The sequence below is a fragment of the Rouxiella silvae genome (assembly GCF_002093625.1).
GTDB classification, from domain to species: domain Bacteria; phylum Pseudomonadota; class Gammaproteobacteria; order Enterobacterales; family Enterobacteriaceae; genus Rouxiella; species Rouxiella silvae.
In genome coordinates, this window is record NZ_MRWD01000033.1 from 1 (window position 1) to 56,917 (window position 56,917).

The following is a 56,917-nucleotide window of genomic DNA, read 5'->3' on the forward strand; positions in this document are numbered from 1 at the left end:
AAGTATATACAACGAAAATGAAAGTAAAGAGTGGGTTGAAAGATCATTCAGACAGTATCTTTTAACGCATAAGAAGATAGATTTTGACCAAGTATTGTATTTTTCACATCGTGTACTAGTTGAGCGAAAAGAGATCGCACAGGTACTAGGCAGTCTATTTGAGTTAATTTGCATAGATGAAGTACAAGATACCCAAACCCTCCAGTACTCAATAATATCATCTATTTATAATGAATCCATTGTAAAGCAAAATTTGTTTTTGGTTGGGGATTTCAACCAGTCTATTTATGATGGCTTCGGAGCATCAAAATCTATTGAGGAAGTAAAAAATCTTTTTATTGGTTCGAACATTAAGGATTTCCCTTTCAACGACAACTACAGATCCACACAGAGGTTAGTTGACTATTTTTCTATTTTCAGAAATGTCCACGGTCAGTTGTCTAAAGCAAAACATTCCAATGAACCAGGAAAGATTTGTTTACGTGACAATGATATTGAAAAAGATTATCTACCGGAAGAAATTGCAAAAATAATCAGGGCTGAGATAGCATCTGGTATTAGTGAAAAAGATATTTGCATCATTGCACCTCAATGGGCGCCAATCAAATTCATGGCAAAAAGACTCACGACATTAGTTCCTGAGGTAAGATTTGATGCACCTTCTCTTTCTCCATTTTTCGGACAAAGAGATAATGTTTGGTTTTATGTGGTGAAAATTTTACTTACAGACTCCTCTGGACGATTGTTTACCTCAAGAATCAGGTGGGCAAATAACATCCTGAACACATTCAGTAATTACAATCATCATTTATTTTCTTGGAAGCCAAAAGATTTACTTAAAGTCATGAATGCATTCTCATCAGAGGAAAAGAAAGGAACGCTTTTTCTGGCTGAAGCTTGCGAATATTTACTTGAAAATATCGGTCTATCACTCGATGACAATGAGTCCTTGAAGCATTCATATGATATTTTTTTTGAGAAAGCGGGTAATAATATCAGTAATAATGCCGATCAATATGATGATAACATAGATGTTTTTAGAGTGTTCTTTCGGGAGTCAACCGGTGTCGTTATAAATAGTTGCCACGGTGTTAAAGGTGAAGAATACGATGTCGTTATTGCTTTTGGAATGCTTAGGGGGTTTATTCCTCACCGAGCGGAGATTAAGGAAAATCCAGCTAAAGCTGAGGATTCAGAATCAAAGCTTCTTTATGTTATTTGTTCGAGAGCGAAAAAAAACCTTTATCTAATAGCTGAGAAACGCGACTATTATGGAAAGCCCTATCAGACAGCGAAACTTCTCAAAGATTACCATTATAATTACGATTAAAACTTTGTCAGCGACGCATTTAACAGTTTCGAGTGACCTAAACCTTAAGAATGCGCTCTGTATTTTCGTGAGCGCATACATCTTCCAGTTCCAATAGTACCGCAAGGGTACAAGTACTCGTCGCTGACCAATGTCCGTGTCCTTGTGGCATGCTGCTGTTATGAGCTTCTTCTAATCATCCAAACTACCATTTAACTCAATGAATATATCATTCTCGTAAGGTTGGATCTCAGCCTCGCACTGTAAATTAATACAGTCCTAACGTAAAACCCCATTCATACCGTCGAAGTTGAATGATTAGCTAAAAAATGCGCCAGATTATGTGACAAGCATATGCTAGTAGCATATGTATAAAAGGCTGCAGTATCGTTATCGCGTAAAAAAAATTGATCCCTGTATAAGGCGAGTGTTTTAGTCGGGCCAATGCCGACACCAATTCTGAGGCCGGTCCATTTGTAGACTTTGTCTTTCACCTCTCGGCCAAACTCTTCCAAATTTTTACAGTAGCTAACGCCATCAAGATTCAGAAAAGCTTCATCAATCGAATAAATTTCGACCTTGGGAGACATCTCTTCAAGCACCGTCATTACGCGGATGGACATATCCGCGTACAGGGCGTAGTTACTGCTAAAAATGACCACATTATGCTGCTCACACTCGCGGCGCATTTTAAAGAACGGCGCACCCATTTTTATGCCCAGCAGCTTTGCTTCGGTATTTCTGGCAATCACACAGCCGTCATTGTTTGAGAGCACGACAATCGGGCGACCCTTCAAGTCGGGCCTGAATACCGCCTCACAGCTGGCATAAAACGAGTTAACGTCTGCGAGGGCAAACATCACTGGAACCCGTCAATAACGAGGGTTAAGACGGAAAAACTGGCCATCTCGTCTCCGCCGTCGAGCAGAATAATGGGGGGGAAGTTGTGGTTCATCGGTGGATCGTATTTCTCGGGTGCGCTGTTAAACATATTTCCTCTCTGTGCACATTCGATGCTGCTGAATCGGGCATAACGATGAGTCTGTCAGTGCGTGAGACGTCATGCATGCATTCAGGTATACTGTATATAAATACAGTGTATCTGTGCATTCAGAGATTTGGAAGTCGCCAAATGGGCCAGAATGATAATGCGATGAATTGACGAGTAAAAAATTTTTCTGACAGTAAATTAGTAGCGCCAATAAGGTGGCTGGCCGAATTTTTGTAGCAGAAAGTCGATGACTGCTCGGGTATTCAGTGAAGGATGTTTCCCTCCCGGATAGAGCAGGTACACCGATTGATCGACCGGACCATAAGCAGCAGCAAAGCCGGGCATTAGCTCGACAAGCACGCCACGTTTGAGTAACTCGCCAACCTGCCAGTCAGGGAAAAGCAGTATTCCCGCACCGTCAAAAGCGGCCTGCAGCAGCAATTCGGCATTATCAGAGACTATCTTTGCGGCAGGCGTAAACTGCCAGTTTTCCTCTCCTTTATGCAACCTCCAGCGTTGTAATCCACTCTTCCCCCGATAGGCCAGCAGGCGATGCTGTTGAAGCTCCTCAGGCGTTTTCGGGCTGCCATAACGTTTGATATATTCCGGACTTGCCACCAAATGACAGCGCTGCTTTGCGACCAGGCGACCGTGCAGTTCTGTATCTTCCATTGATGAAATTCGCAGCAGCAGGTCAGTGCTATCAGCGAAGGGGTCAATGTAATCATCGTTGAGATTCAATTCGATATTTAGCGCGGGATAGCGCTCGCTAAGCTCACTGATACTGGGCGCAATGTGTCGCAGGCCAAAAGAAATGGGAGCATTAATGCGGATGCGACCGCCAGGTTCACTGCGGCGCTCGTCGACCAACGTTTGCGCATCTGAAAGCTGAAGCAGCATTTCTCGGAAAGTTTCTGCGTAAATCAGCCCCGTTTCGGTAGCAATCACCGCACGCGTGTTGCGGTACAGAAGCTGGGTTTCCAGTGCCTGTTCAAGCTGTTGAACTGTGCGTGATAGAGAAGAGGGCGCCAGACTTTCAAGTCGAGCAACTTCAGACAAATTTCCTTCCCGAACGATAGCCAGAAACAGCTGCATAGAGCGGACGTTAATTTGGTTGAGCTTATTCATCTGTGCGTAATCCGCAATGGTCTTTGCGCTATTGTAGTGTTTTTTCGAATGCGTTTCCTCGATAAAATAGACCGACAACCACAGAGGAGACTTCTATGACTACCCCAATACTGGCTTTTGATGAAACCGTTCGTCAGCGTGTCTCGACGCGTGCTTTTTTACCTACGCCATTAACCGATGAGCAACTTCAAGAAGTGCTGCAAGACGCACAGTATTCACCGTCTAACTGCAATACTCAGCCCTGGAATGTGCATGTTGTCTCAGGCGAGACCAAAAATAAGCTGGCACAGGCGATGATAGCCAACGATTTGGCGGGGAAACAGACGCCAGATTTTAGCTTCTCTTATGACGATTTTTTCGGCGACTACTACACGCGTAGCCAGGATCAGGCACGTCTTTACTACGATTCTTTAGGGATAGCGCGTGATGATAAAGATAAGCGTCATGAGATGTACTTGAAAAACTATCAATTTTTTAACGCACCACATGCCGCTTTTTTATTTATGCCTTCATTTGGAGACAACATCCGTGTTGCCTCTGACATCGGTATGTATGCACAAAGTTTCTTGTTATCCCTCACTGCGCGTGGCTATGCGGGCATTCCACAGACATTACTGGGTTTTCATGCGGATATAATTAGGGCGGCATTAGGTGTGCCCGACGATTATCGCCTGCTGTTTGGTATTTCATTTGGCTACGCCGATACCACCGCACCTTCTGCGAAAATACGTCAGCCCCGTTTACCCGTAGCAACAAGTGTGAGAATGCACGGCTAAATCGCTGCCATAGGGCCTTGAGAATTTTACTGGCCCAATTTGAATTTCAGATGCTGCGGGGGACATAGCGAAAACATTGTTCGGCTTTTAATATGTATAGAATGAACGGTGGCAAAGAGTACTGTTTTGTTAATTGAAATCCAGCTTCCTTACTGAAACCCGTTAATGCTGAAGGTAACGACGCCAAAAATCTCAACCTCGTCAACGCCATAGTTCAGAATAATGGGGGGGAAGTTAGGGTTCATTGGCTCAAGTTTCACAATCGGGTGGGTACAAAGTCGTTTCACTGTGTACTCACCCGCCACGGAAGCAATGACGATGTCGCCGTGTTTGGCGTCAAGACTCCGGTCCACCACCAGCATCGAACCTTCATAAATCCCCGCATCAATCATCGACATTCCCGTCGCCATCACGAAGTAGGTCGCCGCCGGATGATTAACGCATAACTTGTTTAAATCTATGCCTTTTTCGATGTAATCCTGTGCCGGACTGGGAAAGCCTGCGGGCACCTTATCCTGAAAAAGTGGGGTGTTGAGTTCGACGGGCGAAATTGCTGGGCGAGAAAAAGTCATCATACTGCTCCATGATTATACTGTGCATTCATACAGTATAATCATGATTCGAGGAATTTGGAAAGAAAGGTTTTGCCGACCCCCTTTATCGTACCAAGCTTATGACAAAATCCAGCAGTGCTCGGGTCTTTGCAGGAACGTGATGCCGGGAGGGATAATAGGCGTATAGCGGAAAACGATTATCCGACCAGGAAGGAAAAAGATTGATCAACTGCTTAGACTCGAGGTATTTCTCAGATCCGAACTCAAATAACTGCGCAATAACCAGACCCGCTAAACACATGCTGTCGACCGTGGCAGAATCATTAACGGTGAGGGTACCCTTTGGTTTTATAGTCAGTGAATGACGACCTTTATGGAACTCCCACGGAAAGGGTTTGCCTGTCACGGGTTCTCGAAACATGATGCAACGGTGATGAGGGCTTTCCAGCTCGCTGGGGTGGGTAGGGTGTCCGTATTTCACTGTATATGCCGGCGATGCCATCGCAAATACCCGAGTTTCGAACAACTTTCTTGCGACCAGCGAGGATGGCTGTGGATGTCCAAATCTGAGCGCGAGATCAAAGCCCTCTGCCACTAAATCACCTAGCTCATCGCGGCTGCGCAGCTCTATTTCCAGATCGGGGTGGCTTTCCATGAATGACCCAAGATTTGGCCCTAAAATATGGCTGGAAAAAAGCGGGTCGACGTTTACGCGCAGTCGTCCAGACACTTTTTGTAGATTACCCGCCGCGCTTCCCGTGACTTCTGCCAGTGCGCTGATGAGCGGCATCACTTGTTCATAAAACTTGTGGCCTTCGTCCGTCAATCTTACCGAGCGCGTGGTGCGTTCAAAAACTCGGATACCGAGTCGTGCCTCAAGACGGGCTATGGCTCTGCTGATACCTGATTGCGACATATCCAGCATTTCAGCCGCGCCGCTAAAGCTTTTGGTGTCGACCACCGCAGCCATAACATCAACGCCTTCAAGAAGTTGCGAACTGAATACGCTCATTGTTGATTCTCAGTCATAAATGATATGCCTTCTATGCTATCGCAAAAGCGTGGCAAAAAACTCACAATTTGTTCCATACCGAGGGCTTAACTCTGGCAGACGGTAGGCTGAAATCCTTGTTTTTAAACGATATAAGAAAAAACATTCATGCACTCAAATACTACAAACACACATTCTCACGCACATGGGCCAACAATATCCAACGCGCGCAGCGTGGTTGCCGTTTTGGCGTTAAGCCTGGGCTGTTTTTCATTCGTCAGTACTGAACTGATGCCGGTCGGCGTGCTGCCATCAATGGCCGCAGGCTTGAAAGTTTCTCTCGGCACAGCAGGCTATCTGGTGACCTGCTTTGCCTTCCTGGTAGCACTTACGGCGACGCCATTAACCCGTGTTTTTGGCTCCATGAATAGAAAGGTTCTGATGGCTTCACTTTTGGCAGTCTGCTGTCTGGGCAATCTGGTGACGTATCTGGCACCGGGTTATTTTTTGGTGCTTATCGGCCGCATTATGGTCGCCGCCGCGATAGGGGTATTTTGGTCAACGGCAGTCGTTACTGCCGCACATCTCGTCTCTGCCCGTAACCGCATTCGCGCGACCTCAGTAGTATTCGGCGGCGTTTCTTTGGCGACCGTATTAGGCGTTCCTGCCGGAACCCTTATTGGTGAACATGAAGGTTGGCGTGCGGTGTTTGCTGCACTTGCTGTATTAAGCCTCGTGGTATTCATCATTATCGTCTGGTCGGTGCCAGCAGTGAAAATTTCCAATTCCTCTATTCGTGGCGCAGTGTCGCGCACTCTTGGCAATAGCGGGCTGAGGGCCATTTTCGGCGTGACTGCACTGGTCGTGACCGGAAACTTTTTAGCCTATACCTACATCGCACCGTATTTGAAACAAATAGCGCACCAGAGCGCGGCGCAAATCAGCGTGATGTTGCTCATTTACGGCGGTGCCGGTGTTATTACCAACTTTGCCATCGGGCCTTTCGCGGCAAAATCATTGCGAGCCTGCTTAATCATTGTCACGACGATGCTAACTGCCAGCCTGCTTATCATGAATATGGTCGCCGTTAGTGGCACCTTGATGGTGGTTGCTTTTGGCATCTGGGGCGCGGCGTATGGCGCACTTCCTGTACTGCTTCAAACCAGCGTATTCAATGGTGCCTCCGCAGTAAAAGGCGGAGCAGATGCCGCAACGTCGATTAACGTTGCGGTATTCAACGCCGCCATCGGTTTTGGTGCATTGATTGGTGGGCTTTTCATCAACAATATGGGTCCTGCCTATATTCCGGTCGTCTCAGCAGGTTTCGTGTTGGCTGGGTTGATTTTAATCATGATGACTCGAGCAACCCGCTAAAGCAGGATCTATAGGTTTAAAGGGGTGTTATGCGCCACTGCTATCATTGGCTGGGCTGGTGTGGCGCGAATGATTGAACGTCTGAGCAGTAAAAAATCAGCAAGTCTCTACTGAAATATCGCGCTGGAAAGGAAAACATTTACTCCATAAGGAGGATTGGCAGCGGCAGTATCGGCACTCTATTCTGGTATTAATCGTGGTGATTATTCGAACCTGTCGGAAGCTTCCGTTGTGACCCTTGCTTTCCGATTACTTTCATAAAAGAGGAAGTAATGAAATACCAGAATATCTTTACCGACCTTCAGATTGAATTGCCCATTATCCAGGCGCCGATGGCTGGCGTGAGTACGCCTGAAATGGCAGCCGCAGTCTCCAACGCGGGGGGAATAGGGTCGCTAGGCCTGGGGAATGCCAAACCCGAGTCAGCGTTCGATCAAATTCAAAAGACAAAATCACTCACCGACAGGCCGTTCAACGTCAATTTTTTCTGCCATGCTGCGCCCAAACTTAATCATGACGTGCATCAGAAGTGGCTGGAATATCTTAATGTACATTTTCAAGCACATGATGCTCTTGTGCCGACCGTCCTTAACGAGATTTATCAGAATTTTCAATCCAGTGAAAAAATGCTCGAGGTGGTGTTAGAAACAAAACCTGCCCTTGTCAGTTTTCATTTTGGCGCGCCGTCCGAGCACGTCGTCGACAAAATTCATGCCTACGGTGGCAAAGTGCTGGTGTGTGTCACTAACCTGCGGGAAGCGCGATTGGCGGCGACTGTTCATGCTGATGCGATTGTGGCCCAAGGCGTTGAGGCCGGGGGACATCGCGGTAACTTTTTTGCAAAAGAGGATGACGCGCTAGGGCTTTTCCCGCTGCTGCGAATTCTTGCACGCAATAGCGAACTGCCGGTAATTGCCGCCGGGGGAATTATGGACGGTGTGGGTATCGATGCGGCGATGCGGCTAGGGGCTGTGGGTGCGCAGCTTGGAACGGCATTTATCCTATGCCCTGAATCTTCTGCAACCGCCGCGCATCGCGAATGCCTGAAAGGTGAGGGCGCGGCAAGAACGGCGATCACTGCGGCCATTTCTGGGCGGCCTGCTCGCGGAATTATCGGTGTCTTCCAGCGAAGTATAGTGCCCGATGGCCAACGGCAAATCCCTGACTATCCCTTTGCCTACGATGCGGCGATGAAACTGCACGCGGCGGCCAAGGAAAAAGGCATTTTCTCCTATTCGCCAAATTGGGCGGGTCAGGGAGCCGTATTATGCCGTGAGATGCCAGCTTTTGAACTCACGCGCGCGCTGGCTGCGGAGTGGGCCGAAGCGCGTAAATCACTTTTGGTATAAGTAAAAGTTACCTAACACAACGGCAATTTTCACAATGCGCCGCTGTGGCTGTGGCTGTGGCTGTGGCTGTGGCCGTGCCCAGCACGCGCTTAAGAAAGTCTTGGGTCCGGGGTTCTTGGGGATTACCCAAAATGCGGTCAGCCGGACCCTGCTCGACAATTAATCCACCGTGTAAAAAGCACACACGGTCGGCAACTTCTCGGGCAAATTGCATTTCATGCGTCACCACCACCATGGTCATGCCTTCTCTAGCCAAAGTGCGCATGACCTGCAACACTTCACCCACCAGCTCGGGGTCAAGGGCCGAGGTCGGTTCATCAAACAGTATGGCCTGAGGCTGAAGCGCAAGCGTTCTTGCGATCGCCACGCGCTGCTGCTGGCCGCCGGAGAGCTGGGCGGGCCAGGCGTTAATTTTATCGGCCAAGCCAACCAGCGCCAGCAGATCTTTGCTGCGTTTCTCCGCTACCGCACGCGATTCGCCGTTTACATGAATTGGGCCTTCCATCACATTTTCAAGCACTGAACGGTGTGGAAAAAGATTGAAGCGCTGAAAAACCATCCCTATCTGGCGGCGTAAGTCATTAATACGTTTATCTCGGCTATTAACTCGCTGATCTAATACGTGAATATCACCTTCCTCATAAGTCTCTAGTCCGTTAATACAGCGCAAAATTGTAGATTTTCCCGAACCGGAAGGGCCAATCAGGCAAACAACTTCTCCTTTATTGACCTCAAAGCTCACCCCCTTCAGAACCTCAATATTTCCAAAACGTTTATGTACTTCATTAATTTTAATCATATCAGGCTCCTCTCAAACGACGCGTTTCCAGCCGCTTGGTTAACGCCATTAGCGGTAGACATAGCACCAAATAGAGGATGGCAACCAGGGTGTAAACCGTAGTGTTATCAAAGGTTGATGCCGCGATAAGCTGTCCCTGTCGGGTCATTTCTGTTACCGCAATCGTTGAGGCAAGTGCAGAATCTTTCAGCATCATCACCAGCGTATTGCTGTAGGGGGGGAGGGCAACGTGAAACGCCTGCGGCAGCACCACTCGGCGCATTGCCTTACTGAAACTCATGCCCATTGAGCGCGCGGCCTCGAACTGTCCACGGTCAATAGACTCGATACCCGAGCGAAAAATTTCGGCAATATAGGTTGAAAAACAGAAGGCGATACCGATGACGCTGGCCTGTAGTGAGGTGAGCGTAATTCCAATATCCGGGAAAACGAAATAGATATAGAACAGTACAACAATCATCGGCAGGCCGCGGGTGATGTTAATAATCACCGACACCGGCCAAGAGATAAACTTCCACGGACTCATCTTACCCGCCACCCACAGCAGGCCTAGCGGTGTGCTGATCACCAGTGAGATGAGGGTGATAAAAATCGTCGTTTCGGCCCCTTTGAGCAAAAAGGGTACATAGGTGCCAATACTACTCCAGTCCATCTTCCATCCTCCTTTTTATTGCCATTAAGGGAGATTCTCTGCTGAGTTTCTTCATTATAATGAATATCAACACTCATCGACTTGCTGTCAATATCTTTGCAATGCTCGCGTCATAGGGCTTTCTTATAATAGACTTCGATAAAGTAATGTAATTTAACTTATTGATATAACTCATTTAAATTTGAAAATTGAGAAAGTTTGTCAATTTTTAAATTGATGCTTGACAGTGAGGAGTGAAAATTCATTATATTAAATAGTACGCGGGCAACTTTGAACTCAATTTAAAATCTAGAGGGACAGTCATGCAGAAATCGATGGTTTCACTCCGTAATATTAACCGTGGCATGGCCGCGATATTGCTGTTGTCGTCTACCTTTGCTTCTCACGCAGCGATGCTGACAGCTGGCTCGCCACCCTCCAGCGCACCCACGACATTTCTAGATACCAAGACGGGAAAAATTGAAGGTTTTATGCCTGATGTGGCAAGGGAAGTGGCCAAGCGGGAAAAGCTTGATGTGGATTTTTCAGCGGTGCCATTCCCGACGCTGATTCAGTCAGTTATCTCCGGTAAAATTGATATGATTGTTGCCGGCATGACGCCGACGCCAGCTCGTGAGAAGTTTATTTCTTACTCTCAGGAGGTGACGGCGTTTGGTGATGGTTTGATTGTGCGCGATGACAATAAACAAAAGTATACTGACTGGAAAGACTTCAAAGGCCAGACGATTGGCAGTCCGTCGGGCACTGACTATGCGCAAAAGCTTATCAACAGCGGTATTGCGAAAGAAGTTAAGCTGTACGACAGCCCGGCCGATATGACGCGCGATCTCCAGCTCGGGCGCATTGCCGGTGGGCTGAGTGACTACCCGATATTAAAAGCGCAGGAAAAGGCCGGAATGTTGAAAGGTCTGCACGTGGTAGAGGGATATCAGCCAATGGCCGTTTCGCCAATGGCATTTGGGGTCAAAAAAGGCAATGACGTGTTATTGGCAAAAATTAACGATGCGTTGAACGCGATGAAGGCCGATGGCACGCTGGCAACGTTGAAATCCAAATGGAACATGCCACAGTAGTGTTTCAGGGGGATGCGCAAAGGGCGCATTTCCTTGGCATTAACAACGTGACGCGCGTGGCCATATTTTGACAGGAATAACCGGATGACCAAAAGCAATCTCAAAGGATCTGAGCCCGTGGTGAGTTCGCTGGAGGCTGATATTGGCCTGCGCCTGAAGAAAATGCGCAAAGCACGCAATTTGACCATTAGCGAGTTGGCAACGCTGGCCGGCGTTTCTGCCGGTACTATCAGTCAAATTGAACGTAATCTCACTAACCCGACAATTCGCATGCTTGAACAACTGCGCCAAGTGTTGAACGTTCCGTTGACGACCTTTCTTGAAGGTGACGAAGCGGTGACGCAGGGCATTGAGCACTATATTCGCCGAGAAAAGGATCGCCCACATTTTCACGTCGGTAAACACGGCATTGCAAAATCGCTGCTCTCTCCTCAGGGAGATTACGATATCAAATTCATGCTAATCGACGTACCTGCCCAGACGCGTTCCGAACAAATGCTGGTGGGCGACGGTGAAAAAGCGGGTCTGCTATTGAGCGGAGAGCTGACGCTTGAGATTGACGACGATAAAGCCGTGCTTTATCCGGGCGACAGTTTTCAATTCAAAAGTAATTTGCTGCACAACGTATTTAATCATAGCGCTACACAAGCGCAGGTTTTATGGATAATGCTGGTTCAGCCAGATAAGTATCTATGAGTTTCCTTATCACTCAGCGTTTTACTGCTACAGGGTGGATGTATGCGTGTGAAAATTGATGCGGTTTCAAACAGCACTTCTTTCCCGAAAGAGGTAGACGTTGTGGTTATTGGTGGCGGGATAATTGGCACCGCTACGGCCTATGAGCTGGCAAAACAGGGGGTGTCGGTAGCGTTGCTCGAAAAAGGTGTGATTGCAGGTGAGCAGTCGAGCCGTAATTGGGGATGGGTTCGTCAACAGAACCGCGACCTTTATGAGTTGCCGATGGCGATGAATAGCCTGCAGCGTTGGGGAGAGCTGGGTGAAGAAATTGGCCTCGATTTAGGGTTTAGGCGCAGCGGTATTTTGTACTGCACAAATAAAGAGTCTGACCTCGAAAAATGGGAAACCTGGGGAAAAAAGGCGCAGGCGTTAGGCTTTACTAGCCAGATGCTTTCCGCGCAAGAGGCCTCAACGCGCAGCGGAACTCGTGGAGATTGGAAAGGCGGCGTCTGGTCATCCACCGACGGTCGAGCAGAACCTTCGAAAGCCGCGCCCGCGTTGGCGATCGGCGCACAGCGTTTGGGAGCCAATATTCAGCAACAGTGTGCAGTCCGAGGGCTTGAGATAAGTGCGGGGCGAGTGACTGGCGTGTGGACTGAGCGGGGGCTGATGAAAGCGAATAAAGTGATTTGCTGTGGCGGAGCCTGGAGTGCGCGTTTTTGTCAGCGTCACGGCATTGAGCTGCCTGCCGCAAACATTCTCGGTACCGCATTTAAAACCACGTCAGCTCCAGAGGTTGTTAAGGGCTGTTTGAGCATGCCAAACCTTGCGATGCGGCGCCGACTGGACGGGAGCTACACGGTGGCAGTTCCGGGATTAGGTCGTATGGATCTTGCTCCGCAAAATCTACGTTATGTAACAAAATTCCTACCGATGTATCGCAGCAAAGTGGCTAAGAAATTGAAGTTTAGAATTAACGGCTCCTTCTTTAATGGCCCTGAGGCAGCGGGTAGCTGGGCCTTTGACCAGACATCACCGTTCGAAAAAATCCGCGTATTAGATCCTGCTGCCGATGCACAAATTTTGCGGCTGGGATTGGCTGAAATCGAACGTGTGTTTCCCGCGTTGAAAGGGATAGCGGTTGATCACGCTTGGGGTGGCTGGATTGATACCACACCCGATCTCGTGCCGGTTATCGATGAAAGCGAAAAAATTCCCGGATTTATTATTGCCTCGGGTTTCAGTGGTCATGGCTTTGGTATAGGTCCTGGTGCCGCACGGCTTATTACACAGCAGGTGATGAATGAAAAACCGTATACTGACATGTCGGCCTATCGGCTAAGTCGCTTCAGTGACGGCAGTAAAATACGGCAGCCGCAGATGATGTAAAAAAGGGTGCTCAAAGATTCATGTCATTCAACCAACTGGCGGAGGCGAACCTCCGCCGATGGGTTGCTTTACCTAAAAGAGTCGCAGGCCATAATAGCCGCAACCTCCGTTTTCCCTTGTTTAATATGTAATTCGCAAAGTGAATTACGCGTTATATAGGTAAACATAATAATCGTTACGCATATAACAAGTAAACTCAGTACTTTCAGTTTTTGCGGCATCATTGCCCCCTTGTCCTTGCCTTTCGGCGGGTAAGAGGCTAACCTGATGTTTCTTATGCATGCAGATAGACCTCGGTTGATTAACATTAACTCGGGGTCTTTCTCTTTCTGCCACAGGCACAATTATCTAACAATAAACGCTCATGCTCGGGACAGAAAGATCCAGAGCACCCGAGCAAAGAGTAGCAGTATTAATGCGTCCTACCGTGTTTAATTTCGATGTAAATAATTCGTTCAAATTACATTATTAATGAAGTCGTTAGTGTATTGACTGTTTATTAAATGATTTAATTAAACAGGTTATTGTGTTTTTTAAGTAATAAGCCGCAATTTTTTCCAATACCTGTCTTTGACCCTGTGTTTTAGTAAGCGTCTTACTTGTCAGGGGACGATATTATGATGCAATTTTCTAGCGGCTTTCTCCTTAGCCTTTCACTGTGCCTGGACATTGGCATCGCCAATATAGCGATGATTACGCTGGCAATGCAGCGGGGATATTTTCACGGATTTTGGTTAGGAATTGGCACCTGCATTGGGGATTTGATTTATGCGCTGTTGGCGCTGGCAGGGATGGCCGTTTTATTGCAGTTTGAAACGGTGCGCTGGGCTTTGTGGATTGGTGGGGGGGCCATATTGGTGTGGTTTACAATAAAAATGTTGCTAGCGGCCTGTAAAGGAGCGGCGGATTTGCCGCTTGAAGATAATCATCAATATCGCTCTTTGCTGCGCGAATTCAGCCGAGGCGTGCTGCTAGCAATATCTTCACCTACCGCTATTTTATGGTTTGCTACCATAGGCGGTGCGCTTATTTCCCGCATGGGTCAACATAGCGTGTTGGCTTCATCATGGTTTTTAAGCGGTTTTTTTATTGCTGGCGTGGTTTGGACCTGCGTGATGTGCGCGGTTGGGAGTTTGGGTGGCAGGTTGCTGGGTAATCGGCTGCTAAAGTACTCTTACATAGCTTCGGCGTTAATATTTAGCTATTTCGCGTTTTATGTGATTGCCTCTGGTTATCGGGAATTTATTGCTGCCTAAATTTAGCTGGTGCACGTAGTGATAAGGCGTAACGCCCATCATTCGGCGAAAAGAATTAATAAAGTGGCTTTGATCGTAAAAGCCTAACGCCAGCGCAGCATCCAACGGATGAACATTGTCGCGCAGCAGGTCACGTGCGCGTTGCAACCGTAGCTGCATGTGATATTGCAGCGGCGGCATGCCGATTAACTGAGTGAAACGCCGTATTAAATAGTATTTGCTTAAACCACAAAGCAGTGCCAGCGTATCGAGCTGAGGTTTTATGGTTAAGTTTTCGGCCAAATAACACTTAACCTGCCTCACAGCCTGGTCTCCGTTGCTGTCTCGTGGAACGAAATCTTCCAGCAGTGCGCCGCATAACAGGAGCAGCTCCTGCTCTTGGTCTTCAGCATCTTCAGCCTTTGCTTTGTGAGCAAAGCGTCGAATGGCATTAAATAGTAGCCTGTTACCCAAAACACCTTCCTTCAACGTCGGCGGCTGATTACTATTGCGGAGATTTTGCCGAACGACCAGATCTTTTAGTATTGATTGTGGGAGATGAATACTGACAAACTCGACGCCGTCATTGCCAAATAGGGAAGACTGGACGGTTGCAGGGTTATAAACGGTGACTTGGCCTGCGCCCACTTGTGCATATTTTCCGTCCATCCAGATTTCTTCTGTACCGCGCAGGTTGGCACTGATGACATATTCATCGTGCAAATGACGAGGGAACGCGTCATTTTTGGCCATGACCCGTGAACATTCGACCCCTTTATTACTGAACCATTCAGAAGATTGCAGCGGCACGTGACATTTACCTTGGTTATTAGCGAAATAAATTTCTCATTGATAATTATAAAATCACGAGGCGCTGCGTTAAGCAAGTCTGGATACCAGCAACGCGCCGCCAAGCATCATGAGCGCAGCCGTGGCAAAGCCGATAGTCGCACCGGTGTCTACTGGGAAATGAATCCCTGTCACCAAAAGACCCAACAATGCGACGCCAATCGCGCTGCCGGTTTGACGCATAGTATTAATGGCCGCTGAGGCGGTTGCGGTTTTCCCTGCGGGTGCCTGGTGCAGAAAAGTAGACAGCAGAGTGGGAGTCGCTATCCCGCCGCCAATCGGCATCAAAAATAGGAAGCAGACGAATGTTGAAAAAGCGGCGTCGAGATAGGTAAGGGTGGCTAGAATGAAGTAGTTTAAGGAGGCAAGCAAAATACCCAGAGTCAGGGTAAAACGCGGGCCGAAACGGGTAGCTAAATAGCCACTGGCGGAATTTGCCAATGCAATCACAGTGAAGGTTAGCAGCGCGAGGCCAGTCATCATTGGGGTAAAGCCGCGGTAAACCTGAAAATAGACGGTTAATAAAAAGATAGATCCATAAAATGAGAAGTTCATTACCGCGGCCAATAAAAGGCTGAGCGAGAAAGCTGGGTTTTTCAGCAGACTAACAGGGAGAAAGGCGCGTTCCGATTTAGCAAGGTGTACGATTAAAAACAGCAGTGCCAGAACAAATAAGCTAAGGAATAATATTTTTTCACGGGAAACAGAAAAACTTTTTCCAAACTGGATCATGACGTAAATCATCGAAAAACAGGCAATGACAAACAGTAATATTCCTTTGGCATCAATGTCTCGGCTGTCATGCGCCGTCGATTCAGGAATATAAAAAATCGTAAGAATTAACCCTGCCGCGCAAATCGGAATATTAATCAGAAACAGAGCGTGCCAGGAAATATGAGTCAACACCATCGCGCCGATGAAAGGGCCCGCCGCGCTGATAATGCCACCCATGGCGCTCCACCAGCCGATAGCCTTGGCGCATAGCAGGGGATTATTGCCGCAAGCTGAAGAAAGCAGCGCCAGCGAAGAGGGGACAATCAGCGCCGCGCCAAGTCCCTGAAGCAGGCGGCCGAAGATCATGGTTTCAATGCGGGAGGAAAACGCGCATGCCAGAGAGGCGAGGAGAAATATTCCAATACCCAGCAGATTAACCGTCCGGTTACCAAACCGGTCGCCTAATCCTCCTGCGGCCAATAGCAGAGCAGCAAAAACAACAACGTAGGCGTCGGGTATCCACTGAAGGCTAGATATGTTGGCATTGAATACCTGCGAAAAGGTCGGTAGCGCCACGTTAACAATAGTCACGTCGAGCTGAACCACCACGTATCCCAGCGAGGTAATGAGCGCACTCGCAAACAGCGGCGTTGTAGATACTTGCTCTGTTTTCAATCCCTCTTCAGAAAGCATAGACTCACCGCAATCCCAATTTTTGTTACGCGCCGCAGATTCAAACGCAGAGATTGCGATAGTAAATGAAAAATATTTATTTGTAGAGTGATCAATCTACAATACCTTTTGAAAAGGTATTCCATCTGATGTGTGAGGCTAATGATGAAAAAAAATCCTGGCAGACCGAGAGAATTTGACCCTAAAGACTTTCTGAATGCCGCGCTCGGTTGTTTCTGGTTAAAGGGGTATCAGGGCACGTCGGTCAGTGATTTGATGCAGGCTTCGGGACTGGCCAGTGCCAGCATTTACAAACTGTATCCAGATAAACGCAGCATTTTTTTTGCCGCGCTTAGCCAGTATATGGAAGAAGGACTTGGCCGAATGCGGACGCGAGCTGAAGAAAAACCGCCCGCCGTGGCGCTGCGTGAGACGCTTGATTACTGCGCGCTTCTGTCAACCGGTGAAGACGGTGAGCGCGGCTGCTTTACGATTGCCGCGGCCAGTGAGCTTTTGCCAGCGGACGACGAAGTCAGAGGAAAAGTGAAATATAAGTTTGATGGTATCAAACAGAACCTCATAACCATTTTTAGCCGTGGGCAGCAGCAGGGCGTTTTTAAAGCAGATACGCGGGCAGAAGTGATGGCAGAAACGGTATTTATGCTGCTTGAGGGGATGCGCGTTTACGGCAAGGTTAAACCGGACTATGCGATGCTTAAACTCGCGAATGACTTTGTAATGGACAGCGTACTGATAAAGCACGCTGCTGATTAATTTTTCGGCCTTTCGTGAAAATTAGTTCAGAAGACCCAAGTGCTCGATGAGAATAGAGGATCCGATACCGATCAGAACAACGCCGCCCAGAATCTCGGCCCATTTGCCAATCGCAGCACCGAGGAAGCGCCCCAGCAGCATGCCGGTGGTGGCCATGATGGTCGTTGCCGCGCCGATCGTCAGCGCCATCACCAAAATATTAACCTGAAGAAACGCGAGGCCTACTCCCACGGCCATCGCGTCAAGGCTGGTGGCGATGGCCGTCGTCACCAGTAGCCAAAAGCCGTGGCGGTTCTGAACTTCAGCTTCTTCTGCTTTATCTTTCTTGACGCCCTCGTGGATCATGCGGATACCCAGTATCAGCAGCAAGCCGAAGGCAACCCAGTGATCCCAAGCCATAACGAACTGACTGGCGGCAAGCCCAATTCCCCAACCGATAATTGGCGTAATGGCTTCTATTACGCCGAAGATTAGACCGGTCCGTAATGCTTCTTTTAGCGGAGGTCTATGCAATGTTGCCCCTTTGCCGATTGCTGCGGCAAACGCATCCATTGACATACCAAACGCTAGAATAAGAATTGCATAAATGTTCATAAAACGGACCGATAGGGCTTTCCAAGGAGGCAAAAGGCCATTAATTAAAAGAGGCGGCCATTCTGCCATAAAGGAAATAATAAAAAAACCATATTTTTCATGTACTTATAGCATATGCTAACTAATTAAGCCTTGGCTATACTTGGATAAAACACCTGCAATTAGAAGGGGAATTGAGCAGCTTAATGTGCAAAACGTTGAATAGATGTAAAAAATTAACCCAGATAGGACTAACGGCAGAAATAAAAGATCCCGCAGAGTCACTCTGCGGGATTAACCGGCGGGATAAATACAGTTAATTAATCAGCGCGCCGCCTTCTATATCAATAATTGATCCCGTGACGAAGGGGTTATCAATGGCAAAAAGATAACCTTTGGCAACGTCCTCGGCGCGTCCCCAGGTCTTGGCTGGGAGTGATTCTGCCGCCTTCTCAAGCATGAGTTGACGCGCCTGAGGCTCCATTGCCGCGTAGGCTTCGGTATCTGTCAGTCCCGGGCTCACCGCGTTGATGCGCAGAGGGGACATCTCTTTGGCGAGCACTTTTACCGCCGACTCCAGCGCCGCATTGAGTGTCGTTTTCACGATTGTGCCCGCCACTGTGCGACGTGCCAGAAAGCCGCTGGTCAAGGTCAGCGTGCCACCGGGATTGAGGATATTGCCAAGGTGTTTAGCAACCGCCATACTGCCCCAAAACTTGGTGTCAAAAGCCTTTTTGGCCGCCAACAAATCCAGAGCAGCCAGCGTGCCGCCGGGTGCCTGGGATCCCGCTGTAAACACAATGTTGTCGAGATGTCCCAGCGTTTTAGCCAATTCGCGAAGTTGCTCTTCATCAGCAACATCTAACGAGATGCTGCTGACTTTTACACTGGCCGCGTTCAACCGCTGTACTGCGGTAGCCAGTTTTTCAGCATTTCGACCGGCCAAAATCAGTGTATCGCCCCGTACTGCCAAAAGTTGTGCAACGGCAAAACCAATACCCGTTGCTCCGCCAATAATTAACGTGCGTTGTTGATTCATGATTTACTCCTCTGCATCAGACCAAAATGGAAAGTCGGTATAACCTTCGGCCCCGCCGCCAAATAGCGTTGCCTTATTGCCAATCGGTGCCAGGGGCAGCGATTCTGCGAATCTGCGTGGTAAGTCCGGATTAGAGACAAAAGGGCGGCCAAAGGCGACGAAGTCAACGAGGCCATTCGCCAATAATTTTTCGGCTTTTTGCTGACTGTAGTTACCCGCAACAATAATGGCACCGTCGAAGGTTGCGCGCAGAATCTCGCGAAACTCATCGGGGATTTGCGGGGCATCGTCCCAGTCGGCTTCAGCCAAGTGAATAAACGCAAAGCCTTTTTGCTGGCACCATGCGGCGAGCGCTAAAATGGCGGCAATTGCCTGCGGGTCATCCATTCCGCGCTGGGTAATAAAAGGTGCGAGGCGGATGCCGGTTCGATCAGCGCCAATGGCATTGCCAATTGCTTCAAGTACCTCCTGAGCAAAGCGAATGCGGTTTGCTAAACTGCCGCCGTAGTGATCACTGCGTTTATTCGAGGTGCGCCGCAAAAACTGATCGATGAGATAACCGTTGCCGCCGTGGACTTCAATGCCGTCGAATCCTGCATCGATAGCATTCACCGCCGCCTGCCGATAGTCGGCAACGATCGATTGAATATCTTCAACGCTGAGTTCGCGCGGCGTCGGACAGTCAACCATGCGGCCAATGCCATCTTTGCCGACCACCCAAACCTGAGCATCAGGCGCCAGCGGCGAGGGGGCAACCGGCTTGCCATCGACATGGAAACTCTCATGCGACATGCGGCCAACGTGCCATAGTTGAGAAAATATTTTTCCCTCAGCCTGATGCACCGCATCTGTCACCGCGCGCCAGCCGTCAATTTGCTCAGTGCTGTATATGCCCGGTGTCCAGGAATAACCCTGTCCCTGAGGTGAAATTTGCGTGGCTTCAGTGATGATAAGACCTGCACTGGCGCGTTGGCGGTAGTACTCGGCCATGAGAAGCGTAGGTGTGTTACCCGGCTGTGCCGAGCGTGAACGGGTCATGGGTGCCATCGTAATGCGATTTTTAACCGCAATCGCTCCCACATGACTCGCTTCAAATAAACGCTGTTCAGACATTATTTTTCTCCTGCTTGTTAGGGTATGTATTGACTTTACCTCCCTATTCAGTTTTTGATAATGGTGACGAAAACTGATTGTCTATTCGGAAAAGCTGAATAATATGGGCAAGCTAGAAGACATGGCACTGCTGGTTGAAGTGGTGGAGGCTGGGGGACTGGCCGCGGCTGGCAGAAGAATGAATCTGTCGGCGGCCACGATGACTGCGCGTTTAAAAGCACTTGAGGAGCGTTATCAGACACGTTTATTTAATCGCTCAACGCGCTCGATTGCGCTGACCCGCGCAGGTGAAGAGTTTTATCATTCTGCCCTGCGTGTGCTGGAGGAAATGACTCAGGCGGAGGCCAAACTCACCCAAAAAGAGGGCATTCTGAGTGGAAGCTTGCGTATCTCAGCCCCCTCGGACTTTGGCCGCCAATATCTCTCGCCCGCGTTGCTTGATTTTTCGCGGCTGCATCCCGAGGTGAAAAGTTCAGTATATTTAAGCGAGCAGGTGGTTGACTTAATTGCCCACCGGTTAGACATGAGCGTGCGCTTCGGGAATTTACCCGACAGCAATCTAGTAACGCGATTTATTAAAAATAATCATAGGGTTATAGTCGCTTCTCCGGCTTATCTTGAAAAGAACAGCCCGATCGAGCGGCCTCAGGATTTACTTCAACATCGGTGTTTAGCATTAGAAAGTCGTGGCACATTGCTCAATGAATGGCGATTCGAAATAGACGGTGAAGAACACATTTTGCGTGTTCCAACGGTAATGGTGTGCGATGACGGCGCGCTGCTGCGTCAATGGGTATTGGCTGGCGCGGGTATCGCCAGCAAGTCGTGGTGGGACGTTAAGCGCGACGTTGAACAGGGGCGTTTAAAAGTGCTGTTTGCTGATACCTATATTGGTTTTAGCCGCCACGATAAAAAACAGGTCGGCCTACAGTTTGTTTACCCTCAGCGCCGTTTCCAGCCGCTGCAGGTTACAACCTTTAGCGAATTTTTTATCAACTGGCTTGAGCAGGAATAGCGCTAGGACTCTGAACTGGCATCAAAGGCCAACCGGGCGCGTTCAACTTCGGGTAAATGATCCATCGTCCAGATATAAAGCGCCTCGAAGGGGGCCTTGAGCGTGCGGCCAAGCGGCGTTATCTCATACTCGACGGCCACCGGAGAAGCAGTAATAACTCGACGTTCGATAATTCCGTTGCGCTGTAGCCGGCGCAGACTCTGAGTGAGGGCCTTCTGCGTAATGCCCTCAATTTCACGTTTAAGCACGTTAAACCTCTGCGGCTTTTCACACAGCGCGGCGAGAATAAGCACCGACCATTTATCAGCTATCTGGTCGAGCAGCAGACGGTGTGGGCAATTGACACCGGTAACGGTGTGCACCTGAGTGGACATAGTGGTTTCCTTAAGTATACCTGGTAGCTTTATAGTGCCTAATTGACACTTAGTATACACGGTATACTATGAACTCCGCTAACCTAAAACGGAGAATTACCTGTGACTACGTCCAATGTAGATGCTTTGTTTAAGCCTTTTCGTTTGAAAAGCCTGACCTTGAAAAACCGAATTGTTATGGCACCGATGACGCGGTCTTTCGCGCCAGACGGCGTTCCGGGAGATAATAACGCGGCCTATTATCAGCGTCGCGCCGAAGGTGAGGTCGGACTGATTCTGTCTGAAGGAACCGTAATCAACCGACCGACCTCAAGAAATGAGCCTAACGTGCCGTTTTTCCACGGCGAGCAGGCGCTGGCAGGCTGGAAAAAAATTATCGATGACGTTCACGCCGCGGGTGGAAAGATGGGACCCCAGCTGTGGCACACCGGTTCAGTGGCCAGCTTTATGACTGACTGGGTGCCCGACGCACCGGTTGAAAGCCCGTCAGGCCTGATAGCGCCTGACCAACCGCGCGGTAATGTGATGAGTGATGAATCCATCGCCGATACCATCGCCGCTTTCGCACAGGCCGCGGCTGATGCAAAACGTCTGGGTTTTGACGTTGCCGAAATCCACGGTGCGCACGGGTATCTGGTCGATCAGTTCTTCTGGTCAGCCACTAATTTGCGTACCGACGTTTACGGCGGGCCAACGCTCAAGCAGCGTTCGCGCTTTGCCGCCGAGGTGGTTAAAGCCATGCGCGAGGCAGTAGGGCCTGACTTCCCACTAATTTTACGTATTAGCCAGTGGAAACAGCAGGACTTTACCGTGCGATTGGCACCGACGCCGGAAGAAATGAGTGACTGGCTGGTGCCATTGGTTGAGGCGGGAGTCGATATTCTTCACTGCTCGCAGCGTCGTTTCTGGGAGCCAGAATTCCCTGAAATTGACGGTGAAAGTGGGCTTAATTTCGCCGGATGGGCGAAAAAACTCACCGGTGCGGCGACTATCAGCGTCGGTTCAGTCGGTCTCTCCGGAGATTTTATGGCGGCCTTTACCGGCGAAGCTTCTCAACCTGCCAGCCTTGATAATCTGATTGAACGTCTGGACCGCAACGAGTTTGACCTGATTGCCGTGGGTCGTGCGCTGTTGAGTGACCCAGACTGGGTAACCAAAGTCCGCACTGGCAACGTTGATGCCCTACAAGGCTTTACCGCTGCGGCATTGGCCGAGCTCGTCTAATCTTTTACGGACCTTGAGCGACTTACTGCTGAGGGTCCGCCTCATTAAACCTGCGCCATCCCTCCGTCGATGCACAGCTCTGAACCGGCGATAAAACTGCTTTCATCCGATGCCAGGAACAGCGCGGCAGCGGCAACTTCGTCGACTTTACCTAAGCGTCCTAGCGGGATTAAATCAGTGAGTGTCTTGCGCACTTCATCCGAAACAGCATCAAACATCGGCGTATCGATGGGGCCGGGACTCAGCGTATTGACTCTAATTCCTTTGCTGGCCAACTCGCGCGTCCAGGTGCGCGAATAGGCACGGACAGCGGCCTTCGACGCACCGTAAGTGGTGTAACCGGCCGATCCGATAAAGCCGGCAATCGAACCAATGAGTACGATTGCCCCGCCTTCGGACATCAGGGGAACAGCACCCTGCACGGTAAACAGTGTGGCGCGAGCATTCAGGCCGAAGGTCCTGTCAAAATGCGCTTCACTGATGGTTTCCAGCGGAGCGTACTCTGAAATACCTGAATTGGGGACCAAAATATCCAGCTTGCCACGAACGGATTTGACGCGCGCAAACAGTCGCTCAAGGTCAGCAGAATTTGTCGCGTCGCCCTGTACAGCTTCGATCCCGTGTCCAATCAGTGAAACGGCTTTGTTCAGCTCTTCCTGTCGGCGACCCATAATAAAAACGTAAGCGCCTTCGAGGACAAAACGCTGGGCAATCGCCAGACCGATGCCACTGTTACCGCCGGTAATCACCGCCGTTTTTCCTGCTAATTTTTGCATTTTGCTACCCGCTGAGTGTGCTTTATATTTGACCTCAGAAGATACACTGCGTATATCTAGTGTCAATTACGCACCGAGTGTAGCCTAGATATATAACAGGAAACCGAGATGGAAAAATCTGTAGACGTTTTGCTCTATGACATTAATGCCACACGGCCGATTTTGGAGCAGATTGCCAATAAGTGGTCAGTACTTATTCTTACTGTGGTTTGCCATCAGCCCTCGCGATTTAATGCGATAAAACGTCGGCTGGATCCGATTACCCACAAAGCACTGACTGAGGCGCTGCGCAGGCTGGAGAGGAATGGGTTAGTGCTTCGACGCGTTATTAACTCTTCTCCGGTAGCGGTTGAATACTCGATTACGCCATTAGGAAGAACGCTACAACAGCCATTTGCGGCGCTGGTTTCATGGGCTTCGCAACACGGGGAGGGGATTACACGGGCACAGGAGGCGTACGATAATCGCGTTATTAACCTTGAGAAATAACGCGATTATTCAAAATATTTCTTCTTTTTAACCCAGATAAGCCGTGCATTTTATTTCGACCAGCAGGTCAGGATGGGCAAGCTCGCTGACGCCAATACAGGTCCAGCAGCAGGTAGCGCGAGGAAAGCGACTGTCCTTTATTTTTCTGAATAGTGGCATATGTTGCGACATGTTCACGTGGTAGCTGGTGATATCAATGACGTTGTCGAAGGTCGCACCTGCCTCACTCAACACCAATGCCAGATTATCCCAACATAGCTGAAACTGTTGCTCGGGGTTTTCAGGAATACGTAATTGATCATCGCGACCGATTTGGCCGGACATCACCAAAAGATTATCAATCAACAGCCCAGGCAAATAGCCTGCTTTGTCGACCACTGAACGCATTTTTTCGGGGACAATTGATTTTTTGGTCATAGACTTTCCTTAGCTAAAGCGCGTTTATTACGAAAATAAGACAATAGCGTGCTGCTTAAAAATGCCAGCTCCATCAGCGTGGCGACGGGTGATGCAGATAAAATATTGTTAACTACCCAGAAGCCGCTGCCGAGAACGGTAAAAATACGCATCCTGGACGGGTGCTTTTGAAAAGCCGCATAGGTGACAAACAGACTTCCAATCAGCGGAAATAAATCCTTCGGCCCCTGCCATACCCAAAGACAGCACAGTATTGAAAGGGCGAGGAACATCCAGCAAAGCGCCTGCCGCGTGCTAAAAATAGCCGTAACATAGCGGCACGCCGCCAGCAGCATCAGCGCTGCGGAAGCGGGCTGACTCAGCAGTGAGAAATGTATCGATAGCAGAAAGGTCGATAGCGCAAGAAGCAATAAAGTCTTTTTACGCGAGAAGTGAAATGCCGACACGTCCAGCACAAAAGAGACGCCAGCGATCAATTGAGAAAGGAGAAAAGGGGTCATGTAAATACCGATATTTTTATTGATAAATATAAAATTTTTCACATTTGTAAATGCGAAATTATTCCACCCGAGTGACATCTGGGTGCTGTTCGCTTGCGGCTTCATGATAAATGTCCCCTAACCAAAGCGGGATCTCCGCTTCGGTCAGTTCGTCGGGAATGATAACTTCGTACAGCCGCGAAAATTTTCTTTCAGTCATATCGACGCGAAACACCTGCCAGCCAGGGGTTGAAGGCTTCACGCCGATGAAACGGCCAAATACGTTATAAATCATCATGGGCTATTTTCTGCTCCAGAAATTTAACAGCGGGGTAACGGTAATGCCGTGAATGAGCACGCTGGCCGTGATAATGGTGAGCGCAAAGTTGGTCATTAACTCGGCGTCTGCACCCTGCATGCCGTGCATGTAGGCATAGGCGATATAGTTCAGGCTGCCTATTCCACGGATCCCAAGCCAGCCAAATAATAAACGCTGCTGGCGTGAATAAGAAGACTTCCAGGTTGAGATATACACCGCCAACGGGCGGATAATAAAGAACAAAATAAAGGCTAAAATAAGTCCCATAGAGTCCCAATGCTGTGCCAGCGTAATGCCCAATACGATAACAATGGCTGCCGCCAGCAGGCGTTCTATCGTATCGCCAAACGATAGCGCATCACCAATCACTAATCCGACGGATTTAAGCGGGCTTCTTGTCTCGATCGCGTGGCGCAAATGAGGATTAACCATCATTTCTGCCGGTGGATTTTCCTCCTGCTCCTCCGCTACTGGGTTTTTCTGCTGCACTCTAAGTTCTGCACTGCGCAACCCGACACCCGCGGCAAAGGCGGCTAAAAATCCAGAGGCATCGACCGCCATGGCCAGTGAAAAACTCAAACAGATTAGCGCAAGCGCGATAAAGTCGCTGGGTGCAACGTCACCTTGAGAATGGCGAAATCGCGTGGCAATCAGGCCAATCAAGCGACCTAAGCCATAACCAATAGCCAGACCGACGACCAATGCCCAGACTACGTCTACCGCCAGCCAGTGTAACCATTTCTCGGTTGACAGCGCGCCGTCGGCGTTGTGCCACAGCAGCGCCAGCATCAGTAATGGCAGGGCGGTACCGTCGTTTAATCCAGCTTCACTAGACAAAGAAAGCCGTAGGCTGTCGTCATCTCGGGCATCATTAATGGCAATCAGGCTGGCTAAAACCGGATCCGTTGGGGCAATAATCGCCGCTAACGCAAGAGAAATTGGCCACGGCAGGCCAGTCAGATAATGAGCTATAGCCATTACGCCAAGCACGGTTAAAATCATACCCGGCATGGCTAATCGGAAACCTATTTTCCAAATATTGGCTCTTAATGGTAGGCGGATTTTCAGTCCGGTGATAAATAGCGACGTCGCGATGGCGATTTCAGTAATACGGCTGACCAACGTCGAGTGCTGCAACACGTCGAGACGCAAAACGTCGAAGCCCCATGGGCCGCAAAGTACGCCTACCAACAGATAAACGCCAAAAATAGGCACCGGTGTGCGGTTTATCCAGCCATACGATAATGACATAAGTAAAAGCAACCCCCCGGTAGCCGCTGTCCAAGCCAGATAATTCATACTTCCCCCTGTAAAATCACTTCAAGAACACCGCAAAATATCGGCGTAAGTTCATACCTAACTCATTATAGGATATATGAAAAATTACTCTCAAAACTTCGCGAAAGGAGCGATGGTAGAGCGGTGATGACGCTGCAAGCCAATAAAAAATTCAGACTAAGTGCATATGTTATTAATTGACATGCATTATGTTGCTCACTATTTTTACTGCTATTGCGCGCTTCGTCCGTTTTTATTTCATTGCGCACCGCTGAGTGAATAACATAGTCAATCCCTCTATTTTTTCATGAGCATGTTTTATGGATTTTCACATTTTTATTGGAAGGGATAACGATGAAAACGTATATTCTAGGGCTTTCCTGTTATTCTCATGATAGTTCTGCGAGCTTAATTTGCGATGGCGAAATTGTTGCCGCCGCTCAGGAGGAGCGTTTTACACGAATAAAACAGGATAAATGTTTCCCACGTAATGCCGTTGCTTTTTGTTTGCGTTTTGCCGGTATATCTCTTGGTGATGTAAAAAAGATTTTTTATTATGAAGATCCCGAGGAGAAATTTAAAAGAATTATGTCAACGGCGTTTACCAGCGGATGGTCAGGGGCGAGATCTTTATTCTTTGATACGCCAGCGTGGCTGCTTGATAAGCTTTACGTGAAAAAGAAGTTGTCTAATGAATTAAAAGAATTTAGCTCTACAATACCCTGCATTGAATATATCAGCCATCATCGTTCTCACGCCGCATCGGCCTTTTTCCCCGCCCCTTTTGAAAAGGCGTTAGTGCTGTGCATTGACGGCGTGGGTGAATGGGATACGACTACCGCTTGGAAAGGGGAGGGCGGAAGATTAACCAAAATTTGGGAAACGCGTTTCCCACACTCTCTTGGCCTATTGTACTCAGCTTTCACCCACTATTGTGGGTTTAAAGTCGACGCTGACGAGGACAAAATAATGGGCCTTGCCCCCTACGGTGAGCCTATTTTTTACGATCAGATTATGTACCATCTTATTCACGTCGCCGATGATGGCAGCTTTACGATGAATATGGACTATTTCGACTATGCAACGGGTGAGAAAATGACCTCGCCACAGTTTGATTCATTATTTGGCGGTCCGCCGCGTGTGCCCGACAGTGAGCTTACGCAGCGTGAATTCAATCTTGCAGCTTCGGTGCAGGCCGTGCTGGAAGAGGTGGTGCTCAGGTTGGCCCGACATTGGCAAGCACAAACTGGATTTAAAACACTTTGCCTGGCAGGCGGAGTGGCGCTGAACTCTGTGGTCAATGGCAGACTGGCACGGGCGGGAATTTTTGAGCGAGTCTGGATCCAACCCGCCTCTGACGACTGTGGTGGCTCGCTCGGCGCTGCGCTGTCGGGATGTTATGAAGTGGTAGGCCAAAAAAGAGTCGTAAATGTCAACGACAGCATGAAAGGCTGCTACCTCGGTCCGGCTTACAGTCGTGACGAAATCCGCGCATTTTTACTCAGTCAGCATTGTGAGTTTACTGAATTCAGCACACACAAACTGTGCAGCAAAGTGGCAGAAATTCTCAGTGAGGGCAATGTCGTGGGGTGGTTTCAAGGACGTATGGAGTTTGGTCCTCGGTCGCTCGGTGCACGCTCAATTTTAGGTGATGCACGTAAGCCAAAAATGCAAAGCCTGATCAATCTTAAAATCAAACATCGTGAATCGTTGCGGCCTTTGGCACCCGCCGTACTGAAACAGCACGCTGGTGAATGGTTTAATGCTGTTAAATCCAGTCCCTATATGCTTTTTGCCCATCCTGTCTGCGAACAAAAGCGTCTTGCTCGGGTCGATTCACCCCCTTTTCAGTCCGGCATTCAAAAACTTTGTGAAGTGCGCTCGCAGATCCCCGCCGTTACTCACGTTGACTGTTCTGCGCGAGTGCAAACGGTGGACGGTGTTTATAACCCGCTGTTTTACCAGCTACTCAGTGCTTTTCACCAGCAAACGGGCTGTCCTCTGCTGGTAAACACCTCTTTTAATATGTACGGAGAACCGATAGTCGAATCACCACATGACGCTTATCGCTGCTTTATGCGCACTGCGATGGACTATCTGGTGCTCGGCAGTTTTTTGCTCAGCAAGCGTAACCAGCCGCAGTGGCGGGAACGAGTCAACTCGACGGACTCTTCACGGGATTAACCGTTACTATTCGTTCGCACAGGAGATAGATTGATATGGAAATTAAAACAATGACTCACCGGGAAGCGATTAATCGCTGCTACGAATTAACGCCTCAGCTACGTGAATACGATGAATTCATGTATATCGGCGTGCGTTGGCTGCCTTATACAATGTTTTTTCATCCTAAAAATTACCACTCAAAGGTGATTAACACCGATAACATGGGCTTTCGCCTCACTCAGTCTCACCGAGGATGGGTATCTCCCGCTGAATTTCCGGATGACGTCGCGGTAAATATTGTTATTGGCGGTTCTACGGCAATGGGAACCGGCGCGACTTCAGACGCTTACACCGTGGCGTCGGTGCTTGCTGAACTTACCGGAGAAATATGGTTGAATTTTGGCGGGCGGGGTTATAACTGCGTTCAGGAAGCGATAATATTTATGCTCAATGAACATAGCCTCAAGAAGATTAACAACGTTATTATTTTGAGTGGTCTCAATACACTCACCCTTGAAGGGTTGCCGGATGAGTATACCACTGAGTATGGTAAATATTATTACTCCTATGAATTCAGTCATTATATGCATAAATATAATCAGAGCCAGAAAGGTGTCTCGAATGCCTGCATTTCAAGTGACGAATCTAAAACGCAAAGAATAATCCCACGTATCACCGAAAAATTTACTGGCTGGCTCGATCAGGTGGATGAACATTCTGTGGAGAAAATATTTACCGACGTTTATATCGATATCGACCAGCGTATTCAGCATGCCGCGCAAATGACCATTGAATCGGCTATTCAAATACAACAGCTTGCCAAAAGCCACAACGCGCGCGTGCATTTCGTTCTTCAACCCCTTTCTCGATGGAGTAAGCAGTATTTTCATCCGTGCGAAGAGGAGATGTTTAATACCGTCGACTACTGTGCCAATAATTTTTGGCGTCTGTTTCAGCGACTGTGCACGCCAAACCTACATGAGAAATATTCTTCACAAATTAGGCAGGGTTGTATTCAGGCCGCATTGCCTTACCACGACATGAACTTGTTAATGCAAAAATCACCTGCCCTGAATGACAATATTTATATTGATCATTTGCATTTAAACGATCTGGGCTATCGAGAAATGGGCAGGCTGATTTACGAATATGTTATTTGACGCCCTCAAGTGCGACATGATGGTCAATATGACGACTTTACCACTTCACTGCACTCTGCTGCCACGCCAGCAAGCGATCGCGTACCGCAAACAGTAGCGTTATCAGGGAAGAAAACAGCAGAGCCATCACAATCAGCGCACCGTACATGTTGGCATACGCCGCCCATCCCTGCGCCCACTGGAGATACCAACCCAGACCGGACTTTACCCCCATCATTTCTGCCGCGACCAGCACAGAAAATGAGGCGCCTAACCCCATAAACAAACCGACAAAAACGTGGGGTAAAGAGGCCGGAATGGCGACCCGAAGGATCAGAAACAGATTGCTGGCGCCCAGCGTTCTGGCCACGTCGTAATAGCGATTATCAACGCTAGATACGCCGGACCAGGTTAATACGGTGACCGGGAACCAGGTCGCCAGTGCAATAAGAAAAATCGCTGCCGAGAAGCTCGATGGGAAGAAATACAGCGACAGCGGCAACAGGGCGGTGGAGGGTACCGGTCCCAAAAAGCGCAGGATCGGATGCACCCAATAGCCCAGCCCACGAGACCAGCCGATGGCAATACCCGTGACAAATCCGCTTAGGCTGCCAAAAATAAAACCTAGCGCCAGCAACCGCAGTGAGTTAAGCACACTGTCGCCAAGGCGATACCAGTCAGTGGCGTAGGCTTCAACCAGCGCACGCGGTGGGGCAAAAAACGGTGCAGGGAGCAGTGCCAGCTTGGCGGTCACCGTTTCCCAAATTGCAATCAACACCGCCAGCGCCACCAGCCAGCGCGCGGAACGTTGCAACGGAGAAAACAGCAAACGCCACTCAAGTGCGCGGCCCAGCAGTGCGGCAACGGTAAGCGCTGCCGCAAATGTAGCGAACAGGCGATGCGTTTCACCGACAAAGCGCGGCGGAGCAAAACCCACCGGCTTGTCGGGCCAGAAAATCATCAGTGCCACCAGCGCCCACCATGCAATGATGGCCAGACCCAATGCAGGCGTAATGTTCTGTTTATTAAGTACAATCACTGGATTCAGTCGGTTTAACGTTTCACTGGACATCGGTGTCCCCTTATCCGCTCATTTTCATATTCATGTGCTCGTGTGACGCGGGCAACAGGTCCGGTACGTAGTGGTCTGCAAACTGCTGCGCGTTGGTGTCGGGTCGAATCACATTAATCAGCTTCAGTTCGTTGACGTAGGTTGCTACCTCACCGCGAAGTTGCTCACCGGTTGAGTGATGATTATGGGTGTGCTCTTTCAGCATGGCGGTGATGTCGTCGACAGGAACATTGCCCGGCACAAATGGCGCAAAGATTTTTGCGGTTTCGGCCGGGTGTTCAGAAGTCCACTGCTGGGCGTCGATAATCGCCTGGGTGATGGCTTTCGCCACCACTGGATTGTCACGCACCAGCGAACCGCGCAGACCCAGCACGCAGCAGGTCATCGAGCTGTATTCGCCGTTCATGTTGTTATCGATTTCCTGAAGGTCGTAGCGGTGTTTAATCAACCATCCCTGTGGGTCATCGCTGGCAATGGCCTGCACTTCTCCTTTGCGCAGCGCTTCGCCAAACAGGTCGGCAGGATACTGCACCCAGTTCACCTGTTTGTCAGGGTCAATGCCCTGTTTCGCCAGTTGAATAGCAAAGAAGTTGCGCAGTGGACTGGCCTGATCGCTGACCGCCACGTTTTTGCCCACCAAATCTCGGACGTTGTTAATGCCCGAGTTTTTCGGCACCAGCAGTCGCATACAGCCGCCGTGCGTGCCTACTGTCAGGTCGACGTCAAAGCCTTGCTCCAGCGGTTTAAGCCAGCGTAATGCCATGCCGATACCGCCGTCTGCCTGGCCGGTAGCAATGGCCTGCAGCAGTGAGTCAGTGGGGCCGCTGAAATTAACCGGCTCGACGTTGAGGCCATATTTTTTGAAAAACCCCTGCTTAAGCGCCACTGAAATAGGCGACTGACACACGGCAGTTTGCCCCCAGGCCAGCTTGACTGTGGTGAGTTTAGCGTCGTCAACTGCCGCACCGTCGGCCCAGGCGGGAAGGGCAGAAGTGAGGCCTAGCCCCGCACCCAAGAGTCCCGCTCGTTGAATAAATACGCGCCGTGAAGAGTCTGTAAATCCTGCCATTATGTGCAACTCCTGTTATTTACCTGCTTTACCCATGAGTCATGAAAACAAACATTATTATCCGTTTGTAAGTCTGTAATTGTTTATTGTCTTTTTGCCGATAATTATAGATCTTTAGATAATGTTGCAGATTAGGCGTGGCGGTTGAAATAACAATAGCGCATTAATATTGCCATCCTTGGCTTATTCATTTTTAGGCTTAGCTTTACCGGTATTAAGCATTTACCTTTATTCTAAAACGCGGAATATTTTATTTGAGAATAACGGCAGACGAGGTAGAGCATGCCATCAGGCGAAACAGTTAATGCAGTCTCAGGTTTAGCGCTGAATATTAATCAGGTCAGTCATGCCTTTTATCTGGAAGGGAAAACCTTACCGGTGCTGGATGACGTTTCTCTCAACGTCGAGCCGGGAGAATTTGTGGCGCTATTGGGGCCTTCTGGTTGTGGAAAGTCCACGCTGCTGCGCCTGGTTGCCGGACTGGATAACCCTATCGACGGCGATATTTTTGAAGATGGACGTCCGCTGCTGCAACCCGATCCCAGCCGAGTGGTGGTGTTTCAAGACCCAACGCTTTACCCGTGGCGCAGCGTGTGGGGCAACGTTTCATTGGGTCTGCAAACACGGGGTAAATTAACTGAAGACGGGCGGCGGCATATTGATAACACCCTGGAAAAGGTGGGGTTAAGCCAGTTTGCCAATGCCTGGCCGCACCAGCTTTCTGGGGGTATGGCGCAGCGAACTGCGCTGGCGAGAGCGTTGGTCAATCATCCCAGGTTGCTTATTCTCGACGAGCCGCTGGGCAAGCTTGACTCCCTGACCCGTATCCGCATGCAGCAGGAATTGGTTGGGCTGTGGCGCGAACAAAAATTTACCACCTTGATGGTCACGCACGACGTTGAGGAGGCATTGCTGATGGCCAATCGGGTGGTGATATTCAGCCCTCGTCCGGCGAGAATTATTGAAACGATAGACGTGCCGTTGCCTTATCCGCGACGTCGCGATGACCCGCGTTTGGTTGAGCTGCGCACGCGAGCGTTACAACTGCTGGGTGCCGACGTTCCCGTTGCCTAATTTTTCTGGAGTTCATTATGACAATTCATAACGCCATTACCGAGCTTGTAGGCAATACGCCATTATTAAGGCTTAACCGTTTTGGCCAGCAGTTTCAATTAAATGTCGACCTGCTTGCCAAGCTGGAATACTTTAATCCAAACCACAGTATTAAAGACCGAATTGCTTTATCCATGATTGAGGCCGCCGAGCGTTCCGGTCAATTAAAACCCGGTGTCACGCTGGTCGATACCACCAGCGGTAATACCGGCATCGGACTGGCGGCCATCGCGGCGGCCAAGGGATATAAGTTTCGCGTTTATTTACACGATAAACTCAGTGCCGAGCGATTCGCTATTCTCAGCGCTTTCGGCGCAGAGATTATTCCCTTTAGCCAGGTCCCTGGTTTTGACAAAATTCTGGAAGACAGTGACGGTGATTTCGTTGCCGCCGCCAAGTGGTTGGCCGAAAACGTCATCCTCAAAGAGCCCAATGTATTCTTCACTTATCAACTTGAAAATCCGGCTAATCCGCAGGCGCACTACCACAGCACAGGCCCGGAAATTTGGCAACAAACTGCCGGACAGGTGGATATCGTTATCGCCTCGGTAGGTACGGGGGGCACGCTGTCAGGTACAGGAAAATACCTCAAACAGCTGAAGCCGGACATTAAGCTGATTGCCGTTGAACCGGGCATTCATTCTATTCCCGACCGAGAAAACCCCGATGCCAAGGAAATTACCGGCGTTCATGCCTTCAGCACCGTTCTGCCCGAGCGCGTTCCCTTGACCTTGGATCGCGAGCTGTTTGATGAAGTCGTGTCGGTCGAAAGTTGGCAAGCGGTGCAGGCGGCCAGAGAAGTGGCGACTACCGACGGCATCCTGATTGGCGAGTCGTCGGGCGCAGTGCTTTATGCGGCACGCGAAATTGCCCGGAGGCCAGAAAATAGGGGCAAGCGCATCGTCACTATACTTGCCGACAGCGGTCTGACTTACCTCTCAACCGGGCTTTATGACCCGCAGCTCAGCATTGAACAAATTAAGGTTCAGGCTTTACTAAAAAGCCGTGCGGCTGAATTCGTTGAGACTCCGTTTTAATGAGTGCCTCTCCCTCATGGCCGCATGAGGGATAAAATAAGAATGCAAAAATACATAATTTTCCGTTCAATTGCCAAAGCTCCCCCTCAACACATCATCCATCATCGCGGTAACTCATTTTCTCTCTTTTTAAGACGTTTTTATGCATTCCTCCTTCTCTCTCTCCCAGAGGCTGGGCCTTCACAAGCTCAATTCCGTGCTGGACGCTCAGCGTACCGCGATGCAAAGCCTCCCTAAACGTGTCACTCACGATACCCTAAAGCAGCTGCACCAGGTCATGACTCAGGGAGAGCGATGGCAGGAAGATGAGGCGTTTTGCCAGACTCTGGAGGGTGTTATGCGCAATGATGAGTTCCGCGAAGAATTCAAGAAAGACACCGGACAGTCCTTGCTTATGAGCGCAAAACATCTGTCTACACCTCAGGCAAAACAGCTGATGTCGTTTATCTCTGCGCAGCTCGCGCCAGATGCTGCTCCCTGCGTAAAAACTGACCTTTCCGTTTCGTCCGGCCAGTCATTGTAGAACGTCATGAAGGACTGCCTGAAACGCCGTTTTTTGCGGTGGAGTATAAGCCTTATATGGAAGTTTCCCTGCCGCCGAGGCGAACCCTCTGCGTATTAGGAAACGAAACGCCAATATCTGTTGAGAAAGGCGATAACGTTTGTGACGCCAGCTTCAGCGTTAAGTAAAATATTTACGCAAAAATGGGCCCCGAATGTCGGGGCCCATTTACTTTGTGGCTTATGTTTACGCATTAGCAGAGAAAATCAGTGCTTGTCTAGAGACCAGGTGGCGCTGTTGACGTTAACCGCCACCGGCAACAGGCCGACATTTTTGAATTTATCCGCTAATACTTGCTGCTCTTTAAACACTTGTGGCGTCATACGCTCGGCGCCAAACGGCATTCTCGCCAGCGCTTTTGCCCAAATACTTTTATCGAGGCCAGTTGATTTAGACAAAATATCGGCAGTTGCATCGGAGTGTGTGTTGGCCCAATCGCTGGTGCTTTTCAATTCATCAATCAGTTTCTCGGCAGTCTGCGGATAGCCTTCGGCAAATTTTCTGCTCGCCAGGAAGAAGGTGTAGTGCGGCACTAATCCCACAGCGTTTTTCAGCTCACGGGCCTTGGCGTTGGTTTCCACTTCGGCCAGGAACGGATCCCAGATAACCCACGCGTCGATAGCGCCGCGCTGGAAGGCAGCACGGGCATCGCTTGGGGCTAAATAGACCGGGGTAATGTCTTTGTAAGTCAGGCCTGCATTTTCCAGCGCGGCTACCAGCAGGTAATTAACGTCTGAGCCTTTGTTAAGCGCCACGCGTTTCCCTTTAAGGTCGGCCACGGTTTTAATGGTCGAGTTCTCCGGTACCACAATGGCTTCGGTTTTCGGACTCGCCGGGGAGTGGGCCAGATACACCAGGTCAGCCTTGGCCGCCTGGGCAATCACCGGGGGGGCATCGCCGGTGGCCGCTAAATCGATACTGCCGACGTTGAGCCCTTCGAGCATCTGCGGACCCGCGGTAAACTCGATCCAATGCACCTCGATACCCTGTTTTTTAAAATCGGCATCCAGCGTGCCGCGATATTTTAACAGCGCGAAAATATTGGCTTTCTGATAGCCAATATTGACCTCTTTCGGCGTGGTTTCAGCCTGCGCCACCTGCACGGTGGAGAGTAAAACGACCGCTGCGATCGCGTTGATCACTAACTTTTTCATGTTTATTTTCCAGGAATTGATATAGCTAAAAGATTGGTCTTTTGGGGAACATAGCAAAAATTGTAATAAGGGTTTAATAGATTAACGGCATAAGTTAGATAAAAGTGGCGTATATGACGCGGCACTACTCGGTCCACACCGCATCGCGCACTTTAATTGCTCGCGGGATCAGTCCTAGCGCATAAAACCGGTCGGCAATTGCCTGCTGGTCACGAATAATTCCCAAATCCATTCTCTGTGCCTGATGGCTGCGCCGCGCTAGCGCGTGGGTGAGTGAGTCGGTCGCCATTCCCAGCTCGGCAGAAAGCAGTGCAGCAGCCTCAAGGCGGTGGCTGTCTATGTAGCGGCCAGTTTGCTCCAGCGCACTCATTACGTGGTGAAGCAGGTCTGCGGAGTGCGCCGCAAAGTCGCGGTGTGCCAGATAAAACTGATGATTATTAACCCGGCCGCTGCCGTTGGCTATTACCCGGAGCTGGCCGCCGCGCTCTGCGTCGCTAAGCAGCGGATCCCACATCATCCATGCATCCACGGCGTGGTGGTCGCTCGGGGTTAACGGGTACTTTGGCGGAGAATAGACCACTCGCACGTCGTCGAGGGTGAGACCTGCTTCGTCCAGAACTTGCACCAGTAGGTAGTGCACATTCGAGCCTTTATTCACCGCAATGCGCTTACCGCGCAGGTCGCCGATGGTCTCTATCGGGCTTTCATTGGCCACCACTAGCGCCACGCTTTGAGGGGCAGCCGGCTCCCAGGCGACGTACAGCATGCGATTGTCATTAGCCTGAGCAAACAGCGGCGGCACTTCGCCGGTGGTACCAAAGTCAATTTCGCCGTTGCTTAGCGCATGTAACAACTGCGGTCCGGCGGGGAATTCACTCCACAAAACGCTGATACCCCGGTTGGAAAAATCGGATTCCAACAGCTGCCTGGCTTTGAGGATGCCGAGATTGCCAAATTTCTGATAGCCGATACGCAGTTCACGCTCGTGCGATGCGAGCGGGGTTCCCCCTCGCTTGCCGTTGACGGCCACACTGCGGCGGGGTTTGATCAATCCGAGATGGCCCAGCTGTGTACGCAGCGTGTTGCGGCTGACGCCGAGCAAAGTGGCGGTTTGCAGCTGATTGCCGCCGCTTAGCTCAAAGGCGTTGCGCACCAGTGCATCAATTACGCGCTGATAAACCTGCTCATCACCCTTTTGCAACTGCTGGCGCATGAACTCGTCAAGCGCCTCTTCGCCAACAGGCAGCGAGTCGGCACCCAGTGGACCAAGGCGCAACTGACGCGGTGTGATTATCGGTTCTTTACTCAGTAGCACCGCGTTATGCAGGGTGTTTTCAAGTTCACGAATGTTGCCCGGCCACGGATACTCCATCAGTGTCAGCAAGGTTTCATCGCTCAGTTGCAGCTGCGGGCGACCCAGGCGACGGGCATAAAGACGCAGAAAATGCTCGGCCAACAGCGGGATATCTTCTCGGCGCTGGCGCAGCGGCGGCAGGGTGACTGCGGCAACGTTTAAACGGTAGTACAGATCCTCGCGAAAGCGCCTCTCACGAATGGCCTGCGCCAAATCGACGTGGGTAGCGGCAATGACCCGCACGTTAACCTTAACGGCGCGATGTGATCCCACGCGCGTGACCTCGCGTTCTTGAAGCACGCGCAGCAGTTTAACCTGTAGCGGCAGACTCAGTTCACCAATCTCGTCGAGCAACAGCGTGCCGCCCTCGGCAGCCTCAAACCAGCCCTGATGACGGTCGCGTGCGCCGGTGAACGCGCCTTTTTCATGACCAAAGAGTTCAGACTCAGCCAGACTTTCTGTCAATGCCCCGCAGTTAACGGCCAGAAACGGTTGCTGCCTGCGCGGGCTGTGGTGATGTAAATAACGCGCAACCACCTCCTTGCCAGTGCCGGTTTCACCGACGATGAGCACCGTGGCATCGGTAGGCGCCAGACGGTCGAGTACAGTCTGAAAAGCTATCGATGCGGGATCGATCAACGTAGGTCCATGACTCTGCATCTTCACTCCAAAAATTAGCCGGGAAAGAGACAATACCGCCGAGCGGGGACTTGGGCGAGAGGGAAAAATCGTGAATTGTTGCGAATGCAGCAGTGACATCGCAGCAGGTGTTGCATTTGCAGCAATTTTTTAGCTGAGGATTATTTTTAATTCATTGAAATATAACAATAATAAAATTCCTGCGCATTGGCACGCTTCCTGCTTTGTTGTTTATAACCAAACTGAAGTTTTTAATCTGTTAAATTCAGATATCGTTATATAGGAAAGTGATAATGAGCCATGCAGCGCAGGACAACATCAACGTATTCTGGTTTTTACCTACTCACGGCGACGGACGCTATCTCGGCACTACCGAAGGAGGCCGTCCCGTTGATTTGCCCTATTTACAACAGGTTGCGCTGGCCGCTGATAATCTCGGCTACTACGGGGTACTGATCCCGACCGGGAAAAGCTGTGAGGATTCGTGGCTGGTAGCGTCGGCCTTGGCACCGATTACCAAAAAACTGCGTTATCTGGTCGCCGTGCGTCCTGGCCTACAGCCGCCGACGCTGGCGGCGCGCATGGCGGCTACCTTAGACCGACTTTCTGAGGGGCGTTTGTTGATTAACGTCGTGACTGGCGGTGACCCCGTTGAGAATAAGGGTGACGGAATTTTCCTCAGCCACGCCGATCGCTACAAAGTGACCCGTGAGTTTCTTGAAGTTTATACACGGCTGCTCAAGGGCGAAAAAGTGGATTTCCACGGTGAGCATATTCGGGTTGAAGGTGCCGAAGTGTTATTCCCACCGGTTCAGGAAAACGGCCCTCCGCTGTATTTCGGTGGATCTTCCGACGAGGCTATCGACGTTGCCGCTGACCAGATTGATACCTATCTGACCTGGGGCGAGCCGGTGGCGCAGGTGGCAGAAAAACTGGCGGTCGTGCGTCAGCGGGCTGAAGAACGCGGCCGCAAACTCAGCTACGGCATTCGCCTGCACGTGATAGTGCGCGAAACCGAAGAGGAAGCCTGGGCCGCGGCAGACCGCCTGATTGCCCATCTTGATGAAGACACTATCGCTGCCGCGCAGAAAATCTTTGCCCGTATGGACTCAACCGGACAAGCCCGCATGAGTGCGCTACACGGCGGTTCGCGAGACGGACTGCGCATAGCTCCCAACCTGTGGGCCGGGGTGGGTCTGGTTCGAGGGGGTGCAGGCACGGCGCTGGTAGGCAATCCGCAGCAGGTCGCCGAGCGTATTCGCGAGTATCAGGCGCTGGGTATAGACAACTTTATTTTCTCCGGTTATCCGCATCTCGAAGAGGCGCATCGTTTCGCCGAGCTGGTGATGCCGCTGCTGCCGCTGGCGACGAACGCAGAAAAGCGTCAGCGCACGGTGAATACCGGACCTTTCGGTGAAACCATCGGCGGCGATCGTCGCCCGGTAAAACAGAATAATAGCCATTAAGGATATAATGATGAGCCATAAAATCAGCAACGATCCTATTCAATTTGCCTACTGGGTGCCCAACGTCTCCGGCGGTTTGGTTATCAGTAATATCCCTCAGCGCACCAGTTGGGACTTTGACTATAACCGCAAGCTGGCGCAAATTGCCGAGCGTGCCGGTTTTGACTATGCGCTAACACAGATTCGCTTCACCGCAGGCTATGGCGCAGACAATCAGCATGAGTCGGTGGCGTTCTCTCACGGACTGCTGGGCGCTACCGAAAAGTTAAAAGTGATCGCCGCGCTGTTGCCAGGCCCTTGGAATCCGACGCTGGCGGCCAAACAGATAGCCACCATCAGTCACCTGACTAACGCACGCATCGCGGTGAATATCGTCAGCGGCTGGTTCCGAGGTGAGTTTAAGGCCATCGGCGAGCCGTGGCTGGATCACGAAGAACGTTATTTGCGTTCCGAAGAGTTCATTCGCTGTCTGCGCGGTATTTGGCAGGACGAAACCTTCAACTTTGCCGGTGATTTTTATCGCTATCGCGACTATGTCATGAAGCCTAAGCCACTCAACCCCTTGCCTGAAATTTTCCAGGGCGGCAGCTCGCGCGCCGCGCGTGATATGGCGGCCCGCGTGTCTGACTGGTACTTCACCAACGGCAACAGCGTGGACGGTATTCGCCAGCAGGTTGAAGACATTGAGCATAAAGCGGCGATTAATCATCATAAGGTGAAGGTCGGGGTTAACGGCTTTGTCATCGCCCGTGAAAGCGAGAAAGAGGCAAAAGAGGTATTGCAGCAAATTATCGACCAGGCAAATCCAGACGCGGTTAAAGGCTTCCAGCATGAGGCGAAAAATGCCGGCAGCGCTTCGCCGGAAGGCGAGGGCAACTGGGCAAAATCTACCCTAGAAGATTTGGTTCAATACAATGATGGTTTTAAAACCAATCTGATCGGTACGCCGCAGCAAATTGCCGAACGCATTATTGCCCTGAAAAATGCTGGTGTAAGCCTGATGCTGCTGGGTTTTCTGCACTTCCAGGAAGAGGTCGAGTTCTTTGGCCGCGAAGTTATGCCGCTGGTGCGTGAGCTGGAGCGTCAGCAGCAGCCGGAGCTGAGTCATGGCTAGTCGGCATATCGTGATTGTCGGCGGTGGATTTTCCGGCACCGCGCTGGCTATTCAACTGGCGCGGCACGGCACTGCCGGGCTTAAGGTGACGGTAATTGAACCTCGCGAGCAGCTCGGGCGCGGGGTGGCCTACGGCACGCGAGACGCTGCGCACCGCATTAATGTTCCCGCCGAACGCATGCACCTTTCAGCCGCCGAAGAGGGAGATTTTGACCGTTGGTTTCGCGCATCACCGGCCTATGAAAAAGATGCCGATGCCCGCTGGTATGACGGAAAAATCTATCCACAGCGTCAACATTTCGGTGCCTACATCGGCGAGCAGTATGCGCTGGTGGCCGCGTCTTCGGCGGTAGTGCTCAGACACGTTCGCGACACTGCCGTCGGCTTCGATAACGGCAGTGTGATTACCGCAAGCGGTCAACGCTATCAGGCCGACGACATTGTGTTGGCCATTAGCCATCCGCCCCCCGCGTTGCCGAATATACTCAAAACGCTGAAAAATAATCCCGCGCTGATCGCCAACCCGTGGCAGGCCGACGCCTTTTCTGCCGTCGCGCCTGACGAACGTATAGCGATTATTGGCAGCGGATTGACTATGTCAGACGTGGTGGCCTCGTTGCATCGTCAGGGGCATCGGGGGTCTATTACTGCATTTTCGCGTCGGGGTCAGCTGCCGCGCCCAAATCTCAGCGGGCAATTTGAACCGCGTGCGCTGGACTACTCCCAGCCGCAGAGTGCCACGGCCCAGGGCTGGCTGCGCCGTATTCGTGATGAAGTGGCGCAAGCCGCCGAACAGAGTTTGCCGTGGCAACTGGTGCTCGATGACATTCGCATCAACGGCCAACGCCTGTGGCAGCAGCTTTCTCTCAAAGAACAGCGACGTTTTCTGCGCCACCTTCGTCCTTGGTGGGACGTACATCGCTATCGTATTGCGCCGCAGGTGAGTGCGGTATTACAGCAGTTGCAGGACGAACAACGTCTGAAGGTCAGAGCCGCGCGTTTAGCCGGTGCCACCGCAGTGGGAAATGAACTGCAACTGACCCTAAAGCCGCGCGGCGCTGAACCTGAGGCACTAACCGTCGACAAAATTATCGTCACCACCGGGCCGGCGCACGGTTCATTGCTCAGCAGTGATGCACTGCTCAGCCAACTGTCAGCGCAGGGACGCATTCAGGCTGACCCGCTAGCACTGGGTATTTGGGTGAATCCGCAGTCGCAAACGTTGAACGGCTCGGGAGAGGCTAATCCGCACCTGCTGGTGGTGGGACCAGCCGCACGAGGCCGTTTTGGCGAGCTGATGGGACTGCCGCAGGTGGCTGAACACGCCGAAAAGTTGGCCCATCAGTTACTTGATAATGCCGCGCATTCTCAGAACGGTCGATGTCCGGCCTCACTAAAAAACTTCTGATTTTTTTCTGATGTCACTCTGATTTTTTTCTGATTTTTACTCGGAACAACACCATTGGATCGGGCGGCCATGACTGACCCGTTTGCTTAGGAGTACGCTATGTCATCGCAACGTGAAATTCGCCTTAATGCTTTTGATATGAACTGTGTTGGCCACCAGTCACCTGGCTTGTGGAGGCATCCACGCGACCGCTCTTGGCAGTATAAAGATTTATCATATTGGACTGATTTGGCCCGTTTGCTTGAGCGCGGCAAGTTTGATGGCCTGTTTATTGCCGACGTATTGGGCGTTTATGACGTGTTAAACGGCAACAACGATGCCGCTATTCGTAACGCAACCCAGGTTCCGGTTAACGATCCGCTGGCGCTTATCACCCCGATGGCGCTGGTGACAGAACATCTCGGCTTTGGTCTGACGGCGTCACTCTCTTTTGAACATCCATACCCTTTCGCGCGCCGTCTTTCAACGCTGGATCACCTAACCAAGGGGCGTATCGGCTGGAACATTGTGACGTCCTATCTCGAGAGCGGTGCCCGCAATATTGGTTATAAAGAGCAAACTGGGCACGATGCGCGCTATGACTATGCCGATGAGTATCTGCAAGTGGTTTATAAGCTGCTTGAGGGCAGTTGGGAAGAGGGGGCGATTCTGCGCGATCGTGAGCGTGGTGTTTTCAGTGATCCAAGCAAAATACATCCTATTAATCATCAGGGAACCTTCTTCCAGGTGCCCGGCATTCACCTCTGTGAACCTTCGCCACAGCGTACGCCGGTGCTTTATCAGGCGGGGGCGTCGAGCCGTGGAAAACAGTTTGCAGCCGAGCACGCCGAATGCGTGTTCGTTGCCGCGCCGTCAAAAGTGTTGCTGAAAAAAACCGTCGCCGATATCCGACGCCGCGCAGAAGAGGCAGGGCGTGACCCGCACAGTATTCTTATTTTCAATCTGCAAACGGTGATTGTGGGGGAAACCGACCAGCAGGCACAGGCTAAATGGCAAGAATACAAAAGCTATGTCAGCTATGAAGGCGCACTGGCGTTGATTTCAGGCTGGACCGGCATTGATTTTGGCCAGTATCAGCCCGATCAGGTGCTGAAACACCTGCACACCAACGCCATTCAATCGGCGGTAGAAACATTCTCTACCGCCGACCCAAATCGCCAGTGGACCGTGCAGGGTCTGGCTGACTGGGTCGGCATCGGCGGTTTTGGTCCGCTGCTGGTGGGCAGTGCGCAAACCGTGGCCGATGAGTTACAGAGTTGGGTAGAAGAAACCGACGTTGACGGCTTTAATCTTGCCTACGCGGTGACCCACGAAACCTTCACCGACGTTGTTGACCTGTTGGTTCCCGAGCTGCAAAAGCGCGGCGTTTACAAGCAGGATTATCAAACGGGCACTCTACGTGAAAAACTGTTTAACAAGAGTGCGCGGTTGCAGGAGCCGCATCCGGGTGCCGGTTATCGCCGTGCCGCTCACACAGAAACTCAGCCGGTGGGAGTGGACCTGCCATGATTGAAATCGACAGCCTGCATAAACAGTATCTTACACCGGATGGCCGAGGGGTTGAGGTGTTAAAAGGCGTCTCCCTCACTGTGCCTGCCGCCTCAATTACTGCGGTGGTCGGGCCGAGCGGTGCGGGGAAGTCGACGCTGGCAAAATGCATCAGCCTGCTCGAAAAACCCACTTCCGGCAGCATTCGGGTCAATGGCAAAGACCTGTCAAGGCTTTCTGGGGAGGCGCTACGCCGTGAGCGTCGCGCTATTGGTACGGTTTTTCAGTCTTCTGCTCTGCTCCAGCGTAAAACAGCATGGGAGAATATTGCGCTGCCGCTGGAGTGGCTCGGTGTTGTGCCCAAAGACATTAAACGTCACGTTGGGCAACTGCTAGAAAGCGTAGGGCTAGCGGATAAATCCCAATTTTACCCCTCACAGCTTTCCGGTGGGCAACGCCAAAGGGTCGGTATTGCCCGCGCGCTGGCGCTGAAGCCTTCTGTGCTGTTGGCCGATGAGGCTACCTCAGGGCTGGATCCCGAGGCAACACAATCAATTTTGACTCTGCTAAAACAGCTGCGAGACCAGTTTGGTTTGGCCATTGTGTTGATAACACACGAGATGGACGTCGTGCGCAGCGCGGCGGATGCAGTGGCTGAGATACGTGACGGCAGACTTTTGCAACACGGCACACTTCAGGCACTGCTTGCCCAACCAGAATCTCGCCTTGGTCAGCAGCTTTTCCCGCTTCAGCCGATTGATGCCAGCTGTGATTTGGTGTTGCAGCTGAGCTATGGCGATCGCCGACTCGCCACCGATTGGATAAGCCAGCTCAGTCAGCAGCACCATTTGCAGATTGATGTGCTGGCCGCCCACGTCGAAAAGGTGGGCGACAGGCTCGCGGGAAGAATGCGCATTGGCGTGCGTTTTAACCATCGGTCGGTCGATATTCAAACGCTCATCCAGCAGCTCTATCAACTCGGCATCAACTCGGACGTTATACAGACCACTCAGCTGTGGCAGGAGGCAGTATGAAACCGGTTGATGTGATGAGTCAGGATACACCCTGGAGCCAAATTCACACCCTAATGCTGCCAGCCTATCTTGAAACCTGGTTGATGGTCGGCATCGTTATGCTGTTTGTGGTGACCCTTGGAGGCCTGCTGGGCATCGTTTTATTCAACACCTCAAAACGCGGACTGTTTGCACAGCCAGGCGTTAATCACGCTCTGAGCTGGTTGGTGAATATGGGCCGTTCGCTGCCGTTTTTGGTGCTGATGGCGGCAATTATTCCTTTCACCTTCTGGTTAACCGGTACCACCATCGGTATTCCTGCGGCAGTGATCCCGATGATTGTTGCCGGCACGCCGTTTTTTGCCCGCCTGGTGGAAAACGCGCTGCGGGAATTACCGGCCGACGTCACCGCCGTAGGACTGGTTTCGGGTGGGTCAACTTGGCAAATAATTTCACGGGCGCAAATCAGCGAAGCCCTGCCGGCGATTGTGGCGGCAATCGTTCTGAATCTTATTTCGATGATTGAGTATTCCGCCATTGCCGGCACCATCGGCGCGGGTGGTATCGGTTATCTGGCCGTGGTGTATGGCTATCAGCGCTTTGATAACCACATCATGATTGCCACCATCGTCGTGCTTATCGTCACTATTCAATTGATTCAATTTATTGGCGATCGACTGGTCGCCTCTCTTCAACACGCAAAGGGTACACATTCATCATGACGCAGCAAGATTTTGAAATTAAAAAGAAGAAAAACTGGCCGTGGGTAGCGCTGGTCGTGGCGATAATAGTCATAGCCGCCTTGGCTTGGCATTTTACCTCTCAGCAACGCGACGCAGTGACGTTTGGCACGACGTTAAAAGTGCACTTTGAACCCGCAATGGCCGGTGAGCAGAAGCTTATCGAGTACGTTGCACAAAATATTGCCCCCGATTACGGCATAAAAATCGAGGCTGTGGGCCTTCAGGATCCGGTTCAGGCCGACAGAGCCGTAGCCGACGGTCAGTATGCCGCCACGGTTTATCAGCATCAGTGGTGGCTCAAGCAGGTTGTTGACGCCAATAAATTTGCACTCACACCCACGATGCCGCTGTTCCAATGGGCGTTTGGAATTTACTCGGACCGCTATCATTCCATCGATGAGCTGCCGCAGGGTGCCGAAATCGTTGTGCCAAACGACGGAGCCAATCAGGGGCAGGCACTTTGGCTGCTCCAGCGTATTGGACTGATCGGCCTCAACCCGGCTGTTGAGCCACGTACCGCGAAATTGTCAGATATTAAAGAAAATCCTCACAACTTTACGTTCAAAGAGCTGGACTTGTTAACCATGCCTCGCGCTTTAAATTCGGTGGACGCGGCAATTGGCTATGTTTCTCAGTTTGATGCCGGAAAAGTGCCTCGTGATAAAGGCATTTTGTTCCCTGCCGCGCCAAAAACCTTTGCTTCGCAGCTGGTGATCGGTACGCCTTATCTTAATGAAGAAAATATTATCAAACTGAAAAAAGCCTTTGCTGACCCACGTTTGCAGCAGTGGTTAAAAGAGACAAACGACCCGTTGGTCCGAGGTGTATTAGTGCCCGTCTCAGCAGAGTAAATCTTCGATATTTTAATCCCCCACCGGGCTAGCGTAATGCTAACCCGGTTTTCGTGCTGAACTTAAAGTTAGATAACTTATTGATTTTAATGAATTTAATATCAATATTTGTTGTTTGTTTTTCCCCTCACTGCGTTTTATAACTTCATCTGTTCGCCTGCAAACCATTCTCAATATTTGTCTTCACATTAAAAACACGAGGGTACTATGAGCACGATAAACATCGACGACGGCATCGCCTCACCGCCGCCGCAGTCAACGCCGATTCGTTCGGTTGGCGACGTCGCCAACCTGATTAACAGCCGTTCTAACAAAAACAGCTATGCCCGCTGGATTGTATTCCTTGCGCTGGGTGGCGTATTCCTAGATGCCTATGACCTGACTACGCTGTCCTACGGCATTGATGACGTGGTTAAAGACTTTGGCCTGACACCAACGATAACCGGTCTGGTGACCTCCTCAATTATGATTGGCACCATTGTGGGTAATTTGCTTGGAGGATGGCTCACCGACAAATACGGACGCTACTCGGTATTTATGGCCGACATGCTGTTCTTCGTGGTCTCGGCTATCGCCGCAGGGCTGGCACCGAACGTTTGGGTGCTGATTGGCGCACGTTTCCTGATGGGGGTAGGCGTCGGCATTGACCTGCCGGTCGCGATGGCCTACCTGGCGGAGTTCTCGAAGTTTACCGGTAAAGCCAACAAAGCCTCGCGGCTGGCGGCCTGGTGCCCAATGTGGTACGCCGCTTCTTCGGTATGTTTCTTCATTATCTTCGGACTTTATTTTGTCCTGCCAAAAGAGCACATCGACTGGCTGTGGCGCGCTTCGCTGCTGTTTGGTGCCGTGCCCGCGCTGTTGATTATTGCGGTGCGCAGCAAGTTTATGAATGAGTCTCCGCTGTGGGCTGCCAATCAGGGCGACCTGAGCGGCGCGGCGCGCATTCTGCGAGATTCCTACGGCATTGATGCGCATGAAGATAAATCGGTCTCTCAGACAGAGGCTAAAAAAACACCGCCTAAAGTCAGCTTCCGCATTTTGTTCCAAAAGCCTTACCGTGAGAGAACCATTGTCGCGGGCGTAATGAACGTGTGTATCTCCTTTGAGTACACGGCGATTGCTTTCTTTCTGCCCTCGATACTGGCGCAGTTCCTGGGGGCTGGCGTCTTTGAAACTATCTCAGCTTCGCTCGGGCTCAACGCGCTGTTCGCCTTCACTGGCGGCCTGCTAGGCATGCGTCTGGCGTGGAAATTCCCTTCGCGTCACGTCGCTATTGCCGGTTTCGCCCTGCAGTTTATTGCCTTGGTCTCTCTGGCGCTGATCGGTCATCCGCAGGCGATTATCGGCGTAGTGTTTGCCATCGCGATGCTGGGTCTATGGCTGTTTGCCGAAGGCTTTGGTCCTGGGGCGCAGTTAATGATCTACCCAGCACTTTCCTATCCTACACACATTCGCGCCACCGGCGTCGGTTTCAGCCGTTCGCTTTCCGGCATCGGCAGCGCGCTGGCACTGTTTATTCTGCCTATTCTACAGGCCAGCTTTGGCACCAACATGTTCTGGATAGTCTCTCTCAGCGCCATTATCCCCATCGTTTTCCTACTGGTCGTCCGCTTTGAGCCGACGCGCCACGACATTGATGCCCCTGAAGTTCAGGACTCTGAAAATCACGCCCACCCTGGAGAACAACATGTCTGAACCCCTGACAACGCAGTATGAGATTTTGGCGGCTCGTTTTCGGCCGCTGTTTGCTCGCATAGCTGAAGGCGCAGTAGAGCGCGAAACAACCCGCTCACTGGCCTTCGAGCCGATTCGCTGGCTGAAAGAGGCTGGCTTTGGCACGCTTCGTATTCCGGTCGAAGAGGGCGGCTTGGGTGCTTCGCTGCCGCAGCTGTTTCAACTGCTGACCGAACTGGCCGAAGCTGACTCTAATCTGCCGCAGGCGCTGCGTGCCCATTTTGCATTTGTTGAAGACAGGCTTAACCAACCCGACAGTGAAGAGAGAAAGCGCTGGTTTAGACGTTTTATCGACGGGGAGCTGGTAGGCAGCGGATGGACAGAAATTGGCAACCTCAAGCTGGGCGAGGTGGTGACTAAAGTGACCCCGACGCCAAACGGTTGGACGCTGAACGGTCATAAATTTTACAGCACAGGCACCCTGTACGCGGACTGGATCGATGTGTATGCCCAGCGTGAAGACAATGGCCGCGACGTGATTGTGCTGGTCAATACCCAGCAGTCCGGCGTGATCCGTGAAGACGACTGGGACGGCTTTGGTCAACGGCTGACCGGCAGTGGAACGACGCGTTTCGAACAAGCGCAGGTTGAGGCCGCGCACGTTTACGATTTCAGCGAGCGTTTTCACTACCAAACCGCTTTCTATCAGCACGTGTTGTTATCCACGCTGGCCGGTATTGCGCGCGCTGTCACCCGCGATGCCGCGCACGGCGTGGCCCAGCGCAAACGTATTTATAGTCACAGCAACGCTCGGCTGGTTAAGCAGGACGTACAGGTTTTACAGGTAGTGGGACAAATTTCGAGCTGGGCCTATGCGGTTGAGGCGACGGTGCAGCAGGCCACGCACTCGCTACAAAAAGCCTATGAACGCCACGACAGCGGCGACGAGGCGGCGATTCGTCAGGCCAACGTGCAGGCGGAAGTTGACTCGGCCAAGGCGCAGGTGATTGCCAGTGACCTGGTGCCGCGCGCTGCCACCGAGTTGTTTAATGCCCTAGGCGCGTCGGATACCCGAACCAGCAAGGCGCTGGACCGCCACTGGCGCAATGCGCGCACCGTGGCATCACATAATCCGGTGATTTATAAAACGCGCAACGTCGGCGACTGGGAAGTTAACGGCAACGAACCGACCTTTATCTGGCAAATCGGCAACGGTGAATGAGGATAATACAATGACTCAATCGCAAGAACTCACGCCGGGAGCCGCGCCTAAAGTGGCCGTTTTAACCGATGAGAGGCAGGCACTCGAGGCAGCCCGTGCCGTGGCAGAACTGGCGGCGAAGGAGGCCGTTAGCCGTGACAGAGCGCGCATTTACCCACTGGAGGCACTGTCCCTGTTCAGCCGTCTGGGTCTGGGCAGTATTTCGGTGCCGCGAGAATTTGGCGGCGGCGGGCTCTCTTATCGCACGATTACCGAGGTGTTTCGGCTGATTTCGTCCGTCGACCCTTCGCTCGGCCAAATTCCGCAGAATCACTTCGGTCTGATTCAGTATTTACGTGATGAGGGAACCTACGGCCAGCAAAAGTCGCTGTTTAAGGCTGTGGTGGAAGGGCAGCGTTTTGGCAACGGTGGACCGGAAAAAAATACACGGCACACGCGTGAAGTGCTGGCTCGACTGCGTCAGCGGCCTGATGGACTGCGCCTGAGCGGCGAAAAATTTTACTCCACCGGCGCGCTGTTTGCTCACATCGTGGTCACTACCGCCGTTGATGACCAAGGGAAAGCGGTGTTGGCGTTTATTCCTCAACCTGCCGACGGGCTTGAGGTGATTGATGACTGGTCAGGGTTCGGACAGCGCACCACCGCCAGCGGCACCGTGCGTCTTAACGAAGTGTGGGTCAATCCACAGTGGATTGTGCCGGTACCGGCTGAGGATAAGCCTTCACTGCGTGGGCCGGTTTCACAGCTGATTCAAGCGGCCATCGATGCGGGCATTGCCCGAGGCGCATTTGATGAAGCCTGTGAATTTATTCGCACCCAGTCACGGCCGTGGGTCGATGCCGGCGTTGAGCGTAATGCTGATGATCCTCACCTGCAGGCCGACGTTGGCCGTGTGAACGTTGAACTGAGCGCCGCCGAGGCCCTGCTTAGAAGGGCAGCCGCCCTGCTTGACGGTATCGACCCCACGCAGCTTACGGCTGAAATTGCCGCCAAGGCCTCTATTGTCGTCGCTGAAGCCAAAGTTCTGACCACTTCGGTGGCATTGAAGGCCAGTGAAAAACTGTTGGAGTGGGGCGGCAGCAGGGCGACGCTGAGTCAACACGGGCTAGACCGGCACTGGCGCAATGCACGCACACACACACTGCACGACCCGGTGCGCTGGAAGTATTACGCCATCGGCAATTATTACCTTAATGGCGTTTATCCGGTGCGACATGCCTGGATATAAGGACGTTTTATGACCGCAATTCAGATTAAGCCCAAACGGCCGACCCGCATGATCAGCTCGCCAGAGCAGGCACTCAGCGTTGCCCACGAGCTGGCCCAGGCGTTTCGCGTCGATGCTTCACGCCGCGACCGCGACCGCGAACTGCCCTTTGAGCCATTGGAGGAACTGTTTGCCTCCGGTCTTGGCGCAATCACTGTACCTCTAAAATGGGGCGGTATAGCAGTTTCTACAGCAGTATTGGCCGAAGTTATCGCCATATTAAGCGAGGCCGACGCGGCTATAGGTCAAGTGCCACAGAACCATTTTTATGCCCTCGAAGTGCTGCGCGTCAACGGCACTCAGGCTCAGCAGCAGCGATTTTATCGCGAAGTACTACAAGGGGTACATTTGGGCAATGCTCTGGCCGAGTTTTCGTCCCCCTCGGCGCACCAGCGCACCACCACGGTGTTGGAAAACGGCGGGCATTATTTACTTGAAGGGAGAAAGTTTTATGCCACCGGTGCACTGTTTGCCGACCGCATTCCCACGGCGGCGCGCAATGCCGAAGGGCAGGAGCAGTTGGTCTTCGTGCCAAGGCATCAGAAGGGGGTGACTGTTATTGATGACTGGTCAGGATTCGGACAGCGCACCACCGGCAGCGGCACGGTGATTTTTGAAGCAGTCGAGGTCGACGTTGAAGATATTGTGCCATTTCAGCGCGCTTTTGAACGACCCACTGCTGTCGGACCGGTTGCGCAAATTATGCATGCGGCCATTGACCAAGGCATTGCCCGCGCTGCGTTCAACGATATGCTGCTGTTTATCAACACGCGTTCCCGGCCGTGGCCAGATTCAAATCTGGCACGCGCCAGTGACGATCCGCTGACCCTCGACCGCACCGGCCAGCTTGCTGCCCGTTTACAGGCGGGTGATGCACTGCTGCAAGAGGCGGGTGAAGTCGTGGACCTTGCACAGCTTGACCCGCACGAACAAAGCGTGGCCGCGGCTTCGGTGTCAGTTGCCACGGTGCGCGCATGGACCACGGAGGTGGCGCTGGAGGCGGGAAATTTGCTGTTTGAACTCTCCGGCACGCGATCGGCCCTGCGTGAGCACAACCTTGACCGCCACTGGCGAAATGCACGCACGCATACACTGCACGACCCGGTGCGCTGGAAATATCCGGTCATCGGCAACTATGTATTAAACGGCGTACTTCCGCCACGCAGAGGCACCTTATGAGTCAGTGCGGCAAGAAAGTGTTGCTTAACGCCTTCAATATGAACTGCGTGGGCCATATTCACCACGGCATGTGGACGCATCCGCAGGATCAATCCACCGACTTTACCTCGTTAAAATATTGGCTGGAGCTAGCGCGTACGCTGGAGCGCGGGCTATTCGACGGGCTATTTATTGCCGATATTCTCGGCGTTTACGACGTTTATCAGCAAGGGATAGGCTTAACAGCCAAAGAGTCGATTCAACTGCCGGTCAACGACCCGTTGATGCTGGTGTCTGCGATGGCCAGCGTGACCGAACATCTCGGCTTCGGACTCACCGCCAATCTGAGCTACGAGGCGCCTTATCCGTTCGCGCGGCGTTTTTCTACCCTCGATCATCTGACCAACGGCCGCGTTGGTTGGAATATTGTTACTGGTTACCTCGACAGCGCAGCTCGTGCAGTAGGGCAAACGGCGCTATTGAGCCACGACCGACGCTATGATCAGGCCGACGAGTTTCTTGATGTCAGCTACCAGCTGTGGGAAGGCAGCTGGGAAGACGATGCGATAGTGGCAGACCGACAGCGGCGCATTTATGCCGATCCGGAAAAAATTCATCCGGTGCATCATCATGGTGAGTTTTATCAGGTTGATGGATATCACCTGTCTTCTCCGTCGCCGCAGCGTACACCGCTGCTTTTTCAGGCAGGAAGTTCAGCGCGCGGCATTGAATTTGCCGCCCGCCACGCCGAATGCACCTTTGTCAGCGGCAGTACATTGCAGGGCACGCGTGAGCAGGTTAACAAACTGCGTCAGGCTGCACAGGAGGCCGGTCGCAAGCCCGATGACCTGAAAGTTTTCATGGGGGTATCCGTGATTGTTGCCGCCACTGAGCGCGAAGCGCGTGAGAAAGAGCAGGAGTATTTACGCTACGCCAGCCCCGAAGCAGGCATTGCGCATTTCTCGAGCTCGACCGGCATGGATCTGTCGCAGTTCGAACTCGATGAACCGATTCAAAGCGGACCAACGCGGGCGATTGAGTCCGTGAGCAAAGCCTACAGTGGCTGGACTCGACGCCGTCTGCTTGAGCAGCACGCCATGGGCGGGCGCTACTCTCTGATAGTCGGCAGTCCTTCGCAGGTGGCTGACGAACTGCTGAAATGGGTGGATGAATGCGGTATTGACGGTTTTAATCTGACCCGCATTCTCAATCCGCAGAGCTATATCGATTTCATCGATTTAGTGGTGCCTGAGTTGCAGCAGCGCGGGCGTTATAAGACAGAATATGAAAGTGGAACACTGAGGAAAAAACTGTTTAATCACGACAGGCTGCCGTCGCGACATCCTGCGAGCCGTTTCCGCAGACCCGCAGGCGTCATCAAATAAAATAATGATGGGCGGCAAAATTTCTGTGCGCCCTTATTTTTAATGATTATTCAGTCACTTTTAATACGGCGGTGGTCAGCTTTGTAGCAAAAGCTGCATCAAGCGGTCTGCCTAACAGCATTCGATACCAAAATGCCCCATGAATCATGTCTGACGCGGTATCAACGTCAAAGTTTTCATTCAGCTCACGGCGCTTAACCGCCTGCTCCAAAAACGATTTCACAATTTTCGCACGCGGTTGCAGAAATCTTTCACGGAAACTGGCAAGAAATTTGGCATCTTCCTGTGCCGAGGCCATCAGGCTTCGCAGCGCGGGTCCATCTTCGTTGAGATTGGCAAAAAGATGGGTTAAGAATCGCGTCAAAACCTCAAGAATAGGCCCTTCGGTCACAGCCGGGATGCGTCCTGCACTGTCGAGAAACGCATCCAGCACCAGTTCAGCCTTGCTTGGCCAGCGACGATATAGCGTTTGGCGACCAACGCCCGCTTCATCGAGCAGATTTTGAATACTTACCCGTTGATAACCTCGTTCGCTTACCAGGCGCCTTGCAGCTGAGAGCAAAGCAGGTCCTGCGGCATCATCTCTTGGTCGCCCTAAAACTTTATCCATTGAACCCCCCAGACAATTGCGAGACTACAGTATAGCATGTAGTATATGAGAACGCAGTCTCGTATATCTTGTTTTCCTTCACAACTTTCAGGAAGTAGCCTATGAGTGCACTAAAACCCGTCGGGGCGTTTTCGCTTTTGTGCGTCGCCTGTTTAACCATCATGGTCGGGTGCGTTATCGTCCCAGGCTTAAACAGCATCGCCGCAGGGCTGGGCGTCACCGGCTCGGCAAGCTGGCTGGTAACCTTGCCAGCGCTTGGCGTAGTCATATTTGGACCACTGGCCGGTATGCTTATCACCCGCAGGGGGACCCGCTCTGCATTACGTATTGGACTGATCCTTTACGGCGCGCTTGGGGTTGCGGGTGCCTGGATGCCCGGGCCGATATTTATTTATGCCGATCGTCTGTTACTCGGCGGGGCTACGGCGATGGTAATGTCTTCCGGCATCGCCATGATTTCCGAGTTTTATTCAGGTCATGCGCGGTTAAAAATGATGTCGAAACAGGGCATGGCAATCGAACTCGGTGGCGTTATTTTCCTGTCCATAGGTGGACTTTTAGCACAAATAGGTTGGCGATGGCCCTTCGCGCTGTATCTGATGGCGTGGGTTTTCCTGATGATGACCGAGTTATTCGTGCCGCGTCAGCATGCGGCAGTTGCCGAGTCGAACGCTGTGGGCGGTGTGGCAAAAAACACACTGTCTAAAGTGACAATCGTTTATTTTGCCGCGCTTTTAGCCATGATCATTTTCTTTACCGCCATTATCGGTCTGCCGTTCCGTTTGCACGGCTTTGGTTTTAATGAAGCGCAAATCGGTTATCTGCTTTCGTTTGTTTCACTGGTTGCCGTGGGCGCGGCGTCGACTTTGCCTCGCCTGACAGTCCGCATCGGAGAAAGCACCACGCTCACCCTTGGATTCATAGGCTACGGCGTAGCTCAATTTATTTTTATCGTCGCGCCAAATTCAGCCGCCATGATCTTCGCTGCCTTCGTGCTGGGTATTGGTTTTGGGCTGACGGTTCCATTAGTCAATCACATGGCGGTGGAGCGAAGTCATCCTGGCAATCGGGGCAGGGTGCTAGCTTATCTGTCGATGTCGATATTCCTGGGGCAATTCCTGTCCTCGTTTCTGCAATATCTGCCGGGGGGCAATCGGCAGACCTTTGCCGTGGCGGTCGCATTATCGGTCATCGGTGCTCTGACGTTCGGCTCAAAATCACTTCTCAAATTACGACTGCGCCCGCGCACGTTGTAGCCGGCGGGGCATAAAAACTCTGTTGCAGGCGATAGGACAGGAGACTGCCGTCGCCTGCGCTTTACGTTTTTTATTTTAACGCGAGAAAACGATATGGAACTTTGGCAACTGAAGTACTTCCTTGCCGTGGCAGAGGAGCTCAATTTTGGACGAGCGGCGCAGCGACTGTTTGTCGCACAACCGTCGGTTACCCGTGCTATTCAGGCGCTTGAAGGTTTGCTAGGGGTCATGTTGTTACTGCGCGACAAGCGTGGGGTAGCGCTCACGCCTGCCGGGGTAGCTTTCGTCGGTGAGGCACGCGCTATTCTTGCTCGGGCAGAGTTCAGCATGCGAACAGTCCGCCGTGCTGCATTGGGCGAAATCAGTGTCTTAAACCTCGGCTTTGAAGGCTGCTCGGCGCTGAGTTTTGTTCCCGCTGCGGTGTCTCTTTTTCACCAACGTTACCCTGAGGTAGTGATTGAATTCAATGAGATGTCGAGCCAGTTCCAAATAGAGGCTTTGAAAAAAGGGGCGATAGATATCGGCTTTGTGATACTGCCTGTAAGCGACGGCGACGTTGACATTGCAGTGATTGCTGAAGAACCGCTAGTGGTGGCGATGTCCAATACGCACCCGTTAATCGAGTCTGCGGGCATTACCTTGGGTGATATCTCGGGAGAGCAGATCATTGGTCGTTCAGAAGGGAATGGTTGCGGTATCAGTCTGAAAGTACGCGACGTAGTGGGAAACCACCTTGGTAAACCGATGCTGCAAATTGTTGATAGTCATCTGCGAACTCATTTCATCGCTGCAGGATTTGGGCTGTCGATCTTGCCTGCATCTACGGCCAAAATGAGTGCCGGACAGTTCACTTACCGACCTTTATCTCCCCCGGCTTCCATTCAAATCGCGGTAGCGCGTAATCTTGAACATAAAGACGATATCATTACTCGCCACTTTCTGCATGCGGTCAGTGAGGTGTTATTGTCATGATACACTGCTCGGCTCACATCCTGCTCCGCGTAACAGAGGCAGAATGTGAGTCCATCTTCACCTGTTTAAGCCGATTTTATCACTCAGGCCAGCTGTGTGTGTTTAATGTCTTCCACTGTCTGCGCGCCCGCAAGCTGCATGACCATGCTAAGTTCTCTATTGATTTGCTCAAACACTGACTGCACGCCCATCCATCCCCCCAGCGCAAGGCCGTAAATGACGGGACGTCCAAGCCCAACCACATCGGCACCGGAGGCTATGGCTTTGAATACGTCCTGACCGCGTCGAATGCCACTGTCGAAAATGACCGGAACGCGACCGTTTACCGCTTTAGCGACCGCCGGTAATACGGTAAAGGTCGCCGGGCTGCCGTCGAGTTGGCGTCCACCATGGTTGCTGACCTGGATAGCCGAGGCACCGGCGGCAATGGCAATTTTTGCATCAATAGGAGATTCAATGCCTTTGACTATCACCGGCAAACCGGTTTCTTTGATAATAAACTCAATAATTTTGGGATCCATTTTCATGGCAAAAGCGCTGTTTAGCTGATGAATATCACCACCCGAGCCGCGTATATCCAAATTGCCAAATTGCAGTGGGAATTTGAAGTTATTGCGTGCATCGGCTTCCCGATTACCGGTTGCGGTGGTGTCAACCGTGAGAACAATCGCCTTATAACCGGCGGCTTTTGCACGATGCAGCAGCTCGCGGCTATAGCCTACGTCCTGAAGCATGTAGAGTTGAAACCACTTGGGACCCGTCGATGCCGCCGCGACCTGCTCAAGCGTTAGCGTTGATACGGTGCTGCACGCCATGAGTGTTCCCGCGGCGGCAGCACCTTTGGCCGTTCCGGCTTCTGCCGTAATGTGTGCAAGGCCGTGCGAGCCAATCGGCGGCACCATAATGGGTGATGCCAACGGTACGCCGAGGATTGTAGTATGCATATCCGGCATGCTCTTACCGGTTAGCACCCGCGGTATTATCTGCCGAGTATCAAAAGAGGTGCGGTTGGCGCGCAGCGTCCATTCATCACCGGCACCGCCAGAAATATAGCCAAAACCGCCTTTGGGAATGACCTGAGCCGCCATTTGTTCTATCTCGATCAGGTCGTTAAGTTGCAGACTTTTTACTTCAGTGCCCGCTTTATAACCGCCGGTGTAGATAGCCTGCGGCAATTCTGCTTTGGACGATAACGGGGCCGCAAACGCTTTCCTGACCAGTCCCGCTCCGCCAAATGCTGTGACGGCAGAACCCGCTGCGATCGACATTAGAAGCCTGCGGCGCTTTTCATTAATCATAATTTTTTCCTGTTGATTGAAGCACAGATTATCGAGCGATAAGGAGGCAGACCTGTGGCGGGTCGCATACCCTTCAACGTGCAAGGGTATGAGAGCGACAAAAGCCCGTCCAATGCCGAATTATCCTCACTGCAATACGTGAAAAGCATCACCAGGAAAAAGGAGAAGTGCGGGAGGGGGAGAGGAAAATTTACCCCATATACTTAACCATATTCTCACGACACTCAGTCGCAATCTCAATGAGATCGTACTCCCAGCGGTTGGGGCTGAACAGTTCTGCTGAC

General features: G+C 51.4%; 56 protein-coding genes and 1 pseudogene (1 of these 57 cut by a window edge). 31 read left to right on the top strand and 26 right to left on the bottom strand.

The window, feature by feature from the left end; all coding sequences use genetic code 11:
* On the top strand, positions 1–1,330 hold a 1,330-nt coding region (locus BS639_RS14115), incomplete at its 5' end, for a UvrD-helicase domain-containing protein (RefSeq protein WP_084983403.1).
* A gap of 401 nt (positions 1,331–1,731) precedes the next feature.
* Here BS639_RS14115 and BS639_RS14120 read toward each other — a convergent pair.
* The 3 genes and pseudogenes from BS639_RS14120 to BS639_RS14125 all read right to left on the bottom strand — a co-directional run.
* Positions 1,732–2,169 (bottom strand): annotated as a pseudogene (locus BS639_RS14120) (Y-family DNA polymerase); the annotation flags it as partial.
* Positions 2,169–2,300, bottom strand: coding sequence for a hypothetical protein (locus tag BS639_RS25185; RefSeq protein WP_267463935.1), 132 nt, complete (start codon positions 2,298–2,300; stop codon positions 2,169–2,171). The pseudogene BS639_RS14120 and the gene BS639_RS25185, both read right to left, overlap by 1 nt.
* Before the next feature lie 198 nt (positions 2,301–2,498).
* Positions 2,499–3,428, bottom strand: a complete 930-nt coding sequence (locus tag BS639_RS14125; RefSeq protein ID WP_084983437.1) for a LysR family transcriptional regulator — start codon at positions 3,426–3,428, stop codon at positions 2,499–2,501.
* Positions 3,429–3,523: 95 nt separating this feature from the next.
* On the opposite strand from BS639_RS14125, the gene BS639_RS14130 reads away from it, so the two are divergent.
* Positions 3,524–4,204 carry a nitroreductase gene (locus BS639_RS14130; protein ID WP_055773653.1) on the top strand — a complete coding sequence of 227 codons (681 nt, stop codon included), beginning with the start codon at positions 3,524–3,526 and terminating at the stop codon, positions 4,202–4,204.
* 149 nt (positions 4,205–4,353) lie between these two features.
* On the opposite strand, the gene umuD is transcribed toward BS639_RS14130, so the two are convergent.
* Positions 4,354–4,776, bottom strand: a complete 423-nt coding sequence (gene umuD, locus BS639_RS14135) for a translesion error-prone DNA polymerase V autoproteolytic subunit (protein WP_055773652.1) — start codon at positions 4,774–4,776, stop codon at positions 4,354–4,356.
* Positions 4,777–4,861: 85 nt separating this feature from the next.
* Complete coding sequence (locus BS639_RS14140; protein WP_084983404.1) at positions 4,862–5,770, bottom strand: LysR family transcriptional regulator; 909 nt, start codon at positions 5,768–5,770, stop codon at positions 4,862–4,864.
* Positions 5,771–5,917: 147 nt separating this feature from the next.
* Between BS639_RS14140 and BS639_RS14145 the strand changes: the two genes are divergently transcribed.
* Together BS639_RS14145 and BS639_RS14150 are read left to right on the top strand one after the other, a co-directional pair.
* Complete coding sequence (locus BS639_RS14145; protein ID WP_084983405.1) at positions 5,918–7,123, top strand: MFS transporter; 1,206 nt, start codon at positions 5,918–5,920, stop codon at positions 7,121–7,123.
* Between the two features lie 272 nt (positions 7,124–7,395).
* On the top strand, positions 7,396–8,472 hold the full coding sequence (locus BS639_RS14150; protein ID WP_084983406.1) for an NAD(P)H-dependent flavin oxidoreductase: 1,077 nt from the start codon (positions 7,396–7,398) through the stop codon (positions 8,470–8,472).
* 7 nt (positions 8,473–8,479) lie between these two features.
* On the opposite strand, the gene BS639_RS14155 is transcribed toward BS639_RS14150, so the two are convergent.
* Together BS639_RS14155 and BS639_RS14160 are read right to left on the bottom strand one after the other, a co-directional pair.
* Positions 8,480–9,271, bottom strand: coding sequence for an amino acid ABC transporter ATP-binding protein (locus tag BS639_RS14155; protein ID WP_084983407.1), 792 nt, complete (start codon positions 9,269–9,271; stop codon positions 8,480–8,482).
* Position 9,272: 1 nt separating this feature from the next.
* A complete protein-coding gene (locus BS639_RS14160; RefSeq protein ID WP_055773647.1) occupies positions 9,273–9,923 on the bottom strand; it encodes an amino acid ABC transporter permease in 651 nt (216 codons plus the stop codon).
* Between the two features lie 302 nt (positions 9,924–10,225).
* On the opposite strand from BS639_RS14160, the gene BS639_RS14165 reads away from it, so the two are divergent.
* The 3 genes from BS639_RS14165 (at position 10,226) to BS639_RS14175 (ending at position 13,063) form a co-directional block, all read left to right on the top strand.
* Positions 10,226–10,996 (top strand): substrate-binding periplasmic protein, encoded by a 771-nt coding sequence (locus BS639_RS14165; protein ID WP_228779711.1) that lies wholly within the window; start codon positions 10,226–10,228, stop codon positions 10,994–10,996.
* A gap of 84 nt (positions 10,997–11,080) precedes the next feature.
* On the top strand, positions 11,081–11,692 hold the full coding sequence (locus BS639_RS14170) for a helix-turn-helix domain-containing protein (protein WP_055773646.1): 612 nt from the start codon (positions 11,081–11,083) through the stop codon (positions 11,690–11,692).
* A gap of 42 nt (positions 11,693–11,734) precedes the next feature.
* A complete protein-coding gene (locus BS639_RS14175; RefSeq protein WP_055773645.1) occupies positions 11,735–13,063 on the top strand; it encodes an NAD(P)/FAD-dependent oxidoreductase in 1,329 nt (442 codons plus the stop codon).
* Between the two features lie 68 nt (positions 13,064–13,131).
* Here the strand turns inward: BS639_RS14175 and BS639_RS25295 are convergent, their stop codons facing one another.
* Positions 13,132–13,371, bottom strand: a complete 240-nt coding sequence (locus tag BS639_RS25295) for a Hok/Gef family protein (protein ID WP_084983408.1) — start codon at positions 13,369–13,371, stop codon at positions 13,132–13,134.
* 309 nt (positions 13,372–13,680) lie between these two features.
* Here BS639_RS25295 and BS639_RS14185 point away from each other — a divergent pair, with 309 nt between their 5' ends.
* A complete protein-coding gene (locus BS639_RS14185; protein WP_084983409.1) occupies positions 13,681–14,319 on the top strand; it encodes a LysE family translocator in 639 nt (212 codons plus the stop codon).
* Here BS639_RS14185 and BS639_RS14190 read toward each other — a convergent pair.
* The gene (locus BS639_RS14190; protein ID WP_084983410.1) at positions 14,254–15,108 is read right to left on the bottom strand and encodes an AraC family transcriptional regulator; all 855 of its coding nucleotides are present in this window, start codon (positions 15,106–15,108) and stop codon (positions 14,254–14,256) included. The genes BS639_RS14185 and BS639_RS14190 overlap by 66 nt on opposite strands.
* Before the next feature lie 69 nt (positions 15,109–15,177).
* Positions 15,178–16,554, bottom strand: coding sequence for an MFS transporter (locus tag BS639_RS14195; protein WP_084983411.1), 1,377 nt, complete (start codon positions 16,552–16,554; stop codon positions 15,178–15,180).
* A 144-nt stretch (positions 16,555–16,698) separates the two neighbouring features.
* On the opposite strand from BS639_RS14195, the gene BS639_RS14200 reads away from it, so the two are divergent.
* A complete protein-coding gene (locus tag BS639_RS14200) occupies positions 16,699–17,307 on the top strand; it encodes a TetR/AcrR family transcriptional regulator (protein ID WP_084983438.1) in 609 nt (202 codons plus the stop codon).
* 21 nt (positions 17,308–17,328) lie between these two features.
* On the opposite strand, the gene mntP is transcribed toward BS639_RS14200, so the two are convergent.
* The 3 genes from mntP to BS639_RS14215 all read right to left on the bottom strand — a co-directional run bounded on the left by mntP (position 17,329) and on the right by BS639_RS14215 (position 20,032).
* Entirely contained in the window at positions 17,329–17,901 is a 573-nt protein-coding gene (gene mntP, locus BS639_RS14205) for a manganese efflux pump MntP (protein ID WP_055774102.1), read from the bottom strand.
* A gap of 295 nt (positions 17,902–18,196) precedes the next feature.
* Positions 18,197–18,919 carry an SDR family oxidoreductase gene (locus tag BS639_RS14210; RefSeq protein ID WP_084983412.1) on the bottom strand — a complete coding sequence of 241 codons (723 nt, stop codon included), beginning with the start codon at positions 18,917–18,919 and terminating at the stop codon, positions 18,197–18,199.
* Between the two features lie 3 nt (positions 18,920–18,922).
* Entirely contained in the window at positions 18,923–20,032 is a 1,110-nt protein-coding gene (locus BS639_RS14215; protein WP_084983413.1) for an alkene reductase, read from the bottom strand.
* 103 nt (positions 20,033–20,135) lie between these two features.
* Here BS639_RS14215 and BS639_RS14220 point away from each other — a divergent pair, with 103 nt between their 5' ends.
* Positions 20,136–21,047, top strand: coding sequence for a LysR family transcriptional regulator (locus tag BS639_RS14220; protein ID WP_055774072.1), 912 nt, complete (start codon positions 20,136–20,138; stop codon positions 21,045–21,047).
* A 2-nt stretch (positions 21,048–21,049) separates the two neighbouring features.
* Here BS639_RS14220 and BS639_RS14225 read toward each other — a convergent pair whose 3' ends face one another.
* Positions 21,050–21,421 (bottom strand): winged helix-turn-helix transcriptional regulator, encoded by a 372-nt coding sequence (locus BS639_RS14225; protein WP_055774074.1) that lies wholly within the window; start codon positions 21,419–21,421, stop codon positions 21,050–21,052.
* 102 nt (positions 21,422–21,523) lie between these two features.
* Here BS639_RS14225 and BS639_RS14230 point away from each other — a divergent pair, with 102 nt between their 5' ends.
* Complete coding sequence (locus BS639_RS14230; protein WP_055774075.1) at positions 21,524–22,645, top strand: NADH:flavin oxidoreductase; 1,122 nt, start codon at positions 21,524–21,526, stop codon at positions 22,643–22,645.
* A gap of 44 nt (positions 22,646–22,689) precedes the next feature.
* Here BS639_RS14230 and BS639_RS14235 read toward each other — a convergent pair whose 3' ends face one another.
* The gene (locus BS639_RS14235; RefSeq protein ID WP_084983414.1) at positions 22,690–23,421 is read right to left on the bottom strand and encodes an SDR family NAD(P)-dependent oxidoreductase; all 732 of its coding nucleotides are present in this window, start codon (positions 23,419–23,421) and stop codon (positions 22,690–22,692) included.
* A 108-nt stretch (positions 23,422–23,529) separates the two neighbouring features.
* Between BS639_RS14235 and BS639_RS14240 the strand changes: the two genes are divergently transcribed.
* Positions 23,530–23,910, top strand: coding sequence for a winged helix-turn-helix transcriptional regulator (locus BS639_RS14240; protein WP_055774079.1), 381 nt, complete (start codon positions 23,530–23,532; stop codon positions 23,908–23,910).
* A gap of 27 nt (positions 23,911–23,937) precedes the next feature.
* On the opposite strand, the gene BS639_RS14245 is transcribed toward BS639_RS14240, so the two are convergent.
* The 4 genes from BS639_RS14245 to BS639_RS14260 are packed head-to-tail and all read right to left on the bottom strand — an operon-like array spanning position 23,938 to position 26,424.
* Positions 23,938–24,327, bottom strand: coding sequence for a RidA family protein (locus tag BS639_RS14245; RefSeq protein WP_055774080.1), 390 nt, complete (start codon positions 24,325–24,327; stop codon positions 23,938–23,940).
* On the bottom strand, positions 24,324–24,827 hold the full coding sequence (locus tag BS639_RS14250; RefSeq protein ID WP_072156420.1) for a YgjV family protein: 504 nt from the start codon (positions 24,825–24,827) through the stop codon (positions 24,324–24,326). Before BS639_RS14250 ends, BS639_RS14245 begins: the two co-directional genes overlap by 4 nt.
* Positions 24,828–24,885: 58 nt before the next feature.
* Positions 24,886–25,104 (bottom strand): DUF7661 family protein, encoded by a 219-nt coding sequence (locus tag BS639_RS14255; protein ID WP_055774083.1) that lies wholly within the window; start codon positions 25,102–25,104, stop codon positions 24,886–24,888.
* 3 nt (positions 25,105–25,107) lie between these two features.
* Complete coding sequence (locus BS639_RS14260; RefSeq protein ID WP_055774085.1) at positions 25,108–26,424, bottom strand: cation:proton antiporter; 1,317 nt, start codon at positions 26,422–26,424, stop codon at positions 25,108–25,110.
* Between the two features lie 333 nt (positions 26,425–26,757).
* On the opposite strand from BS639_RS14260, the gene BS639_RS14265 reads away from it, so the two are divergent.
* Both BS639_RS14265 and BS639_RS14270 read left to right on the top strand, forming a co-directional pair.
* Positions 26,758–28,587: a carbamoyltransferase family protein gene (locus BS639_RS14265; RefSeq protein WP_084983415.1), complete on the top strand. Its 1,830-nt coding sequence runs from the start codon at positions 26,758–26,760 to the stop codon at positions 28,585–28,587.
* Between the two features lie 35 nt (positions 28,588–28,622).
* Entirely contained in the window at positions 28,623–29,729 is a 1,107-nt protein-coding gene (locus BS639_RS14270) for an SGNH/GDSL hydrolase family protein (protein WP_084983416.1), read from the top strand.
* 37 nt (positions 29,730–29,766) lie between these two features.
* Here BS639_RS14270 and BS639_RS14275 read toward each other — a convergent pair whose 3' ends face one another.
* Positions 29,767–30,780: an ABC transporter permease gene (locus BS639_RS14275; RefSeq protein ID WP_084983417.1), complete on the bottom strand. Its 1,014-nt coding sequence runs from the start codon at positions 30,778–30,780 to the stop codon at positions 29,767–29,769.
* A gap of 10 nt (positions 30,781–30,790) precedes the next feature.
* Entirely contained in the window at positions 30,791–31,849 is a 1,059-nt protein-coding gene (locus BS639_RS14280) for an ABC transporter substrate-binding protein (RefSeq protein ID WP_084983418.1), read from the bottom strand.
* A gap of 282 nt (positions 31,850–32,131) precedes the next feature.
* Between BS639_RS14280 and BS639_RS14285 the strand changes: the two genes are divergently transcribed.
* From BS639_RS14285 to BS639_RS14295, 3 genes are all read left to right on the top strand, one after another.
* Positions 32,132–32,923 (top strand): ABC transporter ATP-binding protein, encoded by a 792-nt coding sequence (locus BS639_RS14285; protein ID WP_084983419.1) that lies wholly within the window; start codon positions 32,132–32,134, stop codon positions 32,921–32,923.
* A 17-nt stretch (positions 32,924–32,940) separates the two neighbouring features.
* Positions 32,941–33,999, top strand: coding sequence for a PLP-dependent cysteine synthase family protein (locus tag BS639_RS14290; RefSeq protein ID WP_084983420.1), 1,059 nt, complete (start codon positions 32,941–32,943; stop codon positions 33,997–33,999).
* Between the two features lie 142 nt (positions 34,000–34,141).
* Complete coding sequence (locus BS639_RS14295; protein WP_084983421.1) at positions 34,142–34,522, top strand: hypothetical protein; 381 nt, start codon at positions 34,142–34,144, stop codon at positions 34,520–34,522.
* Positions 34,523–34,767: 245 nt separating this feature from the next.
* Here the strand turns inward: BS639_RS14295 and BS639_RS14300 are convergent, their stop codons facing one another.
* Complete coding sequence (locus tag BS639_RS14300; RefSeq protein ID WP_084983422.1) at positions 34,768–35,715, bottom strand: sulfonate ABC transporter substrate-binding protein; 948 nt, start codon at positions 35,713–35,715, stop codon at positions 34,768–34,770.
* 124 nt (positions 35,716–35,839) lie between these two features.
* The gene (locus tag BS639_RS14305) at positions 35,840–37,729 is read right to left on the bottom strand and encodes a sigma-54-dependent Fis family transcriptional regulator (RefSeq protein ID WP_084983423.1); all 1,890 of its coding nucleotides are present in this window, start codon (positions 37,727–37,729) and stop codon (positions 35,840–35,842) included.
* Positions 37,730–38,001: 272 nt separating this feature from the next.
* On the opposite strand from BS639_RS14305, the gene ssuD reads away from it, so the two are divergent.
* From ssuD to BS639_RS14365, 12 genes are all read left to right on the top strand, one after another.
* Complete coding sequence (gene ssuD / locus BS639_RS14310; protein WP_084983424.1) at positions 38,002–39,174, top strand: FMNH2-dependent alkanesulfonate monooxygenase; 1,173 nt, start codon at positions 38,002–38,004, stop codon at positions 39,172–39,174.
* Positions 39,175–39,184: 10 nt separating this feature from the next.
* On the top strand, positions 39,185–40,288 hold the full coding sequence (gene sfnG / locus BS639_RS14315; RefSeq protein WP_084983425.1) for a dimethylsulfone monooxygenase SfnG: 1,104 nt from the start codon (positions 39,185–39,187) through the stop codon (positions 40,286–40,288).
* Positions 40,281–41,696, top strand: coding sequence for an FAD/NAD(P)-binding protein (locus BS639_RS14320; RefSeq protein ID WP_084983426.1), 1,416 nt, complete (start codon positions 40,281–40,283; stop codon positions 41,694–41,696). The genes sfnG and BS639_RS14320 overlap by 8 nt, the downstream gene beginning before the upstream one ends.
* Positions 41,697–41,795: 99 nt before the next feature.
* The gene (locus BS639_RS14325) at positions 41,796–43,205 is read left to right on the top strand and encodes an LLM class flavin-dependent oxidoreductase (protein ID WP_084983427.1); all 1,410 of its coding nucleotides are present in this window, start codon (positions 41,796–41,798) and stop codon (positions 43,203–43,205) included.
* On the top strand, positions 43,202–44,218 hold the full coding sequence (locus tag BS639_RS14330) for a methionine ABC transporter ATP-binding protein (RefSeq protein WP_084983428.1): 1,017 nt from the start codon (positions 43,202–43,204) through the stop codon (positions 44,216–44,218). Before BS639_RS14325 ends, BS639_RS14330 begins: the two co-directional genes overlap by 4 nt.
* Complete coding sequence (locus BS639_RS14335; protein ID WP_055780911.1) at positions 44,215–44,919, top strand: methionine ABC transporter permease; 705 nt, start codon at positions 44,215–44,217, stop codon at positions 44,917–44,919. The genes BS639_RS14330 and BS639_RS14335 overlap by 4 nt, the downstream gene beginning before the upstream one ends.
* Entirely contained in the window at positions 44,916–45,791 is an 876-nt protein-coding gene (locus BS639_RS14340; protein WP_084983429.1) for a MetQ/NlpA family ABC transporter substrate-binding protein, read from the top strand. The genes BS639_RS14335 and BS639_RS14340 overlap by 4 nt, the downstream gene beginning before the upstream one ends.
* A 207-nt stretch (positions 45,792–45,998) precedes the next feature.
* Positions 45,999–47,486, top strand: coding sequence for an MFS transporter (locus tag BS639_RS14345; RefSeq protein ID WP_055780903.1), 1,488 nt, complete (start codon positions 45,999–46,001; stop codon positions 47,484–47,486).
* Positions 47,479–48,687, top strand: coding sequence for an acyl-CoA dehydrogenase family protein (locus BS639_RS14350; protein ID WP_084983430.1), 1,209 nt, complete (start codon positions 47,479–47,481; stop codon positions 48,685–48,687). The genes BS639_RS14345 and BS639_RS14350 overlap by 8 nt, the downstream gene beginning before the upstream one ends.
* Before the next feature lie 10 nt (positions 48,688–48,697).
* On the top strand, positions 48,698–49,915 hold the full coding sequence (locus BS639_RS14355) for an SfnB family sulfur acquisition oxidoreductase (RefSeq protein ID WP_084983431.1): 1,218 nt from the start codon (positions 48,698–48,700) through the stop codon (positions 49,913–49,915).
* A 9-nt stretch (positions 49,916–49,924) separates the two neighbouring features.
* The gene (locus BS639_RS14360; RefSeq protein ID WP_084983432.1) at positions 49,925–51,133 is read left to right on the top strand and encodes an SfnB family sulfur acquisition oxidoreductase; all 1,209 of its coding nucleotides are present in this window, start codon (positions 49,925–49,927) and stop codon (positions 51,131–51,133) included.
* Positions 51,130–52,497, top strand: a complete 1,368-nt coding sequence (locus BS639_RS14365; protein ID WP_055780893.1) for an LLM class flavin-dependent oxidoreductase — start codon at positions 51,130–51,132, stop codon at positions 52,495–52,497. The genes BS639_RS14360 and BS639_RS14365 overlap by 4 nt, the downstream gene beginning before the upstream one ends.
* Before the next feature lie 46 nt (positions 52,498–52,543).
* Here the strand turns inward: BS639_RS14365 and BS639_RS14370 are convergent, their stop codons facing one another.
* Entirely contained in the window at positions 52,544–53,107 is a 564-nt protein-coding gene (locus tag BS639_RS14370) for a TetR/AcrR family transcriptional regulator (protein ID WP_084983433.1), read from the bottom strand.
* 101 nt (positions 53,108–53,208) lie between these two features.
* Here BS639_RS14370 and BS639_RS14375 point away from each other — a divergent pair, with 101 nt between their 5' ends.
* Together BS639_RS14375 and BS639_RS14380 are read left to right on the top strand one after the other, a co-directional pair.
* Positions 53,209–54,363, top strand: a complete 1,155-nt coding sequence (locus BS639_RS14375) for an MFS transporter (RefSeq protein WP_084983434.1) — start codon at positions 53,209–53,211, stop codon at positions 54,361–54,363.
* A 93-nt stretch (positions 54,364–54,456) separates the two neighbouring features.
* Positions 54,457–55,335: a LysR family transcriptional regulator gene (locus BS639_RS14380; RefSeq protein WP_055780883.1), complete on the top strand. Its 879-nt coding sequence runs from the start codon at positions 54,457–54,459 to the stop codon at positions 55,333–55,335.
* Between the two features lie 83 nt (positions 55,336–55,418).
* Here the strand turns inward: BS639_RS14380 and BS639_RS14385 are convergent, their stop codons facing one another.
* Complete coding sequence (locus BS639_RS14385; RefSeq protein WP_084983435.1) at positions 55,419–56,633, bottom strand: alpha-hydroxy-acid oxidizing protein; 1,215 nt, start codon at positions 56,631–56,633, stop codon at positions 55,419–55,421.
* Between the two features lie 190 nt (positions 56,634–56,823).
* A protein-coding gene (locus BS639_RS14390) for a sugar phosphate isomerase/epimerase family protein (RefSeq protein ID WP_055780881.1) crosses the window boundary here: on the bottom strand, positions 56,824–56,917 show its end. The gene runs 728 nt beyond the window's last position; 94 of the gene's 822 nt are visible here — the last part of the coding sequence; the start codon falls outside the window, past its right edge — the gene reads right to left on this strand; it ends in the stop codon at positions 56,824–56,826.

Coding starts and splice junctions, on each gene's coding strand:
- BS639_RS14365 (WP_055780893.1), top strand. CDS start 51,130: ATGAGTCAGTGCGGCAAGAAAGTGTTGCTTAACGCCTTCAATATGAAC.
- BS639_RS14280 (WP_084983418.1), bottom strand. CDS start 31,849: ATGGCAGGATTTACAGACTCTTCACGGCGCGTATTTATTCAACGAGCG.
- ssuD (WP_084983424.1), top strand. CDS start 38,002: ATGAGCCATGCAGCGCAGGACAACATCAACGTATTCTGGTTTTTACCT.
- BS639_RS14305 (WP_084983423.1), bottom strand. CDS start 37,729: ATGCAGAGTCATGGACCTACGTTGATCGATCCCGCATCGATAGCTTTT.
- BS639_RS14175 (WP_055773645.1), top strand. CDS start 11,735: ATGCGTGTGAAAATTGATGCGGTTTCAAACAGCACTTCTTTCCCGAAA.
- BS639_RS14355 (WP_084983431.1), top strand. CDS start 48,698: ATGACTCAATCGCAAGAACTCACGCCGGGAGCCGCGCCTAAAGTGGCC.
- BS639_RS14195 (WP_084983411.1), bottom strand. CDS start 16,554: ATGCTTTCTGAAGAGGGATTGAAAACAGAGCAAGTATCTACAACGCCG.
- BS639_RS14245 (WP_055774080.1), bottom strand. CDS start 24,327: ATGACCAAAAAATCAATTGTCCCCGAAAAAATGCGTTCAGTGGTCGAC.
- BS639_RS14295 (WP_084983421.1), top strand. CDS start 34,142: ATGCATTCCTCCTTCTCTCTCTCCCAGAGGCTGGGCCTTCACAAGCTC.
- BS639_RS14290 (WP_084983420.1), top strand. CDS start 32,941: ATGACAATTCATAACGCCATTACCGAGCTTGTAGGCAATACGCCATTA.
- BS639_RS14160 (WP_055773647.1), bottom strand. CDS start 9,923: ATGGACTGGAGTAGTATTGGCACCTATGTACCCTTTTTGCTCAAAGGG.
- BS639_RS14265 (WP_084983415.1), top strand. CDS start 26,758: ATGAAAACGTATATTCTAGGGCTTTCCTGTTATTCTCATGATAGTTCT.
- BS639_RS14385 (WP_084983435.1), bottom strand. CDS start 56,633: ATGATTAATGAAAAGCGCCGCAGGCTTCTAATGTCGATCGCAGCGGGT.
- BS639_RS14285 (WP_084983419.1), top strand. CDS start 32,132: ATGCCATCAGGCGAAACAGTTAATGCAGTCTCAGGTTTAGCGCTGAAT.
- BS639_RS14255 (WP_055774083.1), bottom strand. CDS start 25,104: ATGATGATTTATAACGTATTTGGCCGTTTCATCGGCGTGAAGCCTTCA.
- BS639_RS14165 (WP_228779711.1), top strand. CDS start 10,226: ATGCAGAAATCGATGGTTTCACTCCGTAATATTAACCGTGGCATGGCC.
- BS639_RS14275 (WP_084983417.1), bottom strand. CDS start 30,780: ATGTCCAGTGAAACGTTAAACCGACTGAATCCAGTGATTGTACTTAAT.
- BS639_RS14140 (WP_084983404.1), bottom strand. CDS start 5,770: ATGAGCGTATTCAGTTCGCAACTTCTTGAAGGCGTTGATGTTATGGCT.
- BS639_RS14270 (WP_084983416.1), top strand. CDS start 28,623: ATGGAAATTAAAACAATGACTCACCGGGAAGCGATTAATCGCTGCTAC.
- BS639_RS14325 (WP_084983427.1), top strand. CDS start 41,796: ATGTCATCGCAACGTGAAATTCGCCTTAATGCTTTTGATATGAACTGT.
- BS639_RS14220 (WP_055774072.1), top strand. CDS start 20,136: ATGGGCAAGCTAGAAGACATGGCACTGCTGGTTGAAGTGGTGGAGGCT.
- BS639_RS25185 (WP_267463935.1), bottom strand. CDS start 2,300: ATGTTTAACAGCGCACCCGAGAAATACGATCCACCGATGAACCACAAC.
- BS639_RS14380 (WP_055780883.1), top strand. CDS start 54,457: ATGGAACTTTGGCAACTGAAGTACTTCCTTGCCGTGGCAGAGGAGCTC.
- BS639_RS14215 (WP_084983413.1), bottom strand. CDS start 20,032: ATGTCTGAACAGCGTTTATTTGAAGCGAGTCATGTGGGAGCGATTGCG.
- BS639_RS14375 (WP_084983434.1), top strand. CDS start 53,209: ATGAGTGCACTAAAACCCGTCGGGGCGTTTTCGCTTTTGTGCGTCGCC.
- umuD (WP_055773652.1), bottom strand. CDS start 4,776: ATGACTTTTTCTCGCCCAGCAATTTCGCCCGTCGAACTCAACACCCCA.
- BS639_RS14330 (WP_084983428.1), top strand. CDS start 43,202: ATGATTGAAATCGACAGCCTGCATAAACAGTATCTTACACCGGATGGC.
- BS639_RS25295 (WP_084983408.1), bottom strand. CDS start 13,371: ATGTTAATCAACCGAGGTCTATCTGCATGCATAAGAAACATCAGGTTA.
- BS639_RS14150 (WP_084983406.1), top strand. CDS start 7,396: ATGAAATACCAGAATATCTTTACCGACCTTCAGATTGAATTGCCCATT.
- BS639_RS14360 (WP_084983432.1), top strand. CDS start 49,925: ATGACCGCAATTCAGATTAAGCCCAAACGGCCGACCCGCATGATCAGC.
- sfnG (WP_084983425.1), top strand. CDS start 39,185: ATGAGCCATAAAATCAGCAACGATCCTATTCAATTTGCCTACTGGGTG.
- BS639_RS14335 (WP_055780911.1), top strand. CDS start 44,215: ATGAAACCGGTTGATGTGATGAGTCAGGATACACCCTGGAGCCAAATT.
- mntP (WP_055774102.1), bottom strand. CDS start 17,901: ATGAACATTTATGCAATTCTTATTCTAGCGTTTGGTATGTCAATGGAT.
- BS639_RS14125 (WP_084983437.1), bottom strand. CDS start 3,428: ATGAATAAGCTCAACCAAATTAACGTCCGCTCTATGCAGCTGTTTCTG.
- BS639_RS14370 (WP_084983433.1), bottom strand. CDS start 53,107: ATGGATAAAGTTTTAGGGCGACCAAGAGATGATGCCGCAGGACCTGCT.
- BS639_RS14155 (WP_084983407.1), bottom strand. CDS start 9,271: ATGATTAAAATTAATGAAGTACATAAACGTTTTGGAAATATTGAGGTT.
- BS639_RS14185 (WP_084983409.1), top strand. CDS start 13,681: ATGATGCAATTTTCTAGCGGCTTTCTCCTTAGCCTTTCACTGTGCCTG.
- BS639_RS14340 (WP_084983429.1), top strand. CDS start 44,916: ATGACGCAGCAAGATTTTGAAATTAAAAAGAAGAAAAACTGGCCGTGG.
- BS639_RS14350 (WP_084983430.1), top strand. CDS start 47,479: ATGTCTGAACCCCTGACAACGCAGTATGAGATTTTGGCGGCTCGTTTT.
- BS639_RS14345 (WP_055780903.1), top strand. CDS start 45,999: ATGAGCACGATAAACATCGACGACGGCATCGCCTCACCGCCGCCGCAG.
- BS639_RS14235 (WP_084983414.1), bottom strand. CDS start 23,421: ATGCAAAAATTAGCAGGAAAAACGGCGGTGATTACCGGCGGTAACAGT.
- BS639_RS14170 (WP_055773646.1), top strand. CDS start 11,081: ATGACCAAAAGCAATCTCAAAGGATCTGAGCCCGTGGTGAGTTCGCTG.
- BS639_RS14210 (WP_084983412.1), bottom strand. CDS start 18,919: ATGAATCAACAACGCACGTTAATTATTGGCGGAGCAACGGGTATTGGT.
- BS639_RS14225 (WP_055774074.1), bottom strand. CDS start 21,421: ATGTCCACTCAGGTGCACACCGTTACCGGTGTCAATTGCCCACACCGT.
- BS639_RS14130 (WP_055773653.1), top strand. CDS start 3,524: ATGACTACCCCAATACTGGCTTTTGATGAAACCGTTCGTCAGCGTGTC.
- BS639_RS14250 (WP_072156420.1), bottom strand. CDS start 24,827: ATGACCCCTTTTCTCCTTTCTCAATTGATCGCTGGCGTCTCTTTTGTG.
- BS639_RS14260 (WP_055774085.1), bottom strand. CDS start 26,424: ATGAATTATCTGGCTTGGACAGCGGCTACCGGGGGGTTGCTTTTACTT.
- BS639_RS14145 (WP_084983405.1), top strand. CDS start 5,918: ATGCACTCAAATACTACAAACACACATTCTCACGCACATGGGCCAACA.
- BS639_RS14320 (WP_084983426.1), top strand. CDS start 40,281: ATGGCTAGTCGGCATATCGTGATTGTCGGCGGTGGATTTTCCGGCACC.
- BS639_RS14240 (WP_055774079.1), top strand. CDS start 23,530: ATGGAAAAATCTGTAGACGTTTTGCTCTATGACATTAATGCCACACGG.
- BS639_RS14200 (WP_084983438.1), top strand. CDS start 16,699: ATGAAAAAAAATCCTGGCAGACCGAGAGAATTTGACCCTAAAGACTTT.
- BS639_RS14300 (WP_084983422.1), bottom strand. CDS start 35,715: ATGAAAAAGTTAGTGATCAACGCGATCGCAGCGGTCGTTTTACTCTCC.